This is a genomic window from Corynebacterium sp. HMSC06C06, assembly GCF_001807295.1.
Lineage (GTDB): Bacteria > Actinomycetota > Actinomycetes > Mycobacteriales > Mycobacteriaceae > Corynebacterium > Corynebacterium striatum.
On record NZ_KV788472.1, the window covers coordinates 1 to 57,671 of the forward strand.

Consider the following 57,671-nt stretch of genomic DNA (forward strand, 5'->3'; position numbering starts at 1 on the left):
GACTCCGTGTCCAAAAAGCCCATGGACATAACATGTAAAGCCTTTGCTGGGCCTAGGTGTCGGGCCCAGCAGATGAGCATAAATGGCATCGTGCGGGAATCGGGCAGTACACTAAATGCGGTCTCAACGCCCGCCTCTCACATGTGAGTGGCGGATGACGTGGAAGAGGAAGGAACCGCACGGTGTATTGCCCGTTTTGCCATAATGAACAGTCACGAGTCATTGACTCTCGTGTGGTTGATGCAGGAACAGCAATCCGGCGCCGCCGTGAATGTGCCTCATGCAAAGGCCGCTTTACCACAGTCGAGAAAGCTGTCTTGTTGGTCGTCAAGCGAAATGGCTTGGCTGAGCCTTTCAGCAGGGACAAGCTGATTCGCGGTGTGCGTCGCGCATGCCAAGGCCGTGACGTAACGGATGACGCGCTGAAGAAGCTTGCCCAAGAAGTAGAGGAGACCGTGCGTAGCCACGGTTCCTCCCAGGTCAATGCCAATGACATCGGTCTCGCTATTCTCGAGCCACTACGTGACTTGGATGAGGTTGCGTACCTGCGCTTCGCATCGGTCTATAAATCCTTTGAGAGCGCGGACGACTTTGAATCAGAGATCCGACTCATGCGTCGCCGCGACCGCGATAGCTTTTAAGCCCTTGGCTATGTGATTTAGCGCAGCTTGTCTACTGCTTTTTGGATACGGCGCAGCGACACTGGGTGCGCCGTGCCGAGGCGTTGCGCGAAGAGCGAAACCCGCAGCTCTTCCACCATCCAATAGATGTCCTTGACCTCCCGCGTCTTTGCGCGCCCGGCTGGGAGAGTCCGCAAGCGGTTGGCCAGATAGGCCTTGGCCTCCTCGACCTCTGCTTGACGGTCAGCGTCCTTGTCCGGGTCGAGGGACATCTCCTCCAAACGGATTCGGATCGCCTGCATGTAGCGGGGAAGATGACGCAGGTGCGTCATGCCATGGATGGTGATGGCGTTCTTCGGCAGCAGGAACTCCATCTGTGCCTTCATGTCGTCAATGGTAGGGCCATCCCAGTGCGCGAGTTCAGCGCGCAGGTTTGAGTACTCCGCAAGTCCCGGTGCAATTGCCACTACCGACTGCCGAACCCGGCCGGCAACCTTCGGCTTGATGGCGTCGAGAAGCGTGCGGAATCCCTCCGGGGAGCGCTGCGGGCCGCCTTCCTCCAGCATGAGATCGCGGATCGCCGCCACTCGAGCATCGTTGACCAATCCTTCAGCGCTACCGTGAGGATAGGCGTCCACCGCTACGCGCTGCTGCAAGGGTAGCCCCTTAACCATCTGCTGGTGGTTGACCGAAATCTCCCGCATGAGCAACGTCAACGTCGTGGTCATCATCGCCGCATCTGCCGCAGCCTTAGTCGGGTGAACCTTCAAAGAGACACCCTCAGCAGAGGCCACGAGTGCCGGATATGCGGTGACTTCGTGGCCATCAACCACGGTCGTTACTTCCTCATCAATGGTGCCCAACGTATCCGTGGTCCATTCCTTCACTGCCTTCGACTCAGACTTTCGTCCCACGCGGGAGACCGAGGACTTGATGTGCCCGGCCTGGCGGCGGACCAATGCGGCTAGGTCCCTGTCAGAATCAATGATCTTGCCGCGCTTATCCACGGCAGCGTAGTTCATCCGCAGGTGTGCCGGCAGGGCGGAAGCCTTGAAATCTGTGGCGTCGATGCCCTGGCCACCGAGCTCACGGAGCACGTCGGCAAGCTGCTGCGTAATCGATCCCTCATATGGGATAAGCCGCGGCAGCGCCCGCTCCGCGAACTCAGGCGCCGGGACCACCGTGCGGCGAATCGCCTTTGGCAAGGAACGGATAAGTTCCGTCACCAGCTCAAGGCGCAGGCCCGGAACCAGCCAATCGAAGCCTTCAGTATCCAGACCCGCAAGCAGCGGTACTGGGACCATCAGCGTCACGCCGTCGAGTGGGTCACCTGGCTCAAACTTGTAGGTCAAGTCGTAATCGATAGAGCCTTTCAGCCAGCGATCCGGGAATGCCTCCTCGGTGACGTCATGGGTGTCCTCAATGAGCTTGTCTGGATCGAAGTCCAGCAGATCTGGAGATTGGTGCCGCTGCTTCTTCCACCAAGAGTCAAAATGACGTCCAGTAGTAACCTTTGCTGGAATGCGTTGGTCATAGAAGTCGAAGAGAGTATCCTCGTCCACCACGAGTCCGCGGCGTCGTGCTTTGTCCTCATACTGTGCCGCTTCCTCAAGCTTTTTCACATTGTCGTGGAAGAAGTGGTGATGAGTGTTCCACTCGCCTTCAATGAGAGCGTTGCGGATAAACATATCGCGTGCTGCTACGGGGTCGACGCGATGATAGGGCACCGTGCGGTCGGTGACGATGGGCACGCCATAGAGCGTCGAACGCTGCGTTGCTACAGCGGCCGCGCGCTTGCGTGACCACGTCGGATCCGAATAATTGTGCTTGAGCAGGTTGGCGCCGAGCTTTTCCACCCAGGCAGGGTCGATCGCGGCGACGTCGCGTGCCCATAGGCGGGAGGTCTCCACGAGTTCTGCTGCCATGAGAAACTCCGGGGGCTTCTTGGCCAGTGCAGAACCTGGAAACACAAGGAAGCGGGTGTTGCGGGCGCCATGGAATTCCTTGGAGTTGCCATCGCGGGCACCAATGTTGGACAAGAGCCCGGACAGCAGCGACATATGAATGTCATCGGGCCGGCGTTCGGTGGCCTCCTCATGGTTCCACCCGAGCTGCTTGGCGACGTCGCGTAATTGGCGCACCAAGTCAAACCACTCGCGGATACGCATGTAGTGGAGGAAGTCCTTCTTCATACGCTTGCGGAAGGCATTGCCGCTCAGCTCATTGCGGGCATCCTGCACGAAGTCCCAGAGATTAAGCATGGCCAAGAAGTCTGAAGACTTGTCTTTAAAGCGCGCATGCGCTTGATCTGCTTGGGCCTGGAACTCGAGCGGGCGTTCGCGGACGTCTTGAATTGTCATGGCGGCAACGATGACCATGACGTCCGCGAGGCAGCCGGAGCGGTGTGCCTCGACGAGCATACGCGCCATGCGCGGGTCGACTGGGATTCGCGAGAGGTCACGGCCGACGCTAGTCAGTACCGGAAGCCCGTCCTTTTCTTCTTGCGGGCTCAGAGCGCCAAGCTCGTGGAGGAGCAAGAGGCCATCGCGCACGGCCTTTTGCTCTGGCGGCTGGACGAATGGAAACTCCGAGATGTCTCCCAAGCGCAAGGAGATCATCTGCAAGATGACGCTGGCGAGGTTGGTGCGCAGGATTTCTGGATCGGTGAACTCAGGGCGGGAGAGGAAGTCCTGCTCGGAGTACAAGCGAATCGCGATGCCGTCCGCAACACGGCCACAGCGTCCTGAGCGCTGGTTGGCGCTTGCCTGCGAAATCGGTTCGATGGGCAGACGCTGGACTTTGGTGCGGGTGGAGTAGCGAGAAATGCGTGCCGTACCTGTGTCAACGACATAGCGAATTCCGGGAACGGTCAGAGAGGTCTCGGCAAGGTTGGTGGACAGGACGATGCGGCGGCTACGGTGTTCAGAGAACACGCGGTGCTGCTCTTCGTTGGAAAGGCGTCCAAACAGGGGAGTGACCTCAACGCCGCTCCACTTGCGGGCCTCGATTGCCTCCATGGCGTCGCGAATGTCACGCTCGCCGGGGAAGAAGCAGAGAATATCTCCCTCTCCCTCGGCCATGAGCTCTTCGATTGCCTCGCAGAGTCCGTCGATAGGGTCTTGATCGACGACTTTGCCTGCCGCTTCGAATTCAAGGGGACGATAGCGAATTTCTACCGGATAGGTGCGACCGGATACTTCAATAATCGGCGCTGGGTTGCCTTCGGCATCTGCGAAGTGGGTGGCGAAGCGCTCTGGGTCGATGGTTGCAGAGGTGATGATGACCTTGAGATCGGGGCGCTTCGGCAAGAGGCGTTTGAGATAGCCCAGAAGGAAGTCGATGTTGAGGGAACGCTCGTGGGCCTCGTCAATGATGATGGTGTCGTAGGCATTGAGGAAGCGGTCACGTTGCATCTCTGCCAGCAAGATACCGTCCGTCATCAGCTTGATCGCGGTCGTATTTGAAACCCGGTCGTCGAAGCGGATGGCATAGCCTACGGATTCGCCGATCTTCTGCTCCAGCTCATCTGCGATGCGCTCTGCCACGGTACGGGCCGCAAGACGGCGGGGCTGGGTATGCCCAATGAGCCCGCGACGCCCCCGGCCTAGGTCAAGACAGATCTTTGGAATCTGTGTTGTCTTGCCAGAACCAGTCTCACCCGCGATGATGACCACTTGGTTATCGCGGATTGCGTCGGCAATATCGTCTTTGCGTGCCGAAACCGGCAGTGCCTCGGGGTAGGAAATGGCGGGGACGGCGGCGTCGATTAGCGCGACGCGTTCGCGGGCTTGTTGGATATCGTCCCCGATTGCGGTGAGTGCTTGGGGGGAGCGTGCCTTGCGCAGGCGGCGTCGGAAAGCGCGTGCGTCCTTTAAAGAAACCTCATCGAGAGCTGCAAAAAGCTCGTCGCGGGTCGGGGATGAGGATTGTGAAAGATTTGTCATAGCTGGTGGGAAATTCTACCCGTCCAGCGTGAGGCATGAAAACGTTGATAAGCTAATACTGATTGTTACGAAAGTTTAGTCGAGTGATTTTGATTAACCGGAATCAAGGAGGAAGCCACAGTGTCCAACCCATTCGGTGCAGATGGTTCGAGCGGTGACGATAAGTTCAACAACCCCACCGGGAATAACGACTTGCCTCGCTACGAACCCACTAATCACCCAGAAGACCGCCCCGATTATGGGCTGCCTTCCTACGGTAGCTACGGCGCGCAATCTTCCGAGCCTGGTTATGCAGGTACAGCAAACGGCAATGCTTATGGCTCGTATGGCTCCTATGGTGCAGGAAATCTTTCGGGACGCAACCATGCCGCACCTGCCTACACCGGCCCCGTCTCCGCAACAAAAGCCATCGGCTGGGGATTCCGTGCAACCTTTGCCAATTGGCAACTATGGATTCTTGGTGCCTTTGCGGTAATTGCTGTCACCCTGGTGCTGTCCTTTATCGGTGCAGCAATCTCCGGTGGATTGTCTGGCGGTTCCGAGGAAGCAACTGCAGCTGGCAGCCTGTCCAGCATGGCTGTGAACATTTTGTCATCACTGTTCAGCCTCATCGTTAGCCTGTTAGTGATGCGATTGGCGTTCTACCAGATTGATGATCCCGCTACGTCGTGGGGATACGTGGGTAAAAACGTGCGCTGGGTACAGCCGTTTGTGGTTGGCTTGGTGGTCAACATTGTTATTGGCGGCCTGATGCTCATTAGTTTGCTTATCTTTGGCGGTGCAACCTTCGTTGCACTGTTCAACGGCGATATCGAAGCTGCACTGTTCAACGGCGATATTGAATCAGATGGTGACGCCATGAAGGCTGTGTCTACGATCCTGGGATTCGTGGCTGTAGCCATGTTGATTAGCTGGTTGATTCAGCCGTTGTACGTTCTTATGCAGTGGTTTGCCGCTGACGGTGAGTCTATTGGTGATGCTTTCAAGAAGGGCTTTGCGGCCGGCAAGGCTAACTACGGTCAGCTGCTTCTGTTCAGCTTCTTGATGCTTCTCTTGGCTCTCGCCACTATCTTGACGCTGGGATTGGGCATGCTGGTCATTATGCCGGTAAGCATGCTGGCCCAAGCGCACATCATGCGCCAGTGTGCGAACCGTTATGCGCCCGAAAGCGCCTAAGCATATTAGCTAATCGCTTCTCCCAGAAGTCAGAACAAACTCCCCGGTTGCACGTTCTTTGATGAACCGTGCAGCCGGGGATTTGCGATCGCCTGGCCTCTACTTAGCTGGGTTTTCGACGGACCGGGAGCGTTTCAGCGCATCTTCGAAAGCTTTGGTGACTAGGTTTCCGAACTCGCGAAACTCGTCAGCACGTGCGGCAGAGTTGCGGAATACGAGGCCAACGTTGCGTTCTGCAGTGACCGAAGAATCGAAGTGTGCGACCTCGAGGCGAGGGTTGATGCAGTCTGTTGCAATAGCAGACTCTGGGACCAGCGTGGCGCCTAGGCCACCCATGACCAGTTGTAGGATCGTGGTTAATGAAGAAGCTCGAGTGACCGAATTGGTAGCTTCTGACGGGTTGACGCGAGCTTTCCGGCACAGGTCGAGGACTTGGTCACGCAGACAGTGGCCGTCATCGAGGAGGAGCAGGTTGAGATGGTCAAGATTGCTCAGCTTGAGATCATCACGGCCAGCCAGTGGGTGCTCGGGATCGGTAACGACAACGAAGTTCTCGGAATACAAGGAAACATCAACCATGCCGGCAGCTTCGGAAGGCAGCGCAATGATGGCTAGATCAAGCTGCCCATCGCGTAGTTTTTCGAGAAGGTGGTCCGTCTGTTCCTCCACGAATCGGGGCTCCAAGCCCGGATACATTTCCAAAATCTCGCCCAAAAGCGCGGGGAGAATATATGGCGCAATCGTGGGGATAACGCCAATGGTGAGGGGGCCGGTTAACGTACCGTGTGCGCCCCGTGCATGGGCGAGAAAAGCGTCAGCGGCTTCCAAGGTTGCCTTGGCGTAGGGGAGAAGCTTTTCTCCCGTGGCGGTGACGATGACTTTGCGCGTGGAGCGCTCAATGAGCTGCACTCCAAGGCCTTGTTCGAGTGCGACTAATGCTTGGGAAAGGGAAGGCTGAGAGATTTCAAGCTTGGTTGCGGCGGTGCCAAAGTGCTTGTTTTCCGCAATGGTGACGAAGGTACGCAGCTGGGCGAGTGTAGGGCGATACTCTTTATTGTGCATGCCTATAACTCTAACATTTATAAATAGGATTTCCTATTGACACCGGAAGAATTAATTGGCATACTTGACGGTGTTGGGCAAAAGCCCTGGCAGTGGGATAAAATCCACTACTTTTATTGACGTATTAGCACTTCACCTATAAGGAGATGTCAGTTTCCATGCCTATCTTGACCGTTGGCGAGAAGTTCCCAGAGTTCGACCTCACTGCACTTAAGGGCGGTGACCTCCACGACGTCAACGCAAACCAGCCGGAGGATTACTTCGAGCAGGTTTCCCTCGATAAGTACCAGGGCAAGTGGAAGGTCGTGTTCTTCTACCCGAAGGACTTCACCTTCGTTTGCCCAACCGAGATCGCAGCCTTCGGCAAGCTGGATGAAGAGTTCCAGGATCGCGACACTCAGATTCTCGGTGGCTCCACTGACAACGAGTTCGCTCACTTCAACTGGCGTGCAACTCACCCAGAGCTGAAGGAAATTCCTTTCCCGATGTTCTCTGACATTCGCCACGACCTGATCCGCGCCCTCGGCGTTGAGAATGCTGCTGGCGTTGCAGACCGTGCAACCTTCATCATCGACCCGGACGGCATCATCCAGTTCGTTTCCGTTACTCCGGACGCTGTTGGCCGTAACGTTGACGAGGTTCTCCGCGTCCTCGACGCACTGCAGTCCGAAGAAGTTTGCGCCTGCAACTGGGAGGCAAACGACCCGACCAAGAACATCAACAAGCTCGACGTCGTTCAGTCTGCACTCTAAGTCTTTTTGAGCCCTGCCTCGCGAGAGCGCGGTGGGGTTTCGTTTTAAGCATCGCAATCGAAAACAATTTTTAGGAGCAACTATGTCTATCGAAAACCTGAAGTCTTCCCTTCCGGAGTACGCCAAGGATCAGAAGCTGAACCTGGGTTCCCTTTCCCGTTCCACCGAGCTCAATGAAGAGCAGCTGTGGGGTTCCCTCCTCGCAGCAGCCGCTGCAACTCGTAACGACACCGTGCTTTCTGAGATCATCGAGGAAGCAAAGGAGCACCTGTCTGAGGCTGCTGTTGAGGCTGCTCTCGGTGCCGCAACCGTCATGGCTATGAACAACGTTGCATACCGCGCTAAGGACTGGCTCGGCGATGACTTCGCTCAGGTCAAGTTCGGTCTGCGTATGAACATCATCTCCAAGCCAGGCGTCGAGAAGGCCAACTTCGAGCTGTGGAACACCGTTGTCTCCGCAATCAACGGCTGCGAGCACTGCCTCGTTGCACACTCCAAGACCCTGGCTGAAGAGGGCCTGACCAAGGAGCAGATCTGGGAGGGCATCAAGATTGCTGGTGTTATCCAGGCAGTTGCTCAGACCGTTCAGATCGAGGCTGCTCGCTAGTCTAGGACTGGTTTAAAGCCTCGCTAAGAGATTTATGACCCGCACAATCGTGCGGGTCATTTTCCGTCTCAGCACAAGAGCCACGAGGGTTACTGCTGCGACGGCCCATCCAGCGGCGCTCCTTGGTGCGAGAACTATCGCTAGCATCGGTAGCAGTGCGCCGCCGAATCGGGAACAGATTCAGCCGTGGAAATTGGGTTGCCCGAAACTTCGGCGGACTGGTCGTCAGAACGAATAGCAGGGGTGGGGTGGGATGTCGTCATGCTAGAAGCATAGGAATACTATCGTTCGATAATTAAGCTAGACAGTCGCACTTCGCCGGCCTCATCAGAAGCATCGAGGTCAATCACGGCGACGAACTGGTAACCATGGTCGCCTTCCGGATCTTTGATGATCTGCCGGACCTGCCACAAGCGGGTGTCCTGGCCCGAAAGACGGAAGAACTCAGGGCCACGTGCTGCGGGGCCAGAATCGATGTCGTCGTATTCGTCGAAGTAGTCATCGAGCGCCGCACCGAAATCGGGGATTTCCTCAAGGTAATCCAATAGCTCTGCAAGGCGTTCTTCTTTCTCTAACGCAAATAGCTGTACCAAACGGAACATGTAGTTGCGCACCATAATGCTAAACGCACGCCGGTTGGAGGTCAGCGCGGTTGGGTCCTCCACGCCAAAGGCAAGCTCGCGTTCCAGATCTTCCTGCGAGATAGGGGAGTCCTCGCCGGCCATCTCAGCCCATTCGTCCACGAGGGAGGAGTCAACCTGGCGGATGAGCTCCCCGAGCCAGACCACGACGTCGGAAAGCTCCTCAGTGAAGTACTCATCCGGAACGGACTGCTTCAAGGTGCGCCATGCATCGGTCAGATAGCGCAGAATCACTCCCTCCGAGCGCGCCAAACCGTAGGTCGCCACCAAGTCAGAGAAGGTCATGGCGTTTTCGAGCATGTCACGAACCACAGACTTCGGACGCAACTCGAATTCCTTGACCCAGGCGTTTGTTTCCGCGAAGGTGTCATAGGCCTGTTCTAACAGCTCCTCAAGCGGCTTGGGCCACGTGATTTCCTCAACGATTGCCATGCGCTCGGTGTAATCCACGCCCTCTGCCTTGAGCGCTGCAATCTCCTCGCCGCGGCGCTGTTTCTGTTGTGCGATGAGGACCTGGCGCGGATCATCCAGAATCGCCTCGTACACCGAAATCACGTCAAAGGTATACGTGTCCGATTCCGGATCAAGCAGACTCAGCGCGGCCAGCGCAAATGGCCCCAAAGGCTGGTTTAGCGCGAAGTCTCGCGGTAGCTCGCGGACCAAGTGATAGGGACGCCCGTAGATGTCGAGCCCCTTCGTGGACTTTTGCACCACACCTGAGTTCAACAGCCCGCGGAAGAGATCCAGAGCCGTCAAAATATCCTGGTTCTGCTTCGTGCGGGTGTCGTGATTGGTGCGCAGAAGGTGCTTCATGTGCTCGTAGCCATTGCCGTGACGGGCCAGCACATTCAGCAACATCGAGTTGGATACGCGGAACTGCGAGGTGAGTTGTTCGGGTTCAGCCTCTGTAAGACGCGCAAAGGTCTTTTCCGACCACGTCACGTCACCCTCACGCGCCGACTTTTTCTTCAGCTTCTTTAGGCGCGCCGGGTCATTGCTGAGCCGGCGGCGAGCCTTGGCATTCTCGATCTCGTGCTCGGGGGCCTCGACGATGACAGTGCCTTCAGTGTCGTAACCCGCACGTCCCGCGCGGCCCGCGATCTGGTGGAACTCGCGGGATTTAAGGATGCGCTGGCGCTGACCGTCATACTTGGCCAAGCCGGTCATGAGCACGGTGCGAATAGGGACGTTAATGCCCACGCCCAAGGTATCAGTACCGCAGATAATCTTAAGCAAGCCCTTCTGCGCTAAACGCTCGACCAAACGGCGGTACTTGGGCAGCATGCCTGCGTGGTGAACACCAATGCCACGGCGCAGTAGCTTGGAGAGGTCGCGGCCGAAGGTCGTCGTAAAGCGGAAGCTCGAAAGTTCCGCGGCTATTGCCTCCTTCTCCTCAGGCGTGATGATTCCAGAAAGGGAGGTCAGCGCCTGGGCGCGCTCCGACGCCTCGCGTTGGGAGAAGTGCACTACGTACACCGGAGCTTTGCCAGACTTTAGAATCTCTTCGATCGTCTCGTGAACGGCAGTGAATACGTAGGAAAAATCTAGGGGTACAGGGCGGGTGCTGCCGGCCACGAGGGTGGTTTCGCGCCCAGTGCGCTCGGTGAGGTCTTTTTCGAGCCAGCTGGTATCACCCAACGTGGCGGACATCAGCAGGAACTGCGCCTTGGGCAGCTCGAGCAACGGGACCTGCCAGGCCCAACCGCGGTCTGGCTCGGAGTAGTAATGGAACTCGTCCATGACCACTTGATCAATGTTGGCTTCAGCGCCGTCGCGAAGCGCAATGTTCGCCACAATCTCAGCTGTTGCCGCAATGATGGGAGCATTGCCGTTGACGGTGGCGTCACCAGTCATCATGCCCACGTTCTCCGCGCCAAAGATCTCGCACAAAGCGAAGAACTTTTCGGAGACCAGCGCCTTGATGGGAGCAGTATAAAAGCTGCGCTGCCCACGCGCGAGCGCAATGAAGTGCGCGGCGTTGGCCACCATCGACTTACCTGAGCCCGTTGGCGTGGCAAGGATGACATTGTCGCCCGCGAGAATGCCGAGCGAGGCCTCCTCCTGTGCGGGATAAAGCGAGATTCCACGCTGATTGGTCCAGCTGAGGAAAGTATCCCAGATGGCCTCATCGACGAGGGATTCTGGGACTTCGGCAAGATCGGGCAGCATCTGAGAAAGGTTCACCCTCACCACCTTAGGTGATGAGGGCGTGAGTGGCGACAAGCCCGTCGCACTGCTGGGATGGCGCTAGAAATCGTCGCCCAAGTCGCTCCTGCGGTCATCGGGGCTCTGTTCACTGGAGCCCTTGTCCTCGTGGCGCTCAGCTTCTTTGGATGTTTCTTCAGCTGCTCGCTCAGCGGCGTCCTCGCGGTCATCAATCTCACTGTCGAGAATATCGTGGAGCTGCGAAGAATCCTCGTCCAAGCCTGCGAGGAAGGCCTGGAACTCGGCGCCAATCTCGTCGCCGGAAGGCACGCCTTCTTCGCCCGGCAAGAGGGCGTTCGGGTGCTTCTCGCGGTAGCGCTCGTGGTAGTAGTCATACTGCTCCTCGAGCTGCTGGACGACGCCCGTGATCTCATCGGAGTCCATCACCTGCTCCTCCAGCTGCTGGCTGACGCGCGCGATGTCAGCTTCGAGGCTGCCAAGCGGTAGGTTCAGGCCAGCGGTGTTTGATACCGAGTTGAGCAGCGCGAACGTGCCTTGGGGGTACGGCGAAGAAGCCAGGTAATGGGGCACCGAGACGGTGTAACCAGCCACGTTGCGGCCCTTCTTATCCAGCGCCTTTTCCAAGAAAAGGGCAGCGGAGCCTGGAACCATGATGGTCTGTTCCATCTTCATCATGCGCCCCGTTAGCTCTTGGGAGTTGCCGTGAGCAGTAATGACCGTGGGGCGAGTGTGCGGCACAGGCATCGGGGCGGCGTAAAGGACGATGGTGTTGTGCACATCAAACTTCTCAGCGATGTTCACAACGGCGTCGGTGAAAGCTTCCCAGCGCAGGTCCGGCTCAAGACCAGACAGCAGCAGAAAAGACTTTCCGGAATTGTCTCGCAGGACCTTGATCCCTAAGTCGGTCGGCTCAATTTCTACCGTGCGATCTTTGTCGATGGTGACCATTGGGCGACGAGAACGGTAATCGATGAGCTCATCGCTATTAAAGGACGCCAACTGGCGGCTTTCGAGTGCGGCCTTCAGGTGGTCCGCAGAAGCCTCTACAGCCTGACCGGCATCTGCATAGCCGTGCATTGCAACGATCATGGTCGGACCCTTGTCCGCGTTGGAAGAATCCTTGACCACTGGGGCCGGATATTCCAATTCGTAGATGCGCTTTTGTTCTTCATGCATGCTTGCGATACCTCCTAAACCTGTGCCCGACAATACAGACCTGTCGTGCACTTATCGCTTCCAACACCACCTTGCAGGCAAGTATTCCTTTGGATTTTCACCAGTAGATATGATGAAGCCGGAAACCTAAGCCTAAGGAGGAGCCCTAATGATGAGCATTGTGCTGAAAGGTTGGTTTCTTGATCTTGCCCTATAAGGACAAGTTACGCTAGAAATTCGCCAAATAGCTGTGGATAACTTTGAAATTGGCGTGGCCTCGCGGTGAGTTATCCACAAAACTCGGGCACTGGGCAAATTGAACCTAGAAGTAGGTTGCATGCTTCCTGCACCCTAGGCGCATGACCAACTACTTGAACCAACACAAATCATCTGCACCCATCAATACGCCGGGGCATCTCCTTGCCAACGTACCTGGAGCCCTAGGGTTCTATCCCACGGATTCCGTCATATTCATGACCTTCGAGCCTTGCCCACAGGGGATGGCAATGGGACCCGTTGCTCGAATCGATTTTGACGATGCCCAGGAAGCCCTGCCGGAGATTTGGGAGACCATTGTCTCGCCCCAAACCGAGGGCGTGTTCGCGTTCTTTATCACTGAACGCCCCATGGACGAGGTGGAAGCGCTCGCTGAATGGATGTATGCGCTGCATAAACACACGCACGGAATGGATATCGATGCAGCGTGGCACACCACTGAGATTGTTACGGGCGCGCGCTACGAGATTCTCTTCGGGGTGGTAAACCACGAGGGGAATGGTCCCATGAAGAAGTGGCGGGAGGGGCCGATTCCAGCGCTTACCGACGCGCCGACCATGCAGCATTGCGTGGGCAAGGAGCTCATTCCTGAGCTTAGTAGGGAAGAGCTCTATCAGAAGTTTGCGTGTGATAATTCTCGTCTGTCGCGCGAGGAATCTAAGCGGATCGCGAAACGAGCTTTAGCCCACGCGCGCCAGTTTCGGGCGGAGGTAGAGCTGAGTGATGATGACCCGGACTCTGCCATTGAGGACTTCCTGGGTGATGCATGGTGGCAGCTGCGCTGTCTCGACGATTTAGACGCCACGCTTGGCGACGTCGAGGCTCTCGAGACATGTGCCACCTGGATGGCTACCACGTGGTCCAGGGACCTAGTCATCGCGCAGTTGTGCCAACAGCCAGACAAGGCAAGCGTGCTCCTCCTTGCCACTGCCCGCACCTTTGAGGGCGTCATCCGGTATAACGCGCTCGCGCTGTATGTCATTACTCAGATGCAGCTTGATCGCGGTCAACTAGCTGGCCCTGCTCTAAACGTCTTAACCGAGGAAGCGCCAGAACATTCGCTGGGTGGTTTGGTGCATCAGATCTTCCGCCTCGGGCTTTCGGAGAAACTGGTGGATGTATTGCGTACAGCGTCCGGCGTGGCTCGCCAGATGGTCGGGCAGGCGCGGCACGACGCTGAAGGCGCTGGGGAGGTGGCTTGAGCTAGACGCGCTTTGCGGAGTGTGCTTTGTCGCCCAGTTCCTTGGTGAAATTCCACGCGTCGGTGACGATGGTCTCTAGGTCAGTACGAGTGGGGTTCCACCCGAGCTCTGCCTTGATCTTCTCGGAGGACGCAACCAGGGTGGCTGGGTCGCCGGCGCGCCGGGGTGCGATCTCCGCGGGGATCTCGTGGCCGGTGACCTTGCGGCACATTTCGATGACTTCCTTGACGGAATAACCGTCGCCAGAGCCCAAGTTGTAGATGCGGTGGGTGCCTTCGGTGTTGGTTTTCAGCGCCAGAACGTGGGCATCTGCGAGGTCGCGGATGTGGATGTAGTCCCTGATCGCGGTGCCGTCGGCGGTGGGGTAGTCATCGCCGAACATGAAGATCTTGTCGCGGTGGCCAAGCGCCACCTGGAGTACCAGCGGAATGAGATGGGTCTCGATGGCACGGTTCTCACCAATAGAGCCGTATGCGCCGGCGACGTTGAAGTAACGCAGCGAGGTAGCGCCGAGCCCGTAGGCCTTGGCGAAAGACGTGATGATGTAGTCGATGGACAGCTTTGATGCACCGTAGGGATTAGTAGGCTGAGTCGGCATATCCTCCGTGATTGGAACCTGCTTTGGCTCACCATAGGTCGCAGCGGTGGAAGAGAAAACAAGGTTCTTTACGCCGTGTGCACGCATGGCGTTCAAAAGTTTGAGGGAGGTGACTACGTTGTGCTCCCAGTAGTCTGCTGGAATCTCTACCGACTCGCCGACCAACGAGCGGGCAGCGAAGTGGACTACGCCTTCAAAACCACCTTCGGCAAGTACCTCTTCGACAACATCGGCTACGTCACCTTCAACAAGGCGTGCCCCGGCGGGGACGGCTTCGCGATTGCCGGTGCTGAAATTGTCAATGATCGTGACGTCGTGGCCTTCTTCGACCAGAACTGCCGCGCAAACAGAACCTACGTAACCGGCACCGCCGGTGACTAGAAGCTTCACTTATTTCACCTCAATACGAATTGCGTGTGCGAGATCATCAAGTAGTTCGATGGTGGCACCAGACTCGGTGGTGAGGGTGACTGTGCCATTGTTGTTCACGACGGTGACGGGCGCGCCGACAACGACTCCTGCTTCGTAGATTTGGCGGAAGGTCTCGGTATCTACCTGCAGAATCTCATTGATCTGCATGATTGTTGCGGGAGTCTCTTCGCCGTTGGGCAGATCGATGGCACGGGTGCCGCTTGGAATATCCCTGTCTTCAGAGCCGAGCTGATCAAGAGCTGGGATTGGATTACCAAAAGGGGAGCGGGTGGAATCAGGAAGTACGGCAACAACGCGTTTTTCCACTTCTTCACTCATGACGTGTTCCCAGCGGCAGGCCTCGTCGTGGACCTTGTGGATGTCGAGCCCGAGGACGTCAGTAAGCAGGCGCTCTGCAAGTCGGTGCTTGCGCATAACAGCGGTGGCTAGTTCGCGACCTGCGGGAGTGAGATCTAGGCTGCGGTCAGTGCGAACGCGGAGCAGACCATCGCGTTCCATACGAGCGACAGTTTGGGACACCGTAGGACCTGACTGCTCGAGACGCTCAGCGATACGGGCGCGCAGCGGCGTGATGCCTTCTTCCTCAAGCTCATAAATAGTACGTAGGTACATTTCAGTGGTATCAACGAGGTCCCTCACGTGGGCAAACCCTTTCTGCATGATAGGGAGCGCCGAAAATGCTGCCGACCATTCCTCGGAGAGAAGAGCGGCCGCCTAGCTCGGTGCCTTCGAACAATAACTAAACAATACCGCACTTTGTGGCCTAAGTAGCTTAGGTCTAATCGCATTTACTACTTAGCCGGGCAGTATGGGCGGTTACCCACCTACCTATTAAACGCAAAGACCCTACCGGGTATTCCCTATAAATGGGAATTTCTCAGGCAGGGTCTGTCATCTCAGGATTTGTGGGCTTAAATGCGTGGGAAAGGCTACAGCGCGTACTCGCGGAGGCGATCCGCACGATTGCCGTCTCGCAGCTTTGCCATCACTTCGCGCTCGATCTGGCGGACGCGTTCGCGGGAAAGCCCAAATTTACGGCCAATCTGGTCGAGCGTGCGCGGGACACCGTCGTCCAAGCCATAACGCAAACGGATGACATCCTGCTCGCGTTCTTCCAAGGTTTCGATGACGCCACGGATGTCGGAGTGACGCATTGCGGCAACGACTGCGGTTTCAGCATCCGTTGCTTCTGCATCCTCGATGAAGTCGCCGAGTGGTGCTTCTTCATCGGTGCCGACTGGCATATCCAAGGAAACAGGGTCGCGGGATTGGCGGAGGAGCATCTCAATCTTCGACTCCTCGATACCGGACTCTTCAGCGAGCTCTTCGTTGGTGGCTTCGCGGCCCAAGGACTGGTACATCTCGCGCTTGATGCGGGAGAGCTTATTGACCTGTTCGACCAAGTGGACTGGGAGGCGGATGGTGCGCGACTGATCTGCCATGCCGCGGGTGATGGCCTGGCGAATCCACCACGTTGCGTAGGTGGAGAACTTGAAGCCCTTGGCGTAGTCGAACTTCTCCATGGCGCGGATGAGGCCAAGGTTGCCTTCCTGGATTAGGTCGAGGAGCGGCATTCCGCGACCGGTGTAGCGCTTGGCCAATGAAACGACGAGGCGAAGATTTGCTTCCAGCAGGTGGGAACGAGCCTTCTTGCCCTCGCGAACCAAGATCTTGAGGTCGCGCTTTTCAGCGCGGGTGATCTTTTCTGCATTCGCGAGTTTGTACTCTGCGTAAAGGCCAACTTCGATGCGCTGGGCGAGTTCTACCTCGTCTTCGGCGCTGAGCAGAGCAGTTTTGCCGATGCCGTTGAGGTAAACGCGAACCAGATCGGCGGAAGGATTGTCATTGGTTTGATTACGACGCGAACCGCGATCAACTTCCTGCTCTTCTGCGAGTGAATCTTTACCAAGGTCAGCAGCGGTGCTGTCGGACTTGTTGGCCATGTCGAGCCTCCTGAGGTTGCGGCTTGTTACAACATGTACAACGACCCTTGGATTCTTTTAGTTCCCGTGTCTAAAAACTTTTCGAGTTCTAGGCCGGAAAAGGGCAGAACCTCCCCGCAAATGGGGGAGGGTCTGGGAGGGGCTTGCCAAAGGCGCTAGAAGCGTGGAGCGAGGTACCTAATTGCGCACCTTGACTAGATAACGGTAGATGGTGGGTTCGGAGACCCCAAGGCGTTGTGCTGCTGCGCTAATGCCACCTTTGAGGAGGAAGAACCCGTTTTCTTCCAGGGTGCGGACAACTTCGATGCGTTCATCGCGTTGCATGCGATCAACGGGGGCATTTTGGGTTGCAATAGCGGCATCGAGCATCGATTCGAGCAAATTCTCAACGTTGTCGCGGAGAGATTCGCTGACCGCTTCTTCCTCGGCAGTGGGCTGGGTGACAATGGTCTGAGCGACCTGGGCGCCTGGGTATCCGCCGAAGGCTTGGGTCTTGTCCTTGGCTTCTTCGGTGCTGCCAATGAGGAAGTTGGCAGCGTTGCGGATAGCAACAAGATCCGAAATGTCCACATTAATACACAGCATGCCGCGCATGTGGCCAGTCGAATCGCGGAGGAAATAGCTGGAGGAGTGGCAAATCTTTCCCTCAGCATTGACAGCCCGGTAACCGGTCATCATGGGTACTGCGGCTGCGTCGCCTTGCTTCATAAACCATAAAGCGAAGTCCGTGACCGGGCCGCCGATTTTGCGTCCTGAAATATGGCCATTTGCGATTGCAATGATGGACTGGTCCGGTACATCGAGATCGTGCAAGACGATTTCAGTGTTGGGGCCCAAGGCTTGGCCTAGAAATTCGACGAGAGGTACATACTGCCCGAGGAAATCTTGGTCAATGCCGTGACTGTTGAGCTCATTCATCAGTTGAAGCATGTCCTTGTGTTCCTGACATTTAGATAGATGGATAGATATTAGCACAAAATAAGGCGGATGAACACGAGCGGCGTAGCGCTGTGTTCACCCGCCCTTTGGGTGACTTCGGAATGCTAGCCGCACACCGGAATTGGAGGATGAACAGCCAACGCGAGCCCGCCTTGTGAAGTCTCGCGGTACTTGGCATTCAAGTCCTTGCCAGTCTTGTACATGGTCCAGATGACCTCGTCGAGGCTGACGCATGGCTTGCTCTCACGTTCGAGGGCCATGCGGGCACTGGTGATCGAGTCAACTGCAGCCACAGCATTACGCTCAATGCAAGGGACCTGTACTTGGCCGAGGACTGGGTCACAGGTCAGGCCAAGCTTGTGCTCCATGCCAATCTCGGCAGCTACGCACACTTGTTCTGGGGTGCCACCCATGAGTTGAGCCAAGCCACCTGCGGCCATTGAGCAGGCAACACCGATTTCGCCTTGGCAACCGACCTCTGCACCCGAGATGGATGCATTCATCTTGTACAGCGAAGCAATTTGGTTGCAAGCGAAAATGTAGTCCGCGAACATATCCTCGGTAACTGGCTCGACAAACTTGTCGTAGTACGCAAGCACTGCTGGAACAACGCCGCAGGCGCCGTTGGTTGGGGCAGTGACAACGCGGCCACATGATGCGTTTTCCTCTGAGATTGCCAGTGCAAACATGTTGACCCAGCTGAGGATGTTCAAGCCGTCATGTGGCTCTTCCTTTTCCAAGCGACGCTTTAGGGCAGCCGCGCGGCGCGGGACGAGAAGGGAACCAGGCAGCGGGCCGTCGGAGGAGGAGCCGCGGACAATGCCGGTGTACATGACGTCGCGAACCTTGCGAAGGTGCTCACGAACTTCTTCTTCGGAGCGAAGCGCAAGCTCATTAGCCATGCCCAATTCTGGGAGGGTCATGTTGTTCGTCTCGCACAGGGCAAGCATTTCAGCAGCGCTGGCGTAGGTATAAGGAACCTTGATGTTGTCCTCGCCGCGCTTGGCAAAGTCTTCCTGGGAGACAATGAACCCGCCGCCGATGGAGTAGTAGGTCTTGTGCAGGAGCTCTTCTTCGTCGTCGTCGAAGGCGATGAGGCACATGCCGTTCTCATGCATCGGTAGGTATTCGTTGTGGAAGAAGAAGCCGCCTTCCTTCGGGAAATCAACTTCGCGGGTACCGCCAAGCATGAGTTTTTCGGAGGCATGGATGTTCTTGACGAACTCGGAGATCCCGTCAATGTCAACGGTTTCCGGCTCCTCCCCGGCAAGGCCCAGGAGGATGGCCTTGTCAGTGGAGTGGCCGATACCTGTTAGAGACAGGGAACCGTAGACATTAGCTTGAATGCGAGTGACGTGCTCGAACAGTTCCTTTTCCTTGAGCTCATCAACAAACGCCTTGCCAGCTTTCATTGGGCCAAGCGTGTGTGAGCTTGAGGGACCGATACCAATCTTGAACATATCGAAGATGCTGATGAACATTGCTTTTCCTTGAATCCTCAGGGTTTCCAGATTTCCGGTTCGTACTCTGACCTAGAAGGCCTGGACGATGGTGTAGATGATGGTGGCGAGGGCGATGAGGCCCATGAAGAAGACGAAGTAGTTGGAAGCCTTGCCCTTGAAGCGAGCTAGTGCAGGAACCTTGTGGATTGCCCACATCGGGATGAGGAACAGGATGAGTGCAATCGTCGGGCCACACAGGGTTTCAATCATGCCCAGGATGGATGGGTCTGCCCAAGCGGTCAGCCATGCGGTAACCAGCATGAAGATGAGGGTGATAGTGCCAAGCTTGCGAGCGGTTGCAGCGTCGTTCTTTTCGAGGCTCTTGTTGCCCTTGAGGATGAGGCCTTCGAAGCCTTCAGCAGCGCCGAGGTAGTGGCCGAGGAAGGACTTTGCAACAGCGACCATTGCGATAATCGGTGCAATCCACTGGATGATCGGGGTATCGAAGTGGTTAGCCAGGTAGGACAGGATGGTGATGTTCTGGGACTTTGCTTCTGCCATGTCAGCTGGGGACAGCGCCAGGGCGCAGGAGAAGACGAAGAACATGACGACGACGACCATAAGGATTTCTGCGCGCAGCAGGGTCTTGCGTGCCTTGACCTCAGCGAACTTGCCGTAGGTCTCGCGGCGGTCAACTGCGAAGGAGGAAATCATCGGGGAGTGGTTGAAGGAGAAGACCATAACCGGAACCAGGAGCATCAGGGTGACACCCAAGCTGTGGCCGGAAGCTTCACGGGCAACGTTCAGGTCGAAGGAATCGAACAATGCGGTGTTCCACTTCGGGATGAGGTAGACGGATAGCAGAACCAGAACGCCGATGAACGGGTAAACCAGCCAAGACATGACCTTGACGATGACATCCTTGCCCATGCGGACGATGAGGATGAGACCACCGACCAGCAGGAGGGAGGTCAGCCAGCGTGCCGGCGGGTTAATGCCGATTTGGTTCTGGAGGAAGGAATTAACCGTGTTGGTGATGGTCACGGAGTAAACCAAGAGAATCGGGTAGACGGAGAGGAAGTACAGGATGTTCATGAACACGCCTGCCTTAATTCCGAAGTGCTCCTCGACGACGTCGGTGAGGTCGCCTTCTGGCTTGGAGCTAGAGAGCACCAGGCGGGTGAGGCCACGGTGCGCCCAGTAGGTCATTGGCAGTGCCACGACCGTCATGATGAGCAGTGGGATGATGCCGCCGATGCCTGCGTTGATGGGGAGGAACAAGACGCCGGCGCCGATTGCGGTGCCAAAGAGTGACAGCATCCAGGTGAGGTCTGACTTGTTCCACTTTGGGGCGCCGGTGGTTCCGGAGAATGGTGACTGCGATGAGTCAGCGGAAGTGGACTGTTCGGCCTTCAATGCTTTGGAGGTCTTGAGGTTCTCCGGCATGTTGGGCTCATTCTCGGGGTGATTCGCGGTGTTGTTCCGCAAGACTGAGTGAGACATTTTCTTTCTCCTGCGTCTCTAGATGGTCGACCGAAGCTTTAGAGCTTGGTGCAACCTTGCAAGCCTTGAGAATTTTCTCTCGGTTGCAATTCTGCAACTGCCTTCGGACGTTTTGCTCTTTGTCCTGCAGTTTCAGCCCTTTTTGCTTCGCTGTAGTTTCATCATAAACCCGCATCGGTGAGAGATGATAATAAATTATCGTATTGCAAGCACGTTTTTTATCACTCTTCTAAAATTTGATTTTTGCGCCAGTCTGTGCTTTGTTCAACAACCTGATGGGTGGAGTGAGGTGTCACATAGTCAAATAGAAAACGCGCAGGTAAAAAGCCTGCGCGCGGTGAGGGATTGGGCTCTGGGAAAGTTTTAGGCCTCCACGAGAACGGTGAATGGACCCTGATTTACGGATGAAACATCCATCATTGCCCCGAATTTTCCGGTTTCAACATGGAGTCCCCGTGAGAGAAGTTTTGCAGTGATTCTCTCAATTACGGGTTCTGCCTTCTCTCCCGGCGCGGCATCGGACCAGGAAGGACGACGGCCCTTGGCAGTCTTTCCGTACAGCGTAAATTGACTGACGACCAACACTGGAGCGCCAGCTTCCTCAACGCTTCTTTCACCTTCAAGAATGCGCAGTTCGGCGATCTTGCGTGCCATTTTCTCAATAGCAGCCTCGAGCTCACTGTCCGAGGACTCGGTATCAATGCGAGAAATTCCAATCAGTGCCAGAATTCCTCCGGTATCTGGGCAGTCAATTTCCCCCACGACCTCCCCATTTACGGTTACGGATGCGTGAGAAACACGCGTGAGAACGGCTCGCATTAATCCTCCTCTTGGTCGGTCGAGTTGTCGGAGTGGGCATCTCCCTGGAGATCGTCGCGGTTTCCCTCAAAGGTGACGCTGCTTGCAGAAGCGGTATCAACGTTGGTGAATGCTAAGAGATCCGTCGGGATGATAAGCCCATGGCGGATGAGATCGACCATCGCGGGAATCGCCGAGGCCACGAGTTCTTCTTCGTCGAAGCCCTGGGCTGCGGCATAGAGCTCGATTGTTTCTCCCAAACTCAGACCGTGCGGGTTGAGTCCTGCAACGATGGACGCGATGTGCTTGTCGACGTCGTGGGACCACCGTGGCCCTTCCGTGCGGGTTAAACGCAACGCTGCCGGCAAGAAACCCATTCCGAGCTCGTTATCTGGAAGGCCGATGTCTTCCCGTGCTACGCCAGGGCGGACCTGGAAGTGCTTGGTTTCGATTTCGCCGGGGACGAGGTTGCGCAGCCAGGCAATGCGCGCGAAATATTCCTCTACCTCTGGTCCCAGCGGATCTGTGAACGGTTGTGGCATGTATTCGGCAAGGATGTCGGAGGGCTCGTCGTCGCCGATTCTCTGGATGGCCACGTATCCGAACCCAATCCCGGTGACATCGTGTGCAGAAAAGTGCTCAAGCCACAGCCGGGCGCGTTCGCGTCCTTCTAGCGAGCGCACGTCTACGGATTCGTCCTTGAGCCATGTCGATACATAAAGCGCAGGATCAGCCACGTCGCGCTGGATGATCCATGCGGCAACACCAGTGTCGGGCAGCCAAGAAGCCACACGCTGCTGCCAGGATTGTTCGCCCTGATGCACCCACGCAGCGAGGACGTGCGCGCTGCCACCCGGATTGAGGTGCTCAACTGCCTGGGAGACCACGAGTTCACTGGCGCCATCGAGGTTGAGCCCAGAGTCACGATAAATATGACCAACCTCTGGCAAACCCACCACAAAGGGAGGGTTAGCAACGATTCGGTCGAAGCTCATTCCTGCAACCGGCTCAAACCAGGAGCCTTGCAGAAGTTCTACCTTGTCGCTTGCGTCTGTGCCTGCCGCTGCGATTGTCGCGCGTGCCAGCTCAAGGGCTCGCTCGTGCAGATCGGTCGCCGTGACATGCTCTGCGGTCGATAGCTGACCCAGTAGCTGTACACCTGAACCCGTTCCCAAGTCCAAGGCGGACTCGACTGGAGTCAGCGGAGTCGACTGGAGAAGCGAGAGGCTAGCCGCACCGACGCCTAGGACGTGGCCTGGGCCGGGTACATGATCGACGAGCCCGGCATCGACGTCGGAAAAGACTAGTCGATTCTCACCCACAATGATGTGCGGCCGGATGTCATAAGCAATGCAGACCTTGCCAACGTCGTTGCGCTGGGCGATGCCTGCATCCAGTAGCTTCGTGGCAAGCCTGGCACTCAGGACGTCGGAAAGCTGCTCCGGCGTGACAGCATCGTGAAGGATAAACAGGCGGATGAGGGCGTCGAGAGTGGTATCGCCTGCAGCACCTAAGGCTACGGCCGCTGGCTCGCCACGGTGCATAGCCTCCGTGTACTCCGGACCCAAATGTCCGGCGATGCCATCGGCGGTGAAGCCGTGCGTGGTGAGAAACGCGCTGAGTTCTGCGGCAACCTCGGCCACTGGGTACTCGGGCTGGAAAGCAGGGCCAAAGATAGTCATCGTGGGTCCTTTTCGTCGAAATCTATGTCGTGGTCAATGGTCTCAACTGGCTGATCTTCGATCGCCCTGCGTTGTTGATTGGCAATCTGCTGTGCCTGAGCTTGTGCCATCTGGCGGGCAAGAGCCGGTTTGTAGACGTTCTTTTCCCTCTTGTCCTTCGGCTGCCCCTTGCCATTGCCAATGACAACCGCAATCCACGGCAGCGGGAATGTCACGCCAATGATGAGCGTCGCGACAAGCCACGCATCGTAGAAATAGATGAGGGCGCCGCCTACCAGCAGAGAAGGAACGCGCAGAAACTGCAGGATCGAGTAGATGACCTCACGTCTGTGGCGGTCTTGGCCTGGGGAGAGCTGAGCGTCCGTGATGAGGTGAGCTTCGCGGCGTCGAAAAGCGCGGCGGGGAGACCAACGCCCCGATTGTGGGGTGGCCTTCGGCCTATAACCGGACCTATCGCGCGAGTTCTTTGAGGACATGCGTACAAGGGTAGACGTGCGACTCGCGAAGTTCGACACCAATGCGGCATTATGGGTGGGGTGAGTACGACGACTAAGACGATTGAACGTCCCGACATCCGTGAGGATTCGTCGACGACTGATAATGACACCCCAAAGTTCTTCCACTACGTGAAGAAGAACCAGATTTTGGACTCCGCGGTCAACGGTAAGTACGTCGTTGCACTGTGCGGCGAGACCTTCCCCGTAACCAAGCAGGCAAAGCCCGGCTCCCCGGTGTGCCCGGATTGTGAGCGCGTGTACAAGGGGCTGCGACGCAAGTGAGCCACCCGGTGGGTAATTCTGTGTCTCGAAACCCCAGAAGATTCGCCAACAACGGAAAGCTACGTGCCTGGCAGCAGGCCGCCCTCGATAAGTTCCTGGCCAAAAAGCCCCAGGACTTCATGGCCGTGGCAACGCCTGGTGCCGGTAAGACCACCTTCGCGCTGCGCATTGCCACGGAGCTGATGGAAGACCGCACGGTCGAGCGCGTCATCGTCGTGGTGCCTACTGAACACCTAAAGATTCAGTGGTCCCAGTCGGCCGCGCGCGTGGGCTTGGCGCTGGATCCGCACTTCTCGAATTCTTCTGCCGTGAACCCGGCGATGGACGGCATCGTGGTGACCTATGCCCAGGTGGGCATGCACCCGTTCAAGCACCGCGCGGTGGCTTCGGCGCGCCGTACGTTGGTGATCCTGGATGAGATCCACCACGCCGGTGACGCCAAGAGCTGGGGCGACGGCGTGCGCGAGGCTTACGACGACGTCGAGCACCGCTTGGCGCTAACAGGTACGCCTTTCCGCTCGGATGACTCGCAGATTCCTTTCGTGCGCTACGAGCAGGACGGTGAGGGCCACCTGGTCTCGCGCTCGGACCACGCTTATAACTATGGCGATGCGCTTCGCGACGGCGTCGTGCGCCCCGTTGTGTTTTTGTCCTACTCGGGCGAGGCGCGTTGGCGCGACTCCGCGGGTGAGGAATACGCCGCGCGTCTGGGCGATATCTTGAACCCGGAGCAAACCGCCCGCGCGTGGAAGACGGCGCTGGACCCGAAGGGCGAGTGGATCCCGGCGGTGCTGCAGGCCGCGCACACGCGCCTTATGCAGATGCGCCGCAACATGCCGGACGCTGGCGGCCTGGTGCTGGCTACCGATACGCAGACCGCGCGTGCTTACGCGAAGATTCTGAAGCAGATTTCCTCGACGCCGGTCTCGGTGATTTTGTCCGATGACCCGGGCTCCTCGGACCGCATTGAGGAGTTTTCCAAGTCCACCGACGAGTGGATGGTGGCAGTGCGCATGGTGTCTGAGGGCGTCGACGTCCCGCGCCTAGCGGTGGGCGTTTACGCCACCTCGGCCTCGACTCCGCTGTTCTTCGCGCAGGCAATCGGCCGCTTCGTGCGATCGCGTATGCCCGGTGAGACCGCCTCGGTGTTCCTGCCTTCCGTGCCGGTGCTGCTGGGCCTTGCTGAGAACATGGAAAAAGAACGCAACCATGTCCTGGGTGAGGAGAAGAGCCCCGATAAAGAGGGCTGGGACGACGAACTGTTAGCGGAGGCCAATAGTAAGAAGTCTGAGCCCGACATGCTCGAGCCCTCCTACGAGGCCCTCGGCGCGGAGGCGGAATTTTCCGGCCTGCTCTTTAACGGCTCGCAGTTCAACACCGGCGACATCACCGAAGACGTCGATGCGGACTTCCTGGGCATCCCCGGGCTTCTCGACGCCGACCAGGTCAAGGACCTGCTGCGCAAGAAGCAGTCGGAGGAACTCGACCGCCGCGAAGCAGAGGAGAAGGCGCGCCGGGCTGCTGAGGCCGCTGAGGAACAGCGTCGCAAGCTCTACGGCATGCAGTACGCCCCGAAGCGCCGTGAGGAACCAGCCAACAACCAAGAATCCACCGGCGTGGTGGATGAGATTGGCAACCTGCGCAAGGAGCTCAACACCGTTGTCTCCATTACCGCGCAGCGCACCGGTCGCCCCCACGGCGCCATTCACACTGAGGTGCGCAAGGCCTGCGGCGGCCCACCCACCGCGCTGTGCGACGCCGAGCAACTGCGCCAGCGCATCGAGTACCTGCGCAAGTGGTAGCAGTGGTGCGGCCTAACCTCGGCCGCGCCACAAACTCCGCCACGTCACAAAACAAGCCACAGCACACTTGTCAGTGAATTCACAGGTTCCGTCAGTAACGTAGACGCAAGCGATTGCAAACGCATAAGTTATTAAACGCACGTATTCGATAAAGAGCACACAATTAGGGCTGCCCCAAGGAGGCCAACCACATGACCACCCCGAACAACCCAGAGAACCCGTACAACGCAAACAACCCATTTAGCAGCGACAGCACCGGCAAGCTGCCCTCCTACGGTGAGGCAACCTCCAAGGAGAACGAGGAGTACGCCCACGACGCAAACAACTACGGCGTAGACAACACCGCTCACGACCACGCCTCCCACGATGCTTACGGCACGAACGCAACCGCCGCTGGCGCCGGCTACCCGGCCTACGCTGGTGCCGATAGCCAGCCGGCAAAGAAGAACGCCGTTGCTATCTGGGCGATGGTCATCGGCATCATCGCGCTGCTGTCCCTGCTGCTGATTGTTCCGCCGCTGCTGCTCGGCCCAATCGGCATCATCGTCTCCATCATCGCGCTGGTCGTTGGCCGCAATCGCCCGCAGGAGCTGCGCCGCACCTGGATGTCCATCGTCGGCCTGATTACTTCCATCCTGGCCCTCGCTGGAACCATCGTCATCATGGCCCTCGGCGTCAAGCTCCTCGGTGACACCGGCGCCGCCAAGTGCCTGGAGTTGCAGGACCCTGCCCAGCAGCAGGCCTGCATGGAGGAAACCCTGGGCACCGCACCACAGCAGTAGGGGAAATACCCACACACTGCGCAAAGCAACCCCCACGCGCCCCGACCACATACGTGGTTGGAAGGCACGTGGGGGTTTCTTTATGCCGGATTCACCTTCGGTCGTTGCTCCCGCGGAAATGCAGAAGCGAAACGCGACGCTAAGGGTGAAGAAGCCGCAGTATGGGGAAGCGTGTTCGTGGCTGCACAGTCCGTTCGAGCGAGGACATGTAGTAGCCCGGAGTCAACATTGGTTGGGAATGTGCCGAAAGCGCCAGATCCCGGCACGCCTGACGCGGGCCTGCGAAAATGCCAGTGTGTAGTCCCTGCGTGTGCCAAGATGGACACACATCACAGTCGTGTGCGAAGGAAAAGGAGGATGCTGTGTCAGCATTGAGCGAAATCCTGCGCAGGCTCAATAGCTCGGTGACCATCCCTGATCATTTGCTCGCGTCGTTGCAGGAGGACGAGCTTTCGGCGCTGCGCATGCTGGAAAACACCATCGATTCCAACCGCACGTGGCGCGTCATGTCGACGAAGATTTTGGAAGTCTCGCAAATGCTCAATGCGGGTCGCGCGTCGAATGACGTGCTTGACACCATCGTGCGGCATGCGCGCTCTATCATTGGCGCGCACATTGGGTACATCAGTCTCAACGATGACGAGTCGGGGTTTACCAATATCCTTGCTACGGCTGGCGTTGTGACGGAGGGCTTTCGGAATATTCGCATGCCCATCGGCACTGGCATCTTGGGCATTGTGGCGGCCACGAATCGCCCCGCCTGGACATATGATCACGCTGAGGATCCGGAGGTCAGTCACGTCGATTACGTGGATGAGGCGGTAGAAGCCGAGGGCATTCGAGGCATTCTGGGCGCGCCCATTCGCATCAGTGGCAAGACCGTGGGCGCGTTGCTCGTCGGCGACCGCCACCCGCGGCATTACTCGCGTGATGAAATTATGGCTATTGAGCTCCTCGGCGCGATGACGGCGGTGGCACTTGATACGGCGCGCGTCATCGAGTCCCAGGGCGAGTCTGTCGCGAAGCTCAGCCGTTCGCAGTTGGAACTGCGCACCCACGTCGAGGAATTGCACAAGCTTGCCGATGCCGACTCCCGGCTGCTCGCGGTCCTCGTCGGCGATGCACGGTTCGAGGAACTTGCGGAGGTGCTTAGCGAGTTCTTGGGTGTGCAGGTCGAGCTGTGGCTAGAAGAATCATCTACCTTCGTGGGCGATGGCACGCGCGACGAGTGGGCGGATGCCATCGCCGCGGCACGCAAGCACAACAACACGAGGAGCGTGGATAATCGCAGCGTGCTTCCGGTCGAGTTCCATGGGCGTTTCCTTGGGGCGATCTGCGTGCCCAAAGGTATTAACGACGTGGAGCTGCGCGTCGTGGGGCATGCCTCCGCGGCTTTCGCCGCCATCGCTCTCTTCAACGAGGCGCTTGTCGATGCCACCGCGCGCAAGGTTGATGACCTTGTCTACTCCGTCGCAGTGGGCACCGCCGGAAATGAAGAGGCGTTGCGTCTCAAACGGCTGACAGGCATCGACCTCGCGCAACCAGAGTCGCTGTATTTCCTCGGCGTCAACTGCGCCGACCCAGCACTGTCCCGGATGCGTCTGGATGGGTTGCTCGATGGGGCGTCGGCAGTCACGCGTCATGAGCAGCATTACTGCGTGCTCTTTCAGCCGGATAGGGATGTCGCAACGTCCGTGCGTCGGCTCGTCGCGGAGTCGTCCGCGCCCGTCTTCGTTGCGGCCGCACCCGTTGCCGGTGTGACGGAGGCGCACGAGGCACACGATTCGGCGATGGCGTACCTCGATGCCGCGATCACATTGGGCATGAGCGGCGAGCTCGTCACCGAAGATACGCTCGGTGCAGTGGGGCTCATCCTGGGAGCGGACCCGAGTGCACTGGCGACGCTCGTAAGGCGTAGTGTGGGCGCGCTTGTTGAGTACGACGCCGCGCATGACACGGAGCTCGAGGCGACGGCCTACCAGTTCTTCTTGAGCGGACACAGCATTCCCGGAACCGCACGCGAGTTGTACCTCCACGTTAATACCGTGCGCCAGCGCCTCGAGCGCATTAGCCGGGTCCTTGGGGAGGATTGGGCAACAGGGGAGCGAAGCCTCGATACCCAGCTTGCGCTCCGGATTCGTGCGCTAGCACGAGGCCGCAGCCACACGGGTGTGTAGATTTACACACCCGTCACGCTGAATGGTGGATTATTCTCCTAAGGAAACCTCTGGCGTCCTGCTGGATTCTGACTAGATTGAGTTGCACATCACACAACCTCGAAGGAGTCCACATGTCTGACACCATCACCATCCAGGGCGCTGTGCTCGAGCGCTCGGATGCCGCGCGTCCCTACGCGGATTCGCAGCCGATTTCCATCAGCGAGCTTGAGCTCACCGCGCCGGGCGAAGGCGAAATCCTGGTTAAGATCACCGCGGCCGGCATCTGTCACTCGGACCTGTCCGTGGTGAACAACAACCGTCCGCGCCCGCTGCCCATGCTGCTCGGCCACGAGTCTGCTGGCGTCGTCGAGGAAGTCGGTCCCGGTGTGAGCAAGGTGAAGGTCGGCGACCATGTCGTCATGACCTTCCTCCCGCGCTGCGGCGAGTGCGATGGCTGCAAGACCGACGGAAAGATGCCGTGTGAGGTCGGTTCCAAGACCAACAACGAGGGCACGCTCATCCGCGGTACCCGCCACCTCACCCGCAACGGCGAGACCGTCCAGCACCACCTCGGCGTCTCCGGCTTCGCGACGCACGCGGTCGTCTCTGAGCTCTCCGTTGTTCCCATCGGTTCTGACGTCCCTGCCGACATCGCCGCCATCTTTGGCTGCGCCATCCTCACGGGAGGCGGCGCCATCCTCAACGAGATTGACCCGAAGCCGGAAGATTCCATTGCCGTTGTCGGCCTCGGTGGCGTGGGCATGTCCGCTATCATCACCGCCGCAGCACTCGGTGTGAAGGAGATTGTGGGCATCGACATGCAGGCTGACAAGTGTGCCAAGGCCATCGAGCTTGGCGCCACCGATGCCATGACCCCGGCTGAGGCCGAAGCCTCCGGCAAGAAGTTCACCGCCGTCGTCGAGGCCGCCGGGCACCCCAAGGCTCTCGAAACTGCCTACAAGATCACCGGTCCGGGCGGTCTGACCGTCACCGTCGGTCTGCCGGCGCCGGGCTCCACCATCACCATCGACCCTCTCGTCATGACTGGCGAGGCCCGTCGCGTCCATGGCTGCTACCTCGGTTCTTCCGTCCCGACCAAGGACATCCCGAAGTATGAGCAGCTCTGGCGCGAGGGCAAGCTTAACGCTGAAGGCCTCATCTCCAGCCACATCAAGCTTGCCGATATCAACCAGGCCATGGACAACCTCTCTGAGGGCGTGGCACTGCGTCAGATCATCGAGTTCGACTAATTCTCGTTCAGCCCCAGCTCGGGGCGTTCGCCAATCCCGGAACCGCGTCTCGAGCGCGGTGGCCGGGCTTCATGTTTTCCATCAGATTGGTATCTCATGTCTCATTCCGCATCCCAGCCTGAAGATCATCAGGCATCGAAGGCACTGGCTGAGCCTGAACAGGGCATCGGCCAAGAATCTCCGCACTGGAGGGCCGGTCCTTTCGACATTCGCCTGCCGTTTGTCCACTACCGCATCGAGTGGCCGGACTACGCCCAAGGTTTGTTCATGTGCGTCGTCGACCTTGGCGCCATTCCGCTCATGACCGAGGCACTCGGCATGCCCTTCGAGGTTGCCCTCGCCGTGGTCATGCTCAACGGTCTGCTCTACCTCACGCACCACCTGCTTGGCGACCCTGTCGTCCCTGGCTGGATCACCCCGGCTATCCCGCTGCTTATCGTGTACGTGCAGACCTTCCCCGAAGGCGAACAACGCGTCTGGGCGCTCATTAGTTTCCAGCTCTTGCTTGGCATATTCTCTATCACCCTCGGCGCCACAGGATTGGCGTCGAAGGTTGTGCGCGTCATTCCTTCAGGACTGCGCGCGGGCATCGTCCTCGGCGCAGGTATCGCCGCTATCTTCTCCGTATTCAAGGAAGATGGTCGCTTCCACTCGTACCCCGTGACCATCACCATCGCGGTGGCCATCGCGTTCTACCTGATGTACTCGCGGTCCTTCGCTGGTCTGCGTCAGAAAGCGGCCGGTTGGCGCTTCATCGCTTCGTTGGGCATCCTGCCAGCTATCTTCGTAGCTATCTTCGTCGCACCGTTGGTCGGCGAGGCACCGTGGCCGGACATCGAGTGGGGCTTCTCCAGCCCTGACTTCGCTACCTTGTGGAGCGAGTACACCATCTTCGGTCTTGGCTTACCGCCTGCGCACATGTTCCTCACGGCTATTCCGACCGTGCTTGCCGCCTACATCGTGGTGTTCGGTGACGTCCTCCAAGCCAACGCGGTGCTTAAGGAAGCGGACCACGTCCGTACTGACGAAGCCGTGGTCTACAGTCCGTCGCGCGCCCACCTCCTCTTCGGCGGACGCAATATGATCATGTCGATCATCGGCCCTGACGTCGCTATGTGTGGTCCGCTCTGGGCGGCGATGCACGTTGTCATTGTTGAGCGCTACAAGCAGGGTAAGCGCGCCATGCGCTCCGTCTTCGGTGGTGCCGGCTCTTTCCGCTGGGGAACAAACACCGGCCTGTTGCTTCTGCCCATTATTTCCTTCGTTGAGCCCATCCTGCCCATCGGCCTGGCGCTCACTCTCATCATTCAGGGCTTCGTCTCCGTCCGCGTGGGCATCATGGAGGCAAAGAACCAGAAGGACCTCGGCATCGCAGGCATTACTGCTGGTGTCCTCGCCACGCAGGGCGCGGCCTGGGGCTTCGCTGCGGGCATCATCATGGTACTTGTCATTTACGGCAAGGACATGTTCAAGGATGAGCGCGACGGCACGATCCGTAACTTCGACGAGATTGACCCCAACGAGGGCTTCGCGGATGCTCAGGCGGACTTCACTGAGCTCGCCCAACTCAATGACGTGGACGAGCAAGGCCGTCCGACCCCGCACTTCCGCACTCAGGATGTAAAGCACGATACCTCCGCCCCGCGCGAGGACCGCTCCTAGTCTGTATCGACTCATGCACATCGCCGCAGGAGCTCGGTTTGGGTACCGAGTGCCTGTGGCATTTCTCTGTCTTTTTGCAGAGTGAAGGCCCGTGTGCTGCTGCACACGGGCCTTGAGTTTCGCTGGTTTACGTTCGCTTAGCCCCAGTGGGAGGAGGAGCGCTTAGCTAGCTGCGCGCGGTACTGCGCGGTGGTGTTGGGCAGGAGTTCGCCGGTGGTCCAGTCGAGGATGACGCCGTAGTGGCGCACGAGGTCGAGCTGGTCGAGTTCGCCGGCGTGGTAGCGGTCGGCGACGGACTGCGGATCCTCGTCCAGCTTAGACTGACGGGTCGAGCGCTGTTCCTCGCGCAGGGAAATGGTTGCGGCCTCGTCGAGATGGTACTCGTCGATTTCCGGGTCGATGGCCTCGATGACGACGCCGTAGTCCTTGGCGGCGCGCTCGATGGAGACGTAGCCGTCGATGACGTCTTCGAGGACTGCCTCGGGGTCGCGCTCGAGGGCGTCGCCGAAGCCGCCGCCACCGGAGGAGGGACGCTCGAAGGTGTCGCCGGGGCCGACCTTGACGTTGGAGAAGAGGGCGCCCAGGAACTTCTCGTCCTCGGTGCCACGGTTGAGCCACACGCCCTGCGGGATAGAGGGCAGGCCGCCCTCGATGCCCCAGGTGATGGAGCGGGCACGGTCACAGCAGTAGCTCATGATGGTGTCATTGCAGTCGGTGAGCATGCCGCCCTTGGTCACGCCGATGCCGCCGCGGTACTTGCCCGGTCCACCGGAGTCGGTGACGAGCGCGTGGTGGCTGGTGATCACAGGGGAGAGGCGCTCCTGGCCCTCGACGGGCTGGACGGCGAGGCCTGGACCGAATACTGGCGCGGTAGCGGAGGAGCCGTCGCGGTCGACGCGGCCACCCCAGCCGCCAGCCATCCAGTCGTACCACATGAAGAAGTTGCCACGGTCCTGCGGAGTCTGTGCCTCACGGGTATCCCAGCCGCCGATGAGTAGGTACTCGAGGTTGAACGCACAAGCCATCGCGCGTTCCTGCATGAGCTGGGACCACAACTCGAAGACGGCATTCATGATTTTTTCGAACGGGCCGGAACAGAAGCCGGTCACGGCGTGGGGGATGCCGGCGTTGACAACGGTGCCTTCGGGGCCCAAGTCGACGTCCATGGCGCGGTAAAGTCCGGAGTTGAGCGGCACGTCGGGGAAGAAGGTCTTCGTGCCAGCGACGATGCCGGAGAACGCGGAGCCGTAGCCGGCATTGAGGAAGCTCGCGACGGCCGGTGCGGAATCTTTGAGCGAGTAGGACAGGCGGCCGTCCTTGATCGTCATCGTGACCTTGACGGGTACGAGGCCTTCCTCGCGTGCCGGATCCAGGTCGATGTAGTCCACGGTGGACCACTCGCCGTCCGGCAGTTCCTTGACGCGGGCGGTGACGATATCCTCGACGTAGTCTTGGACCTCACGCAGTGCTTTGCGGATGGTGACGCCGCTGTACTTGTCCACGAGACGGTGGATTTCGCGCTCACACACGGCGGTGGCCTCGGCCTGGGCCTTCAGGTCGCCGAGGACGATTTCAGGGCTGCGGGTGTTGTGGGCGAGCAGCTTGGCCACGTCCTCGAGGAAGACACCCTTGCTCCACACGCGGACCGGGGTAATGCGCAGGCCTTCCGTGTAGTAGTTCGTCGCGGAGACGTCGAAGGAGCCGGGGACCGAGCCGCCCGCGTCAGCCCAGTGACCCTTGTTCTGAGCGAAGGCGAGAATCTTGCCCTCGTGGAAGATAGGGCGCAGGAAGGACACGTCGTTCATGTGCGTGCCGCCCTGGTACGGGTCGTTGATGGCGAATACGTCGCCCTCATGCATGTCGTCGCCGAACTGCTTGAGCACGGCCTGGCACTGGAAGTGGAGGGTACCCACATGCACGGCGATATCTTGGTCGCCCTGCATGACGGTGTTGCCTTCGGCGTCGCAAAGCGCGGAGGAGAAGTCACGCGAGTAGATGACGAAGGAGTAGCAGGTACGAAGAATTTGCTCGGACATGAGGTTGACCGAGGTAGCGAAGGCGTTCTTGAGGACCTCAAAGGTCACTGGGTCGAGCGTGCGGCGTGACGCTCCGGTGGTGGGGGCAGACATAATGATTGCTCCTTAAAAGTCGGTGGGGCGGCAGGCTACTTGGTGCCCTTGAGAACGTGGATGCGGATATTCGACCATTCGTCGATCTCTGCGAGGTCTCCCGGCGGGATGACCGTTGTGGCATCGAGCTGGTCGATGATGGCGGGGCCCGACAGCTTGGCGCCGGCCTTGAGCTCCGAGCGCTGGTAGACCGGAACCTCGGCCCAGCCGCCATTGGAGGAGAAGTAGACCTGGCGGGACTCGGACGGAGTCTCCGCGTCGTGCTCCTCGACGTCGTAGTGCGCGAACGGTGGGCTCTCGAGCTCGCCGATGGCGACGACACCGATCTGGTAGAACTCCACCTGGCCCTCGCGGTCCGCGAAGGAGTACTCGCGCTCGTGCTCCTCGTGGAAGGTCGCGACGGCGTCATCGAGAGGGTTGTCCGAATCCGGAATCTCGACGGTGAGCGAGCGCCACTGGCCGCGGTAGCGCATGGACGCGGTGCGCTTGAACTTCATGCGTTCCTCAGGAACGCCCTCGTGGGCGAGGCGCTCGCGGGCCTCGGAGACGAGTCCTTGGTAGGCCTTGCGCAGGTCCGCGGTGTCCACGGTAGCTACCGGCGCCTGGTACATCTGCGTGAGGTCGTGACGGATGTCTACGAGGAGGCAACCCTGCGCCGAGGTGACACCCGGGTGTGGTGGGACGACGACGGTGGGGATGGACAGGTCGCGGGCGACCTCGGCGCCGTGGAGGGCGCCGGCACCGCCGCCGACGACGAGGACGAAGTCACGCGGGTCGTAACCACGGCGAATGGACAGCAGACGCACCGCGTCGGCCATGTTCGCGTTGGCGACCTGCACGATGTTCTCTGCCGCAGTCTCTAGATCGAGGCCCAGCGGGTCGGCGACGGTCTTCTTCACAGCGCCGCGGGCGGCATCGGCGTTGAGCTTGAGCTCGCCGCCGATAAGCGAGGTGCCCAGGCGGCCGAGCGTAACGTTGGCGTCCGTGTTCGTCGCCTCGGTGCCACCGCGCTCGTAGCAGACCGGACCCGGGTCAGCGCCCGCGGACTGCGGGCCATTGCGCAGGGAGCCAGCCTCGTCGATCCATGCGAGCGAGCCGCCGCCCGCGCCGATGGTGCCCACTTCGATGGATGGGAAGTTGATGGGGAAGCCGTATTCGACCTGCCACTGCTTGGTAATGCGAATATCGCCGTTGTAGACGAGCGAGATATCCGTTGAGGTACCGCCCATTTCCAGGCCGATGGCGTTGGCGTAGCCGCAGCGCGTCGCGATGTCCTGGACGGCGATGGCGCCAGCCGCAATACCGGACGCCGCCAGGCGCACCGGGTAGCGGCTCACCATCTGTGGGGTCATGGAACCGCCGCCGGAGTGGAGCAGGAGGAGGTCGCCCTCGTAGCCACCCTCGGCGAGCTGGCGGGAGAGGCGGTTGACGTAGCCCGAAACGAGCGGGGCCAGCACGGCGTTGGAGACCGTCGTGGAGAAGCGCTCGTGTTCGAAGATCTCCGGGAGGATGTCTGAAGACGTGGAGATGGCGGCATCGGGAAGCTCTTCGTGCAGAATCTCCTTCATGCGCTCCTCGTGCGCGGAGTTGGAGTGGGAGTTGATGAAGCAGATAGCGACGGTCTCGACGCCCTTGCGGCCCAGAATCTTCGCGACGCGGCGCGCCTCCTGCTCGTCAAGCGGCTCGACTTCGACGCCGTCGTAGTCCACGCGCTCCGGGACCTCGTAGCGGTCGCGGCGACGGATGTACGGGTCCGCCACGTCGTGGTAGGCATCCCACAGCTCGTCCTTCGTGCCGTCACGAATCTCGATGACGTCGCGGAAGCCCTTCGTCGTGATGAGCGCTGACTTGGGGAAGCGACGCTGGATGAGCGCGTTCGTGGCCACCGTCGTGCCGTGGCTGAAGACCTCAACCTCGCTGAGCTGAACGTTGCCCTGCTTCAGACCGTTCATGACGGCGCGCATCGGGTCATCCGGCGTGGAGGGAACCTTGGCGACGCTGAGCTCGTGGGTCTGTGTGTTGACGATGGCGACGTCGGTGAACGTACCGCCGACGTCGACGGCTACGCGGAAGGGCTTGGGATTCGGAGACAAGAGAAAGTCCTCGCTTTCCATTAATCGAACGGGCGTTGATTGCGACTTAGTATCGTGAGCTGGCTTACAAACAACAATGGAGAATTGTTCAATGCGCGTCGGAGAAAATATCTTTTCCTACAAAGATGGAGGTTGTTACACCAATAAACCAACCAATAAAATGTTGCCTGAAACACTTTTTCTTGGGAGGTTGTGCGGTGTCACAAAAAGAAGATTGGCTGTTCTTGTCCGACCTCGTGCTGGAGGAACCCCGGTTGCAGCCGTACGCAGGTACCGCCGAGGTGCGTTTCGCCGGCCTCGGCTCCGCCCACGAAGGCGCGGGCTCCGGCTGGCTCGTATTCGCCGAGCCTGCGGCCTCGGCCCGCCATACGGCGCATGAGCTTGCCGATGCCGCCGCCATCATCGTCCTTGCCGATGAAACGGTCGGCAGGGCGCAGGAGGACTTTGGCGGCGTGCCGGTGGTGCTCGGCGCGCCGGGGCTCACGCGTGCGGACGTGCGCCGGGCCGTCGATGAACTGTGGCGGCGCACGCCCAACCATCGGGCATGGCAACGCATGCGCGCCAACGAGCAGCTGAGCCCCGCGCTCATGGCGCAGCGGCCGGAATCCGAGCTCTTGGCGCGAGCGGTGGAGCTCACCGGAGATGCCTACCTGTTGCTCACGCGCGACGGCGAGGTGGTGGCCAGTGCCGGCGAACTGCCCTCGCGCACGGTGGGACGTCAATTGGCGCGCTGGCCGGAGGGCGAGGGCCGCCTGCATGCGGGACGCTGGACCATGGCGGCGCGGCTGCTCGTCTCGGATGAGACGGACCGCGCCTCGGGTGGCGGCGTGTGGCTGGTGCGCGGCAACCGGAGCAGCCGGGAACCCGACTTGGACGAGCCCGCCTGCATCGCATTGTGCGAGCTGCTCGTGGTTGTTGCGGTGAGTAAGCGCAACCTGGAGCGTGCGCGGCTCACTGATTCCACGGTGTTGCTCACCGGACTGTGCGACGCCAACGCGAATAAGGAGGAGCTTGAGCAGGCGCTCGTGCGGCGTGGCTTCTCCGCCGAGGCGTGCCTACACATCTTCGTCGCGGGCACGGCGAATGACGCGTACCGCCCGCAGATAGCGCAGGAGGCCACCGCGGTGGCGGCGCGGGCGGGTGTGCCGCTGCTCATCGGCCACGTGCGCGGGCGCACGACGGTGGTAAGCACGGAATCCAGCGCGCTGTCCGATATTGCGCGCGTGCTGCCAGGACCGGTGGGCATTTCCAATGCGTTTAAGGATGTCCAGGGCGGGGCCCTGGCGTGGCGGCAGGCGGTCGTGGCGGCGGTGGCGATGCAGCGGCGTCGCGTGGTGGATGCGCACCACCTTTTCTTTGCGCAGTGCACGGCGACGGAAACGCTTGCCGCGACGGCGGGCTTCGAGCGCTTTGCGCAGGCCGTGAGCGCGCTGGACGCGGCGATTGCAGGGCTCAAGGAGGGGCCCGCCGTCTTTGCAGCCTACGAGGCTGAGGGCTTCTCCGTTCCACGTGCGGCCAAGGCGCTGGGAGTCCATCCCAACACAGTGCGCAACCGACTGGAGGAACTCAGCGCGTCCGTCCGCTTCGGCGAGGCAGACCTGAGTCTGTGGGCCCTGTCCGAGCGCCTCGCCCCGCGCCTGCGCTAAGTTCTCCACAGATTTACACGATCATCGTTGCAGGCCTTGGCAGGTTTTATAGCTTCTTAAGCTATGAACTCTTTCGTCTCTCGGCTCAAGGAAGAAAACGTCGACTCCTTGCGCGAACTCAAAGGATGGCGCCGCATCGCGGCGCAGGATCCACATCCTCGTCAACCTCCACAACATCGAGATGATTCTGCGCGGCGACGGCGACGACATCATCGTGCGCGCCACGGACGGGACGTAGCGCACCGGCGCGGAACTTATGGAAGAACTCCTGGCTGGTGTGGGGCTGGCGACCACCGTTAACGCGCGCAACGAGACGATGAAGCAATACCGCCACAAACGCTACTTCGCTTAAGCCCAACGGGATATGGCGGCCGCGGTCTAGCGCACGTGTATGGATCCGGACTGCAAGATTCCGTTCTCCTTGTGCCAGGCCGACCGCTTAAAAGCCTGGGTGAAAGGCGGGGAGACGAACCTGGATAACATCCTCATTCTGTGCGAATACCACAACATGAAAAAGAGAGACAGCGACGTCTACTACAAAGGCAACGACGGCAGGCTTTACAAGCCGCGGGAATTCGTCCCCGACGTGCCGTGTAACTAGCGCCAAGACGCGAAAGACCCGCTCCCCACGAGGGGAAGCGGGCAACTCGGCGTGCCTACGAGCGGGTGCGCGCCTTCTTCTCGGCGGCATTCATGTCGTTGACGGAGGCCGCGGACTCGAGGTCGGCGATGTCGACGCTGTTATCCGCAGTGGACAGTGGTAGCGTCGAGGCGACGGTGATGTCCTCGCGGGCGTTGATCTCCGTTGCGATTTCTTCGATGAAGGTGTGCTCCGGGATGTTGGAGATGCGGGCGATGGCGATGATTTCCTGCTCCTCGTCCTGGGTGAGCGCCTCTTCGCCTTCGAAGCGCTTGGCCATGAGCTCGCGGGCACGGCGGCGCAGCTGGGTCTCGCTCTCGAGCTCGCGGCGGTTCTTCCACCAGGACCAACCGATGACGAACATGCAGAGGATGCCCATGTAGCCGAGGATGGGGTAGACCCAGCCGATGAGCTCAGAGAAGCCGATGAAGGACAGGACGAAGCCGACGAGGACGATGGCGACGTAGACCTTGTAGAAGTGCCGACGGTGGTCGCGGGTGAGGCGTTTGGCCAAGGCGTAGAACATGCCGATGGCCGTGTTGTAGATCATGCCGTAGATGGCAAACGCCATGAGCGTACCGAGCGCCGGGTGAATCTTGGTGACCATAGCGAGGGTCGGCATGTCCGTCTCCAGGACGGTCTCGACGGAGATGTACATGGAGCCGACGAGCACGGCGAGGAGGAAGAGGAAGATGAAGCCGCCGATGATGCCGCCGAGGCCGACCTCGCGAGAGTCGAGGAAGTTGCCGCCGATGACGATGGCCATGGACACTACGACGATGACCTGGAGGCCAACCGAGTTGATGGCCGAGACCCACCAGTTGGGCAGCGTCGTGGGAATCTCCTGTGCCTGCTCGTTGAGGTGCGTGAAGTCGGGCTGCGCGGTGAAGATGGTGTACATCGTGCCGATGGTGATGAGGATAATGATGAACGGAGTGACGGCGCCGATGACCTTGGTGACCTTGTCCACGTCGAGGAGGCCGGTGAGCAGGACGAGGGCCAGCATGATGCCCGCGCCGATCCAGATGTCCCAACCGAACTGCTGCTTCATATTGGACCCAGCGCCCGCGAACATGGCGAAGCCGATGCAGAAGAGACACGTCATCGTCGCGATGTCGAGGACGCGGGAGGTCACGGGGCCGGAGATGACCGTGAACACCGAGTTGTGGTCCTTCGCGCGGTGGTAGCTGCCCAGCTGCAGCATGGAGATGCCGGCAATCATGACGCAGATGGACGTCACGATGGCGCCAACAATGCCCCAGTTGCCGAACGCAACGAAGTATTGGAGGGCCTCGCGGCCGGAGGCGAAGCTCGCGCCGACGAGGACGCCAATGAAGGCCATGGAGATGCCTAAAGCTCGTTGAATCATTGGTTTACCTTTCGGTCGATAGATATTTGATTGTAGGGATGAGTGAAGGGAAATTCCTAGAGTTTGGTTCACGAAAGCCCCAGCGCGAAGAAGCACTTCACACTGGGGCTTCGGGGTTACGCGTGCTTGCGAGCGTGGACGGCGATGAACTTCGCGATGTCGCTCAGGCCTTCCTCGCCACACTGCATCACGCCGGCAGACGTGAACAAGCCGTGGTGGTACCCGCGCAGGTGCTCGTACCGGACGTCACAGCCGGCCTTGGCCAACTTAAGGGCGTACTCGCCGCCCTCGTCCGCGAGCGGGTCGTTGTCCACCGTAATGACGTAGGCGGGCGGCAGGTTCTCCGGCAGCTCGTGGAGCAGCGGGGACAGGTCGGCGACCGTCTTGTCCTGGCCCTCCGGCAGGTAGGTCCGGATGAACCAGCGCATGGTCTCCGCCACCATGGGGAAGCCCTCGGTCACGCGCTGGTACGAGGCGCCAGACTCCGTGCGCTGATCCGAGATATCCGTGATGGGATAGATGAGCACCTGGCTGGAGATGGGGGCGACGGAGTCGTCCCCGGAGAACTCGTTCGCCAGGATGGCCGTGAGTTGACCACCCGCCGAGTCGCCCGCGATGGCGACGTTGGTGACGTGCAGACCGTGCGGAGCGGCGGCGTCGGAAAGCCAACGCAACGCGGCGCGGCAGTCATCGATGGCAGCGGGGTAGAGGTGCTCCGGCGCGAGGCGGTAATCGACCGCCACCGCCGGCAGCCCGGACTCGACCGCGAGGCGGCGTACCGCGGAGTGGTGCGTGTCCAGGTTGCCCATGAGCCAGCCACCGCCATGGATGAATAGGATGGCGGGGGTGGGGGCGTCACGCTCGCTGGCGGGGCGAGGGTCCGTGAGGCGGACCCGGAACTCGCCTACCTCGAAGTCTTGCGTGAACGGCTCCGTGGCTTCCGTGAGTCCGTTCTTGGCGGTCGAAGTCACGTAGCTCTCACGCACCGTGGGAATCTCGATGTGGTGGAAGGACACCCCGCCACCGGCACGGAAGGGACCCACGGATTTCCACGCGTCCTCCGTGATGGGGCGGCCAGTGAATTCGTCAGCGAGCGTGTGCATTAGGCCACCCCGTAGTCAGCCAGCTCGAGGGTGCGCGTGAGGTCCTGGTACTCGGCGACGTTGCCGGACCAGTTGTTGATGACCTTGCCGTCCTCGTTCTTGTACCAGGAGGAGCAGTCGGCGGAGAAGGCGGACTCGTTGAGCTCAGCCTGGATGCGGTCGTTGAACTCGCGCAGGACCTGCGGGTCGACGTCCAGGACCTTGTCCGGGTTGTCGCGGAGGTACTCAACGGCCTGGCGAATGTACTTGTCCTGCTCCTCGAGCATGGCCACGACCGAGTGGTGGTTGAGGTTCGTGTTCGGGCCGTAGAGCATGAAGAAGTTGGGGAAGCCGTCTACGGTCATGCCCAGGTAAGCCTCCGGCGCGTTGCCCCAGCGCTCGCGCAGGTCGAGGCCACCTCGGCCAATGACTGGTAGGTCTCCCTGGAACTCCTGGGAGTAGAAGCCGGTGGCGTAGATGATGACGTCGAACTCGTGCTCCACGCCGTCCGCGGTGCGGATACCCTTCGGGGTGATTTCCTCGATGCCCTCGGTGACCAGCGAGACGTTGTCACGGTTGAAGGTCGGGTAGAACTCATCGGAGCGCAGGATGCGCTTGCAGCCGAACGCGAAGGTTGGGGTGAGCTTCTTTACCAGCTCCGGGTCGTTGACCTGGGAGGTGAGGTGCTCCATGGCCTGCTCGACGCCTTCTTGTGCGGCATCGGTGCCCTTGCGGGTGCGCTCGAAGCCGTCCTCGCGGGTGTCGTGGATCTCCTGGCGAATGGCGCGGTAAGACTCCGGGTTCTCTTGGAACTCGCGCAGCTCCTCGTCGGTGAAGATGACCTGATTGCGCGGCAGGATGTAGTTCGCGGAGCGCTGGAAGACGGCGAGGTGTCCGGCCTCCTTCGCCACCTCCGGCACGAGCTGGACCGCGGAGGCCGCGTTGCCCACCACGGCGACGTTCTTGCCCTTGAGGTCAACGGTGTGGTCCCACTCGGCGGAGTGGAACTGCGTACCCTCGAAGGTCTCGCGGCCGGCGAAGTCTGGAACCTTCGGCTTGGAGAGCTGGCCCCAGGCGCCCACAAAGACGCGGCCGTAGTAGATGTCGCCGGTGGAGGTGGCGATCTCCCAGGCCTTGAGCTCCTCGTTCCACTCGGAGCGGACGATGCGGTTGTTGAACTTGATGTGCTCGTAGAGGCCAAACTCGGTGGCGAGCGCCTTGAGGTAGCCGAGCATCTCGTCCTGGCCGGCGAACATGCGGGATACGCCGAGGTTGAGGAAGTAGGAGTAGCAGTAAATGAGTGCCTGAGTATCGCAGGCGGCACCTGGGTACGTGTTATCGCGCCACACGCCGCCGACCTCGTCCGCGGCCTCGAGGATGAGGAAGTTCTCGAGGTTGTCCTTGGCGAGCTGGGCGCCCATGCCGAGTCCGCCATAGCCGGTGCCGAGGATGATGCAGTCGTAGATGTGGTTGTCAGACATGTTAGTTCTCCTTGGAGGGTAGGTGGGGGTGTGCTTAGTTCTTACGGATTTCTGCGGCGAGGACCTCGAGGCCGTCACGCAGGGTGGACTCGTTGATGACCAGCGGCGGCAGGAGGCGGATGACGTTGCCGTCCAGACCACAGGTGAGGATGAGAACGCCCTGCTCCTTGCAGGCGCTCGCGACGGTGGAGGTGAGCGCCGGGTTCGGGCGACCGTTCTCATCGACGAACTCGAGGGCGATCATCGCGCCGCGGCCGCGGACCTCGGCGACGGTGGGCAGCTCCGTGAGTGGCTCGAGGATCTCGCGGGCAATCGCTTCGATCTCACGGGCACGTGCCGCGAGGTCGTGCTCCTCCATCTCCGCGATGGCCGCGAGCGAGGCCGCGCACGCCACCGGGTTGCCGGCGTATGTGCCGCCCAGGGAGCCCGGCCCCGGTGCGTCCATGATTTCGGCACGGCCGGTGACGGCTGACAGCGGCATGCCGCCGCCTACGCCCTTTGCCGTGGTGATGAGGTCCGGGACTAGGCCCTCGTGATTGCTCGCGAACCAGTCGCCCGTGCGGCACATGCCGGCCTGAATCTCGTCTGCGACGAAGACGACGTCGTTCGCGCGGCACCACTCCAGCAGCGCCGGAAGGAAGCCCTCGGCTGGCTCGATGAAGCCGCCCTCGCCCTGCAGCGGCTCGATGACAAGTGCTGCGATGTCCTCCGCGCCAATGACCTGCTCGATGGAGCGGATGGTGCGCTCCGCCGCGTCTGCGCCGCTCAGGCCGTCGCGCAGCGGGTAGGAACCCTGCACGCGGTAGATATCAGAGGCGAGGGTGCCAAAGCCAGACTTGTACGGCTTGTTCTTCGCCGTCATGGTCATGGTGAGGTTCGTGCGGCCGTGGAACGCGCCGTCGAAGACGACGATGCGGTTCTTGCCCGTGTAGTTACGTGCAATCTTCACGGCGTTCTCAATGGCCTCCGCGCCGGTCGAAAACAGTGCGGTCTTCTTTTCGTGGTCGCCCGGGGTTAGTTCGTTGAGCTTCTTCGAGACCTGGAGGAATCCCTCGTAGGGTGCATTGAGAAAGCATGTGTGGGTGAGGTGCGACGCCGCCTCAGCGATGGCTGCGGTCACGCGCGGGTTGGACGCGCCGACGGTGGTCACCGCGATGCCCGAGGCGAAGTCGATGAAGGAGTTGCCATCGACGTCCACGAGGACGCCGCCGTCACCGTCCACGATGTACGCGGGCAAGCCCGGCACGAGGCCACGGGCGAGCTCTTGCTCGCGCTGCTCCTCGAGTTCTTGGCTGCGCGGGCCAGGGATGGGGGTCACAACTTTCCGCTCTTGCGGAATGCGGTGATTGAAGTCCTGCATGTCACTCCTCCGATTCAAATAAAAATGTGATGGGAGTCATTGTGCCGACGGAGTGTAGCGTGGCATATAAACATTGTGTCGAAATGAAAACGCTAATTTGTACACAATGTATATAGGAAGGTGGGGTGTGATGACTCGGTCATCAGCGCACGTGGATGCAGAAATGGGCGATACGCTTTCAATTTCGTGGCTTGCAAGCCGTCGAAATTTGGGCCTGCGCGTGGTCCATGATTCGGGCCGTTCTTTTGGCATGGTGCACCCGTGCGAGCTTGAAAATCCCGAAAAATATGTCGGTGAGGGCACCCTCGTTTTACTCACCGGCATCGCTTTTCGCGATCATCCGGAGGCTTTCAGCGACTATGTCGCCCGCCTCTCTGCCGCCGGGGCCGCCGGCATTGGCTTCGGCGTGGGCGTCGTCTTCCCCGAGGTCCCGCACGAGCTTGCCGACGCCGCCCTCGCCCACGACGTCTCCCTTCTCACCATCCCCCTTGACGTGCCGTTTATTTCGGTCTCCACGGCCGTGCACCGCGAGCTCGCGCAACGCCGTGAGCGCCGTCTCGAGGTTCTTCTTGAGCTCCAAGGCCGTCTCAACCTCGCGGCCGGCCAGGGCCTGAACGGGCTCGTCACCGGCACGGCGCAGGCCCTCGACGCGAGCGTTTGTCTTGTGGACTTGGACGGCCGTGTGTCTGCAGCGGCGGTCTTGCCCGGCTTTGAAAACATCGAGCTCAACCATGTCATCGATGACGCGCGCCATCGTGGTTTTGGAATCGCCGGCAAGGTGGGGGACGTCAATGTTCTGGCGCACCGTCTTTCTCCGAGCGGCAATCAAACGCATGGTCTCGTGGCCATGGCCGACCACTACTTCGACGCCAGTCAGCGCGCCTTGCTCAAACACGCCGCCGGCCTCGCTGAGCTCATCATTCGACGCCCACAGGAGCTGCGCCGCGCACAGCGCGAGCTCACCACGCTGGCCGTGTCTATGCAGCTTGGTCTCACAGGCCGCGACGAATCGATGCAACGCATCTTCCGCCAAGCCAGCGATACGGAAGGAAAAGTCCGTCCCGTCCTCGTCAAATCCGAGTCGGCACGAGCGCATGCACGCTTCATTGAGGCGCTTGACCGCAATCTCGCGGAACAAGGCCGCCTGCTCTTCGCCGTGGAGGTCGATGACCTCACCTGGTTATTCCTGCTGCGCGGCAACCGTTCCATGCGCAATATTCAGGAACTTCTCCTCGACATCCGCGGCGGTAAACGCATTGTCGTCGGCTCACCCCTCGAGTGGTCGCGCCTGCGCGAATCCACTGTCCGTGACTTGGAGAAAGTCGCCTTCGGCTTGCAACCTGGCGCGCTCGTGGGCCCCGAGTCGCGCACGCTCAATTGGCTAGGCGACGAAGGCGTTGGTGCCGCCGTCGCCCACCGCTTCGCTGAAACCTGGGGTAAGTTGCGCGAGTACGACGCGGCCCACGGCAGCGAGTATGAACAGACGCTGCAGGCCTATCTGCGCAACGGCGGGCACTATGTGCGCACCGCTGATGCGCTAAATACCCACCGACACACCGTGCGTAAGCGCATTGCCGACGCCGCCGAGATTCTCGAGATTGACCTCGACGATCCCATCGCGGTCGCGGAGCTCGTGGTGCTCGGCGTCGCCGGCGCCGGTGCATCCTCGTTCTAGCCGCGCTTTGTCGTCTCTCCGACATCGATGAGATGCTGGTACACCGCGTCCGTGAGCGCGCGGCTATGGAAGCGCCGGAAGAGCCCACCGTTGCGATAGCGCATATTCTTCACGGCGAATTCGCGCGCCGCCTGCAGTAACTCGGGGCGCTCGTGCATAACGTCGCGGAGCTTGCCGAGGGGATAGAAGACGGGAACCGCTTCAATCGGCTTGTAACGAAGAACCGAGAACTGGATGGGTACCTGACCGGGCTTCTTGGCTTTGCGCATGGCCGTGATGAAATCGTTGGTGTCCTCGTCACCGGGCGAGACGTTGAGGTAACCGGAAGGCCCCGGTAGATGGTCGACGCCGACCTCCGGGTAGAACTCGTCGTTGTGCAGGACGAGCATTTCCACCACGCCAGTATTGATAGCGGCGTACCGGCTGTTGCTATTCGTTGAAGGGAGATCGGTCAGCGTCCAGAACTCTTTCTCGGTATCCGGCGCGAGCGGAATGATATCGGACAGCGCGAAGGAGAGATCAGCCAGGATCTTGGCATACGTTGCTGCGTCGGTGGAACGTTGGACTTTAGGGCTCGGGAGCGGCCCGAGATTGGGAAACTCGCTAAAGTTACAGGCCTCGCGGCCCCAGGTTTCTTGAATCCAGTGCTGTTGCTCCTCGACGCTGATTGTGAAATCCAGCGGTCTGTGCTCGTTCGAGTCAAAGTTAAACGTGCGATTTCGAAGGCGTTGCCGCTCGTTTAGCTGCTCGGCAATCATGGTTTGCTCGAGCGGGCCGAGGGCCTCTTTCTGGGGAACACGGGCGAATCGGAGCGCAGAAATATCCGTCCATGCGGGGTGATGCTTCGAACCATGCGCGTGGGTACGGAAACGTTGGACGATGTTTTCGGTAAGACCGACGTAGCGTTCCCCGTTAGTGAATTCCAGAATATAGATTCCGCGCCGGAACCTCGTACCGACGAGAGGAGCGACAGGGGAGTTGGAGTCGATCTCCCAGCGCTTGAAATTGAGTGAGAATGCGGTCATGAGTGAGAGAAGGTAGACGTCGTTTTATCTCATCATAGGCATAGTGCGCGGCGTGAAAAGAGCGTGTGTACGCTCGCACCCGTGGCCGCCTCTGCTGGGTCGCCGACCGAGGAGGCGCTTGTGCGGCTGGGGGAGCTGTAAGCAGATCTTTCCGATGCCCCGAGTGATCTGCGGCGTAGGGCGCATCAGGAGTCTATTTCCCTTGAATGCTTAGGAGATAGTCCTCGAGTCGTGGAAGTTGGAAGGTCATTTTCCGGTCTGCCGTTTCGATAACGAGGTCGAGGCTTAGGAGCTTTTGCCGGTAGTTGCTGATGTTTTGCGGCGAGGTCCCCATGATGCTGAGCACATCGATATTCCGAGCGGGGAGGTCGCACTGGGCAAGGGCGATGAGGAAATCCCGTTCACCAGGGGTGATGTCGGCGATGGCGGGTTCGTGGACGAGCTGATGGAGCTTATTTGTTGCGCGCTTTATGCCCACAGCGACGTCCTGGCCAGTGATATTTGTGCGACCAGACTTTTGGGCCTCAAAAAAGGACCACAGCCCAATCAGCTGGAAATAAAAGGGGTAGCCGCCGCTTTCTTCAGTTGCGGTGCGCAGAGCTGACTCGTGCCAGCTGAAATTAGCAATTTTCGCAGTGTCAGTGAGAACGGAACTGACATCGGGATCTGGGATTGCTCCGAGATCGATGCGGTTAGCACGGCGAAGGAAGGTGATGGGATTGGAACCGTCCGGACTAGAAAGCAAGGGCTTCACAGCCGAGGGGATACCCGCCATGATGACTGTGATTTCACGATTCTCCCGGAGGAGGTGTTGAATCGTTGTAGCGAATTCAATGATTTCGTCGCGATTTGTGTAATGGAGCTCGTCGAGGGTGATCAGTACGCCGCTGGGCGGTTGACCGGTGATGGAATCGAGTTGTGCCTTGGCGTCGAGCAACGCGGTAAGGGCGGTACGCAGTGATGATTGTGTGGGGGAGATTGGATCAGTTTCCCAATTGATGGAGCCAATACCGGCGATTGAAATGCCGGAGAGGCGACGTTTGTCCGCAGGGGAGAATTCCTGAAGATTGCGCTCGGCTGTATTGCGAATGCGCTCGACGACGCCCTGTGTAGCTGTTTCGGAGATGATGGTCCAGCCAAGTTGGGAAGCACGGTCCTCGACAGCGTTGAGAAAGACCGTCTTGCCGCTGCCGCGAGCACCACTGACGACGCTGACCCGTTCGTGGGCACCAGGACCGCCGAGCATTGCCATGGTGATGAGATCGAGCTCTTCCTCACGGCCCGCAAGAACTGCCGGACTAACGCCGAGGGCGGCGGTGAATGGGTTACGGATTCGTTCCATGAGTTTCTCCACTGGTTCATACCGAGAACTAATGTACTTCGATGTACTTCAGTGTACTTCACTGTACTTTGATGTACTTCGCTGTAAGCCAATGTAATCCGGTGTACTTCTTTGCACTTCGCTGCGTCTGCCGCGATATGTGTTTCGGGAGATTTGGCTGTGCCCGTGCGGCTATCCGTTAGCTTTCCGCAGCTTGCCCCAGCGCGCTGGGAACCATGATGACAATGGTCGCTCCGTGTGGGTCGAGGATGCCCGTCTTGTGTAGGCGATGTAGCGCGCGGGACAAGGATTCGAGTGTTGGGCCCAGTAAGGAGGCGACATCCTTCTTAGGCAAAGGAAGTTCTACCGCGAGAGCTTGCATGGCGATCCCGGGGCGCGGTGACCCTTCTAGGTCGCGTCTCTTAATGAATGGAGGGGGTGTTCCTCCAGTCCCGAAGGGGGGTGAGGGAACGGAGTAAACATAACCCGCCCCGATTAGGGGACTACGAAATGAATCCTCGGAGCCCTCCGATGGAACTACTTAAAACGTAATGGGCGCTATTTAATTATTGTCACCGCCCATTCTTGCTCAGAGTTCTACTGTTTCTGGTTTTAACTGCGCCTATTCAAAACGGATGTCGCGGTCTATGGGATGTAGTAGCATTTCCCACAATTGTCTCAACATGTGACATAGAACCTAGCTTGCGCCAATGCAGGGGCTGGCTAAAACCGTGACTATCTAAGGAGCAGAAAGTGGTGGCAAATCATTCAATCGTTATCGGCGCGGGCATGGTGGGTTTGTCCACCGCCTGGTTCCTGCGTAAAGCCGGATACGAGGTCACAGTCATCGACCGCGACGGCGTGGCAGCCGGCTCCTCGTGGGGCAACGCCGGTTGGTTGAGCCCGGGTAAGACCATCCCGCTGGCAAACAGTGAGCTGTGGCGCTACACCCCTCAGGCATTCCTCGACCCGAACGCAGCACTGCACGTGCCGCTGGTTCCGGACCCCAAGGTCGTGGACTTCGGTGTGCGGTTCATGGCGAACGCGAACCAGCGCGCATGGGACCGCACCATGAAGGCGCTGACTCCCATCAACCTGAAGGCGCTGGGCGCATACGACGAGCTCGTTGAGGGCGGCGTGGAATCCTGGACCAAGGACAGCCCATTTATCATCGCCTTCAAGAATGAGGCTGAGGCCGCCGGCTTCATCGAAGAGGTCGAAGGCGCCGTACGCCACGGCCAGGAAGTGCCTTTCGAGGAAATTTCCAATCCTCGCGACTTTGTCCCACACCTGTCTGATTCGGTGAACCTCGTATTCAAGCTGGGCAACCAGCGCTACTTTGAGCCGGGCCCGTTTGCACACAAGCTTGCCGACGCCCTCCGCTCCCGCGGCGTCGAAATCCGCACCGGCGCTTCCGTGGTGGATGTCCAGTCCACCCGCAAGCCAGTAGTTGAGCTCTCCACGGGTGAGCGCCTGCAGGCGGATAACGTGGTTATCGCAACTGGTGCATGGCTGCCGAAGCTCGCTCGCCGCCTTGGAGTGCGTACCCGCGTACAAGCAGGCCGCGGCTATTCCTTCAGCGTCGACACCGGCGACAATTCTATCGACTATCCGGTCTACCTGCCAGCCCAGCGTCTTGCCTGCACCCCGTACCAGGGGCGTTTCCGCATCGCCGGAACCATGGAGTTCCGCGACGCTGATGCGCCATTCGATCCCAAGCGCGTGCAGTCCATGATCAAGCACGCGAGTGAGATGTTCACTGGCATCAACTTCGATGACCGTCAGGACGAATGGGTGGGCAGCCGCCCAGTCACCCCAGACGGCCTGCCTCTCATCGGTGCAACCAAGGCGCCGAACGTTTACGTCTCCGGCGGCCATGGCATGTGGGGCGTTGTCCTCGGCCCAGCTTCCGGCCGCGCCCTCGCTCACCTCATTGAGACAGGGGAGACCCTGCCGGAGATTAAGGACTTCGACCCGCTGCGCTAGCCAAGGGGGATAGTGCTAGTCAAAGATGATGAGCAGCCATCACGCTTGGGGTGCTCAGTCACGGTTGCCTCTATCTCGTAGACGTCGCGGATGAGCTCCTCGGTGAGAACCTCCCGGGGAGTACCCGCGGCGTGTACCTGGCCAGACTGCAGCACCACCAGTTCGTCGCAATACGACGCCACGAGATTGAGGTCGTGCAGGGCGATGATGCTCGTCATCGGCTGCTGTGAGACAAGGCTCAGTATTTGGTGCTGGTGCTTGACATCGAGGCGATTGGTTGGCTCGTCCAGATCCCAGGACTTGACCTGCTGGATGATGCTTGGAGCCATGAGCATGAGTGCGAAACCGCGTAGGCATGTGAATCGTCTTGCCCACAAAACGTTCACCATTGGCGAACTCGACAATGTAAATCCCACGCTGACACGACCTTCTAAACAACGGTGCCAGTGAAGCCGCGGAATCAATCTCCCAACGCTGAAAAGCTAAATTGATGGGTATAGAAACGCCTCATTACGCGTAAATTCGGAAGTAGTTGTTACAGAGTCCTTCCTTATAAAGCGCGGCGTGAGCTGCCGATGCTATGGGACTTCTACTCCGAGCGCAGCAAGCGCTCCATCCCGCACCGTGCTTGGGCGGCCACTCAGGTCTAAAGCCGTAAACGCAAAATCGTGGCCATGAATACGAAAATGTTGACGCCGGGCAAAAGCTGCTGTCGGTGCCCCCAGAGCTGCATAAACCATCGCGCCTGCGACCGGCCGGACTTCTCCCGTCTCAGCAAGTACTGCGGCGTGTGCAAGCACGTAAGACTGGATTTGATAGAGGTGCCCAGACTTGAGAGTGTATCCAGTGTTGGTGCGGTTGCTCGTTGCCATAGATGTGAACTTGGCGTCGACGATGACTTCGGTGCCATCTGGTGCAGTGAGCATGATGTCCGTGAGCATTCGCGGAAGTTGTGCCTGTGTCGGTGAATTGAGTGGCCAGTTCATATACCGGGCTCCACGCACTGTCCAACCCACGGGCGTGAGATGGCAGCGGTAGATTCCGAGCAGCGCCCGCTCGAAGAGCGCACGCAAGTATGTTTCGGTGACCTCTGCGCGGGCGAACGCGTGCGGACCCAGACCGGAACGCGGAACAAAGAGATTGAGCAGCAACGAAGCTACGGCCGTGGGGTGGACATCGGCAGGGGAGAGACGGCCGGTGGGTCCTGACGCCGACGAAACAAACGGCACCCCGACTGCTTCGAAGGAACGCGCCAGGCGACGACACCGTGTCGCCATCGCGGGATCCAGCTGTTGGATGAGCTTTTCTGCGTAACGCACGGCCCGAAGTAGGTAACGGTTGACGGGGTGGTCGCTGGTCAGCTCGTTAAACTCACACCGAATCTGTCCCTTGTCGAGTAGCCTGTGTCGCTGCGTGGCATAGACGTCGATCTTGCCGCGCACGCGGTATAGGGTTGCGGCGCGACGGCTGAATCCGACGCTGAGCTCACGGGTGAGACGACGCTCGACTGCCTCACACAGCATGGTGGTGAGCAAGACCGGCAACTCAGCATCTGCAGCATCGACCGCGGCGTCGGTGATGACCCCACGTCGGTATGCCTCAGAGGCATAAAGCTGCAGTAGCCACACACTGCGCATGGGCACATGTTTGCTGATGTTCCCCGGCGAATCGTCAGGCTCGAAGTTCACGGAGTGCATCCTCCAAGACATCGGGCTGGTCGTACCAGTATTCGCGCAGTAGCGGAGCTAGATCGGTGTCGATAATCGCGTCGAACCACTTGCGCGTCTCGTCTCCGCTCAAAGGCTTCGACGACTTTCGTGGCGTCACGAAGCTATGGCCTACGCCGTAGTCGCGTCCCAGATTCACGTCGTTAGCAATACGGGCGTTGAGCGCCGCGAGCTTCATACCGATGGTCGCGAGTGTCTCGCGGTCGTATCCACATTCAGCCGAACAGAAATGGAGCCATCGTTCATTGAACTGTGGCTGGAGGTCGACGAATGCGAAGCGTCGGCGCAGAGCCATGTCGACCATCGCGAGTGAGCGATCCGCTTGGTTCATCGTGCCGATGACGTAGAGGTTCTCTGGCAAGTAAATGGGGTCGCTGTCGGGCGAGTAAATCGTGGTAAGTGCGCTTTCAGAGTTGCGCTTGTCTGCCTCAAGCAGAGTGAGCATTTCGCCAAAGATCTGCGCGGGGTTGCCGCGGTTGATCTCCTCGATAATGATGAAGTGCTTACGGCCCTCGTCGTCACCGGCGGCTCTCACAGCCTTAAGGAATGGGCCCGGCTGAAGTCGGAGGTGGCCGTCACTGGCAGGGCGGAACCCTTCGATGAAGTCTTCGTAGGATGTCGACGGGTGGAACTGCACTGCGGTAATTGTCTCGTCGGAGGAGTCCTCGAGCATCGCGTAAGCAAGCTTTCGGCCGAGCCAGGTCTTTCCGGTCCCCGGCGGCCCTTGCAAGATGAGGTTCTTCTTTTCGCGCCATCGGCGGAGGATAGTCTCGAGTTGTTTGCGGTCGAGGAAGCAACCAGCGTTGAGAATATCCTGGATGGAGTAAGTTTCCTGCGCTTCTTCAGTGAGTTCCTCGAGTTCTGATTCGACAGGTGCTTCAGATTCGTTCTGCGCGTATTGGAATGCTGTTGCCGACAATCCTGCGAAAGTTGGCGGATCAATCGTGGAATCCTGGAGCCAGTCGGCGACATCTGTAAGCGTTGCGAGATACGAGGCACCGTCAGTTACAGTGCCGACCACATCGATGCCCATGCCGTCTTCGGATTTAAGGAAGTCGGCATTGCGACGGTCGAGGGCCATGAAGGTTTCAGGACGAATCCAAAACAGCCCCATGGTGTATGCCACCTGTGAACGGTCCTTGACTGCGGCGTCGTACGCATCAATGAAGTCGACTCGGGAGTGACCGTGTTTCTCGCGTGGGTTGTATCGCAGAGCGGCCTCGAAGAGCGTCCAGATTCCGTCATAGAAGGCGGTATTTCCAGGATCGGTGTTCTTCGATTCGAAGCGTGCTGACAAGTTGTTACGTACTGGCAAGCCATCAACCGATGTTGGAACCTCGGCGCTAATATCGAATGCTTCCTTGAGCCCTCGATAAATCGCTTCTTTATTGGATATGGTCAGCGAGCGATTGATGAGTGCATAGACCGTAAATGGATCGATATCCGTGGCCTCCTCTTTACCGTTTTCAGTTGACCATTCCCACAGCATATTGAACAGCGATGGGCGCTCCGATAGCCGTGCAGCCTCACGAAGTGTGTCCAGCAGCGCTGTGCGATTGTGACGATAAGGCAGAAGGCGCTCTGCGAATTCGCGATTGAAGCCAATCCAGTCGAGCGTAAACGACTCTGCTGGGGAGAAATCCTGCACGTTGAAGTCCGGGTCCCCAGAACCGTCGATGACCGACAAAAAGCGCTCGTGTGCGTTGTTCCTTTTTACCTGCGAGATCGTCAGCAAACTTGTGATGGAACGCCGCAGATCAATGCCTAATTCATCGCGCTGGAAAGGTTCTTTACTCCACTCGATCGGAACGCGAAGATGAGCCTCGACGTCAGGTTCGCTGCGATCAATGGTGACAGGGCCAGTGACAATCCCGTGGTACACCGCACCATGGACATGGTTGCTTGGCATAAGAACGATGTCTCCAACTTGGAGCTTCGTGCGGAAGCGGTACAGTTGGCCAGCTTGAGTGTTTATCTGGCCACGCTTCCAGTCCGGGAAGGCAGCGCGCATGGCCTTCTTGATCTCGTCGAGTGACTCTGCATCCTCGACTTCTGGGCTGTAGTACATACCGGGTAGACCGAGATTCTCGCGGAGAGCGCGTTTTTCACGAACTCCGTCCTTACCTGCACGGAGCACCCACACGTAGTCGTCGCTCGTTTCAGGTTCGTCGGCGTCATCTTCAGTTGAGGATTTTTCGATCGTCCCCTTCGCTTCGAGAACACGGTCACGCATCTTCACAAACTCTCTCTGTTGTTCGCGGCTCAGCGGATAGGGATTGTCCTTGAGCCACTCGATGCCTTCGGGGGTGATTTGAGTGACGCCACGTTCAATGCTGGACAGTAACCCGGAACGCTTAAGCTCCCAAATGGCCCATCCAGCGCGATCTTCGTAAGCGAGCTTAGTTGCTAACTTGCGGTACGCCTCGTCTCCAAAATCCCTTTCGGAGACAAGGCGAACGGCTTCTTTGTAGTCGGTGCGGTGGTGTGGCTTTCCATCCGCGGCGACCTCGAGGACCACCGGCAACATGGACTGCCAGTTATAAATCTGTGAGCTCATCTCTACTCATCATCCTCTCGAATACTTTCAACAATCCGCACCGTCTCCACCGCCACGCGCGTGACCTTCGCGATGAGGTCCACGATGTACCGCGGATTTCCCACCTCGTCAGCCCAGTCGTTGGGGTCGTTGACGATTCCCGATGCCTTGTCCTTCTTCACCTGGTACCGGTCAATAATCCACGCCAGCGCAGACCGCGAGCCGAGCATGTACTCGTCCGCTTCAGCCGGAATGTCGCGCACCGTCACGGACTTGTTGTAGACGAGCGTCGTCACGTCATTAACGTTCTTCCCAGTAGACGGATCCTTCTTCTTCGCCCATTTCATCTTCTGCACGCGCCACGTCTCGCGGTCGGACTTGTCTGAGGATGCCTTCACATCCACTGTCAACGGCCACGGCTCCACGCCCTCGTAGTTCACGTGCAGATCCATGAGCTCCCAGCCGGCGGCAGCCAGCTGGTCGAACCGCGCCCGCGACGTCGGCGTTTCGATATGCGGCAGCATCTTCTTCAGGTCCGCGGCGTACTTCTCCCGATACCCCGGGTCATGCAGCTGCCCGTAGACGAAGCAGAAGATGTCATCCTTCGTCACATCCGAGCCCAGCGCCTCGTGGTAAATTCCCAGAATCTCGTCTGTGATGTTGTCCACGCGCCGGTACCCGTCGAGGATTTCTCCCTCCGTACCAGGCTCCGAGCTTTCCGATGCCCCCATCCCAAAGTCCAGCTCACCCTCCGGCGCCTCAATGGGTTCCCAGGTCCAGCGGGGGAAGAATTGAGTGGTAGCGATGACGTGCAAGTCTGGTATGAGATTTGCTCCGAGTGCAGAAGGAAGCGTTGATTCGCCTGGAGCAGTGAATAGAATTCCGAAGTTGGCATGTAATGGGGTGGGGAACATGCGGGGTAATTGGCTGCGTTCGTGGTTAAGATAGCTGTCGAAATATACGCGTTGTTTGTTAAATGGTCTGTACAAACCAGTCGTGAATCCATCGCTGTGGATTACTGCGGACTCGCCTTTCGCAACATGGTGACGGAGACTGCGTGACCATTTAATGAAACGAGGGTCGGAGAGCTCGGGATATTCTGTGAGGAACTGAGCCACAGTTGACTCGTTGGCCTTAGTTACCTTTGCATTCGTGGCCCACTTATCCCAGCTCTCGGTAGCCACCGCCACGTTACTGGTAAGCTTTTCAATCAAGCTGCTAAGTTCATTTTTGCTCGAAGAATATACCCACGAATCGCGGTTGGTCTGCAGCCCAGCACCGAAGGTGCTAAATATTTTGGCGCTAGCGGTTTTCTTTTTGTCGCCGATAGCTGGCCAGGATTCGAAATCTTCGCTCCGTTGATTGAGCCAGTCGCCGTGCACATTGGGCTCAATGATCTGCCAGTCGACGTTATCTAGAGTTGAATGATCGACAATGTTGAGTTTGTCTTCAGCACTGAGGTAGTCACCGATATCGCGATAGTGGATACATACATCGTCGGGGATTTCGCGCTTAACGGCGATAATGATGGCAACGGTATTACGGCTGCCGGAACCGAATACCTTGCCGCCTTCTTTGCGGGATTGCTCGCCGGCGGTGCGTTGGTTACCGCGAAGGTTATAGACGTAAATGTCGCTGAGTTCATCGTCAAGAGACAATCGAACTCCGTCAGCGGTGTTGCCATCGATCCATCCGCCGTTGGATACAAAAGCCATGACACCGTGGGTACCGAGTCGGTCTATGGACCAGCGGAATGCACGAAGATAGGAGTCGTAGAGGGAGTTCTTATTCGTTGCTGTGGAATTGGCGACGAACGTTTCCTCAATGCGCTTGTCGAGCGTTGGATACTTGAGGTTTTGGTTGTTATCGTTCGCGCTCGTCTGGCCTACGGAGTAGGGCGGGTTACCGATGATGATATTGATAGGAGCGTCGATTTGACGCTGGATGGCGGCGTTGTTTTCCTTGAAGACCTTGAGGTCGAGGATGTCGCCTTCTTCGTGGATCTGGAAGGTATCGGCAAGTGCGATGCCGTCGAAGGGGACGTACTCGGGCTCGGATTCGCCATTACGTTGGGCGCGTTCGGCCTGGAGTGCGTTGTAGGTGGTCTCGATGTTGACGGCGGCGACGTAGTAGGCGAGCAGCATGATCTCGGTGGCGTGGAGCTCGGTCGCGTACTTGCGCGCGAGGTCGTCGGGCTCGATGAGACCGGACTGGAGGAGTCGGACCATGAACGTGCCGGTGCCCGTAAACGGATCGAGAATGTGGACGCCTTCGTCGGTAAGGCCCTTGCCGAAGTGCCAGCGGGAGATTTGGTCCGCGGAGCGCAGGATGAAGTCGACGATCTCAACCGGGGTGTAAACGATGCCGAGGGCCTCGGACTGCTTCTTGAAGGCTTTTCGGAAGAAGCGCTCGTAGAGGTCCTTGATCACTTGCTGCTTGCCGGAAGCGGAGGAGATCTCGGAGGCGCGGATGCGAACCGACTCGTAGAACTTCGTCAGAGACTCGGTCTCGGATTCGAGCTTAGCGTCCGAGAGCGCATCGACCATGCGCTGCATGACGCGGGCGACCGGGTTGTGCGCGGCGAAGTCGTGCTCGGTGAACAGCGCATTGAAGACCGGTGCAGTGATCAGGTGCTGCGAGAGCATGCTGATGGCTTCGTCCTCGGTGATCGAGTCGTTGAGGTTGCCGCGTAGTCCCTCGATGAAGACCTCGAATTCTTTGCGGATGGTGTCGTCCGCAGCATTGATGAGTGCCTTGATGCGGGCGATCTGTGCTTCGGCGATAGTGGCGACATCGTCAGCCCAGTCTTCCCAATAAGTACGCGTACCGACCTTGTCGACCAGCTTGACGTACATGGCTTCCTGCCAGGCCTCGAGGGAGAACAGCGTCATCTGCTCCGCGGTGACGTCCTGCTCGTTGGATGCTTCGGACCGGTCGGTTGGGGAGTCATCTGAAGCATTGAGCTTCTTCCTGGCTGTGGCCGGATCGTCGTCGGTAGGCTTGTCGTCTGGCTTCGGGTTCGGCACGGGCTGAATATCGATGGGCAGCTCGACCTTCTCGTTGAGCGCAATCGAGTTGACCTTCGCGTTGAAGCGATCATCGTGGGCGCGCAGGGCGTTGAGAATCTGCCAGACGACGCGGAAGCGTGTGTTGTCATTGAGGGCCTGGGACGGGGAGACTCCCGGTGGGATGGCGACGGGCAGGATGATGTAGCCGTAGTCCTTGCCCTCGGCTTTGCGCATGACGCGGCCGACGGACTGGACTACGTCCACCATGGAGTTGCGCGGGTGGAAGAAGATGACGCTATCGAGGGCAGGGACGTCCACGCCCTCGGACAGACAGCGTGCGTTGGTGAGGATGCGGGTCTCGTCCTCAGGGATGGAGGACTCGAGCCACGAGATCTTGTTGCCGCGCTCGAGGGCGTTCATGGTGCCATCGACGTGCTCAACGGCGACCTGGAGATCGATGTTGAGCAGGCTGACGTCGTTGGTTGCGGCGTGGTCCTTGAGCTGCTCTTGGTACTGGCGGATGAGCGTGGGGAAGGTCTCCTGGATGATCTTCGAGGCCTTGATGTCCTTGGCGAAGGCGACGGTACGGCGCATGGGTTGTGCATTGGCCTCAAAGCCGGACTTCGTGTCCTGCTCGGCACCCGAACGCTTCGCGAGTCCGTTCCACGCGCCGATCATGGCAGAGGCGGTGGTGAGGTTGATTTCGTTGGTGGGGTTGGCGGCGAGGACGTCGGCAGCGATGTCTTCCTCGACCGTCATGACGAGGACCTTGTAGTCAGTGAGTAGACCCTTATCCACGGCCTCGCCGAAACCGAGGCGGTAAAACTCTGGACCGTAGACTGCCTCGTCATCCATGGAGGCCAACTCCGCGGAATGTTCCTCGGCCTTGCCCTTTACGTTGTCATCGAACAGGCGGGGAGTCGCGGTCATGTAGAGACGCTTGCTGGCCTTGATGTATTTTTCGTCGTGAATCTTCACGAAGTTGGAGGCGTCCTCCCCGGCGAGGGTTACGCCGGTGGTGCGGTGGGCCTCGTCGCAGATCACGAGATCGAAGTCATCCATGCCGTACTCCGCTTGGGCCTCGTGAATGGCCTCGATGGACTGGTACGTGGAGAAGACGACGTTGATACCGGCACGACGCTTGCCTTGCGCCGTGCGCTCGGCAATGTTCTTGCCGTTGGTAGAGACCGGAACCTCCAAGTCATAGGAGGCAATGTCTTC

41 protein-coding genes (1 of these 41 running past the window's edge) are annotated in these 57,671 nt (G+C 59.3%); 14 read left to right on the forward strand and 27 right to left on the reverse strand.

From position 1 onward, the window contains the following. Positions 1 to 182: 182 nt before the first annotated feature. Complete coding sequence (gene nrdR / locus HMPREF3153_RS02190; RefSeq protein ID WP_034656841.1) at positions 183 to 641, forward strand: transcriptional regulator NrdR; 459 nt, start codon at positions 183 to 185, stop codon at positions 639 to 641. Between the two features lie 17 nt (positions 642 to 658). Here nrdR and hrpA read toward each other — a convergent pair whose 3' ends face one another. Then, positions 659 to 4,564 (reverse strand): ATP-dependent RNA helicase HrpA, encoded by a 3,906-nt coding sequence (gene hrpA / locus HMPREF3153_RS02195; RefSeq protein WP_070419894.1) that lies wholly within the window; start codon positions 4,562 to 4,564, stop codon positions 659 to 661. Positions 4,565 to 4,684: 120 nt separating this feature from the next. Between hrpA and HMPREF3153_RS02200 the strand changes: the two genes are divergently transcribed. Beyond that, on the forward strand, positions 4,685 to 5,740 hold the full coding sequence (locus tag HMPREF3153_RS02200; RefSeq protein ID WP_070419895.1) for a hypothetical protein: 1,056 nt from the start codon (positions 4,685 to 4,687) through the stop codon (positions 5,738 to 5,740). Between the two features lie 99 nt (positions 5,741 to 5,839). On the opposite strand, the gene HMPREF3153_RS02205 is transcribed toward HMPREF3153_RS02200, so the two are convergent. Continuing rightward, positions 5,840 to 6,802, reverse strand: coding sequence for a hydrogen peroxide-inducible genes activator (locus HMPREF3153_RS02205; protein ID WP_070419896.1), 963 nt, complete (start codon positions 6,800 to 6,802; stop codon positions 5,840 to 5,842). 158 nt (positions 6,803 to 6,960) lie between these two features. On the opposite strand from HMPREF3153_RS02205, the gene HMPREF3153_RS02210 reads away from it, so the two are divergent. Both HMPREF3153_RS02210 and HMPREF3153_RS02215 read left to right on the forward strand, forming a co-directional pair. After that, positions 6,961 to 7,554, forward strand: coding sequence for a peroxiredoxin (locus tag HMPREF3153_RS02210; protein WP_005529057.1), 594 nt, complete (start codon positions 6,961 to 6,963; stop codon positions 7,552 to 7,554). A gap of 82 nt (positions 7,555 to 7,636) precedes the next feature. Further along, entirely contained in the window at positions 7,637 to 8,161 is a 525-nt protein-coding gene (locus HMPREF3153_RS02215) for an alkylhydroperoxidase, AhpD family (protein WP_070419897.1), read from the forward strand. Positions 8,162 to 8,442: 281 nt separating this feature from the next. Here HMPREF3153_RS02215 and HMPREF3153_RS02220 read toward each other — a convergent pair whose 3' ends face one another. Together HMPREF3153_RS02220 and HMPREF3153_RS02225 are read right to left on the reverse strand one after the other, a co-directional pair. Next, a complete protein-coding gene (locus HMPREF3153_RS02220; protein WP_070419898.1) occupies positions 8,443 to 10,986 on the reverse strand; it encodes a DEAD/DEAH box helicase in 2,544 nt (847 codons plus the stop codon). A gap of 63 nt (positions 10,987 to 11,049) precedes the next feature. Then, the gene (locus HMPREF3153_RS02225) at positions 11,050 to 12,144 is read right to left on the reverse strand and encodes a PAC2 family protein (RefSeq protein WP_070419899.1); all 1,095 of its coding nucleotides are present in this window, start codon (positions 12,142 to 12,144) and stop codon (positions 11,050 to 11,052) included. A 338-nt stretch (positions 12,145 to 12,482) separates the two neighbouring features. On the opposite strand from HMPREF3153_RS02225, the gene HMPREF3153_RS02230 reads away from it, so the two are divergent. After that, entirely contained in the window at positions 12,483 to 13,601 is a 1,119-nt protein-coding gene (locus tag HMPREF3153_RS02230) for a DUF4192 domain-containing protein (RefSeq protein WP_070419900.1), read from the forward strand. Position 13,602: 1 nt separating this feature from the next. On the opposite strand, the gene galE is transcribed toward HMPREF3153_RS02230, so the two are convergent. The 9 genes from galE to HMPREF3153_RS02275 form a co-directional block, all read right to left on the reverse strand. Further along, on the reverse strand, positions 13,603 to 14,589 hold the full coding sequence (gene galE, locus HMPREF3153_RS02235) for a UDP-glucose 4-epimerase GalE (protein WP_070419901.1): 987 nt from the start codon (positions 14,587 to 14,589) through the stop codon (positions 13,603 to 13,605). Beyond that, the gene (locus HMPREF3153_RS02240; protein WP_070419934.1) at positions 14,590 to 15,270 is read right to left on the reverse strand and encodes a metal-dependent transcriptional regulator; all 681 of its coding nucleotides are present in this window, start codon (positions 15,268 to 15,270) and stop codon (positions 14,590 to 14,592) included. It abuts the gene before it with no gap. A gap of 290 nt (positions 15,271 to 15,560) precedes the next feature. Beyond that, positions 15,561 to 16,574: a sigma-70 family RNA polymerase sigma factor gene (locus tag HMPREF3153_RS02245; protein WP_005529064.1), complete on the reverse strand. Its 1,014-nt coding sequence runs from the start codon at positions 16,572 to 16,574 to the stop codon at positions 15,561 to 15,563. Between the two features lie 177 nt (positions 16,575 to 16,751). After that, positions 16,752 to 17,504 carry a helix-turn-helix transcriptional regulator gene (locus HMPREF3153_RS02250; RefSeq protein WP_005529065.1) on the reverse strand — a complete coding sequence of 251 codons (753 nt, stop codon included), beginning with the start codon at positions 17,502 to 17,504 and terminating at the stop codon, positions 16,752 to 16,754. 113 nt (positions 17,505 to 17,617) lie between these two features. Continuing rightward, positions 17,618 to 18,994 carry an L-serine ammonia-lyase gene (locus HMPREF3153_RS02255; RefSeq protein WP_046645338.1) on the reverse strand — a complete coding sequence of 459 codons (1,377 nt, stop codon included), beginning with the start codon at positions 18,992 to 18,994 and terminating at the stop codon, positions 17,618 to 17,620. Positions 18,995 to 19,045: 51 nt separating this feature from the next. Then, complete coding sequence (locus HMPREF3153_RS02260; RefSeq protein ID WP_235429896.1) at positions 19,046 to 20,401, reverse strand: SLC5/6 family protein; 1,356 nt, start codon at positions 20,399 to 20,401, stop codon at positions 19,046 to 19,048. 420 nt (positions 20,402 to 20,821) lie between these two features. Beyond that, entirely contained in the window at positions 20,822 to 21,277 is a 456-nt protein-coding gene (dtd, locus tag HMPREF3153_RS02265; RefSeq protein WP_049063019.1) for a D-aminoacyl-tRNA deacylase, read from the reverse strand. Continuing rightward, positions 21,277 to 22,938: a DUF7782 domain-containing protein gene (locus HMPREF3153_RS02270; RefSeq protein ID WP_070419902.1), complete on the reverse strand. Its 1,662-nt coding sequence runs from the start codon at positions 22,936 to 22,938 to the stop codon at positions 21,277 to 21,279. The genes dtd and HMPREF3153_RS02270 overlap by 1 nt, the downstream gene beginning before the upstream one ends. Further along, on the reverse strand, positions 22,935 to 23,414 hold the full coding sequence (locus HMPREF3153_RS02275) for a DUF3099 domain-containing protein (protein WP_005529077.1): 480 nt from the start codon (positions 23,412 to 23,414) through the stop codon (positions 22,935 to 22,937). Before HMPREF3153_RS02275 ends, HMPREF3153_RS02270 begins: the two co-directional genes overlap by 4 nt. A gap of 51 nt (positions 23,415 to 23,465) precedes the next feature. On the opposite strand from HMPREF3153_RS02275, the gene HMPREF3153_RS02280 reads away from it, so the two are divergent. From HMPREF3153_RS02280 to HMPREF3153_RS02305, 6 genes are all read left to right on the forward strand, one after another. Continuing rightward, entirely contained in the window at positions 23,466 to 23,717 is a 252-nt protein-coding gene (locus tag HMPREF3153_RS02280; RefSeq protein ID WP_005529078.1) for a DUF3039 domain-containing protein, read from the forward strand. Positions 23,718 to 23,737: 20 nt separating this feature from the next. Beyond that, the gene (locus HMPREF3153_RS02285) at positions 23,738 to 25,519 is read left to right on the forward strand and encodes a DEAD/DEAH box helicase (protein WP_034656980.1); all 1,782 of its coding nucleotides are present in this window, start codon (positions 23,738 to 23,740) and stop codon (positions 25,517 to 25,519) included. A gap of 191 nt (positions 25,520 to 25,710) precedes the next feature. Continuing rightward, positions 25,711 to 26,301, forward strand: coding sequence for a stage III sporulation AC/AD family protein (locus HMPREF3153_RS02290; protein ID WP_070419903.1), 591 nt, complete (start codon positions 25,711 to 25,713; stop codon positions 26,299 to 26,301). 362 nt (positions 26,302 to 26,663) lie between these two features. Beyond that, entirely contained in the window at positions 26,664 to 28,478 is a 1,815-nt protein-coding gene (locus tag HMPREF3153_RS02295; RefSeq protein ID WP_070419904.1) for a helix-turn-helix domain-containing protein, read from the forward strand. Between the two features lie 113 nt (positions 28,479 to 28,591). Beyond that, positions 28,592 to 29,710 (forward strand): alcohol dehydrogenase catalytic domain-containing protein, encoded by a 1,119-nt coding sequence (locus tag HMPREF3153_RS02300; RefSeq protein WP_070419905.1) that lies wholly within the window; start codon positions 28,592 to 28,594, stop codon positions 29,708 to 29,710. Positions 29,711 to 29,806: 96 nt separating this feature from the next. Next, positions 29,807 to 31,372, forward strand: a complete 1,566-nt coding sequence (locus HMPREF3153_RS02305) for a hypothetical protein (RefSeq protein ID WP_070419906.1) — start codon at positions 29,807 to 29,809, stop codon at positions 31,370 to 31,372. 137 nt (positions 31,373 to 31,509) lie between these two features. Here the strand turns inward: HMPREF3153_RS02305 and HMPREF3153_RS02310 are convergent, their stop codons facing one another. Together HMPREF3153_RS02310 and HMPREF3153_RS02315 are read right to left on the reverse strand one after the other, a co-directional pair. After that, a complete protein-coding gene (locus HMPREF3153_RS02310; RefSeq protein ID WP_070419907.1) occupies positions 31,510 to 33,501 on the reverse strand; it encodes a hydantoinase B/oxoprolinase family protein in 1,992 nt (663 codons plus the stop codon). Positions 33,502 to 33,536: 35 nt separating this feature from the next. Continuing rightward, positions 33,537 to 35,615 (reverse strand): hydantoinase/oxoprolinase family protein, encoded by a 2,079-nt coding sequence (locus HMPREF3153_RS02315; RefSeq protein WP_070419908.1) that lies wholly within the window; start codon positions 35,613 to 35,615, stop codon positions 33,537 to 33,539. 176 nt (positions 35,616 to 35,791) lie between these two features. Here HMPREF3153_RS02315 and HMPREF3153_RS02320 point away from each other — a divergent pair, with 176 nt between their 5' ends. Then, positions 35,792 to 37,240 carry a helix-turn-helix domain-containing protein gene (locus HMPREF3153_RS02320; RefSeq protein WP_070419909.1) on the forward strand — a complete coding sequence of 483 codons (1,449 nt, stop codon included), beginning with the start codon at positions 35,792 to 35,794 and terminating at the stop codon, positions 37,238 to 37,240. A 118-nt stretch (positions 37,241 to 37,358) separates the two neighbouring features. On the opposite strand, the gene HMPREF3153_RS02325 is transcribed toward HMPREF3153_RS02320, so the two are convergent. The 5 genes from HMPREF3153_RS02325 to gabT all read right to left on the reverse strand — a co-directional run bounded on the left by HMPREF3153_RS02325 (position 37,359) and on the right by gabT (position 43,172). Then, positions 37,359 to 37,574, reverse strand: a complete 216-nt coding sequence (locus HMPREF3153_RS02325; protein ID WP_070419910.1) for a hypothetical protein — start codon at positions 37,572 to 37,574, stop codon at positions 37,359 to 37,361. 322 nt (positions 37,575 to 37,896) lie between these two features. Further along, positions 37,897 to 39,249 carry a YkvI family membrane protein gene (locus HMPREF3153_RS02335; RefSeq protein ID WP_070419912.1) on the reverse strand — a complete coding sequence of 451 codons (1,353 nt, stop codon included), beginning with the start codon at positions 39,247 to 39,249 and terminating at the stop codon, positions 37,897 to 37,899. Positions 39,250 to 39,365: 116 nt separating this feature from the next. Beyond that, the gene (locus tag HMPREF3153_RS02340; protein ID WP_046645346.1) at positions 39,366 to 40,352 is read right to left on the reverse strand and encodes an alpha/beta hydrolase; all 987 of its coding nucleotides are present in this window, start codon (positions 40,350 to 40,352) and stop codon (positions 39,366 to 39,368) included. After that, positions 40,352 to 41,812: a flavin-containing monooxygenase gene (locus HMPREF3153_RS02345; protein WP_070419913.1), complete on the reverse strand. Its 1,461-nt coding sequence runs from the start codon at positions 41,810 to 41,812 to the stop codon at positions 40,352 to 40,354. The genes HMPREF3153_RS02340 and HMPREF3153_RS02345 overlap by 1 nt, the downstream gene beginning before the upstream one ends. Positions 41,813 to 41,846: 34 nt before the next feature. Further along, entirely contained in the window at positions 41,847 to 43,172 is a 1,326-nt protein-coding gene (gene gabT, locus HMPREF3153_RS02350) for a 4-aminobutyrate--2-oxoglutarate transaminase (RefSeq protein WP_005529101.1), read from the reverse strand. Between the two features lie 130 nt (positions 43,173 to 43,302). Between gabT and HMPREF3153_RS02355 the strand changes: the two genes are divergently transcribed. After that, positions 43,303 to 44,847 (forward strand): helix-turn-helix domain-containing protein, encoded by a 1,545-nt coding sequence (locus HMPREF3153_RS02355; protein ID WP_235429882.1) that lies wholly within the window; start codon positions 43,303 to 43,305, stop codon positions 44,845 to 44,847. On the opposite strand, the gene HMPREF3153_RS02360 is transcribed toward HMPREF3153_RS02355, so the two are convergent. The 3 genes from HMPREF3153_RS02360 to HMPREF3153_RS02370 all read right to left on the reverse strand — a co-directional run bounded on the left by HMPREF3153_RS02360 (position 44,844) and on the right by HMPREF3153_RS02370 (position 47,575). Then, positions 44,844 to 45,872, reverse strand: a complete 1,029-nt coding sequence (locus tag HMPREF3153_RS02360) for a GIY-YIG nuclease family protein (protein WP_070419914.1) — start codon at positions 45,870 to 45,872, stop codon at positions 44,844 to 44,846. The genes HMPREF3153_RS02355 and HMPREF3153_RS02360 overlap by 4 nt on opposite strands. A 193-nt stretch (positions 45,873 to 46,065) precedes the next feature. Further along, positions 46,066 to 47,214: an ATP-binding protein gene (locus HMPREF3153_RS02365; protein WP_005529107.1), complete on the reverse strand. Its 1,149-nt coding sequence runs from the start codon at positions 47,212 to 47,214 to the stop codon at positions 46,066 to 46,068. 178 nt (positions 47,215 to 47,392) lie between these two features. Next, positions 47,393 to 47,575, reverse strand: coding sequence for a helix-turn-helix domain-containing protein (locus tag HMPREF3153_RS02370; RefSeq protein WP_070419915.1), 183 nt, complete (start codon positions 47,573 to 47,575; stop codon positions 47,393 to 47,395). Between the two features lie 374 nt (positions 47,576 to 47,949). Here HMPREF3153_RS02370 and HMPREF3153_RS02375 point away from each other — a divergent pair, with 374 nt between their 5' ends. Beyond that, entirely contained in the window at positions 47,950 to 49,179 is a 1,230-nt protein-coding gene (locus tag HMPREF3153_RS02375; protein WP_083280927.1) for an NAD(P)/FAD-dependent oxidoreductase, read from the forward strand. Here the strand turns inward: HMPREF3153_RS02375 and HMPREF3153_RS02380 are convergent. The 4 genes from HMPREF3153_RS02380 to HMPREF3153_RS02395 all read right to left on the reverse strand — a co-directional run. Further along, positions 49,176 to 49,508, reverse strand: a complete 333-nt coding sequence (locus HMPREF3153_RS02380; RefSeq protein ID WP_141740899.1) for an ATP-binding cassette domain-containing protein — start codon at positions 49,506 to 49,508, stop codon at positions 49,176 to 49,178. The genes HMPREF3153_RS02375 and HMPREF3153_RS02380 overlap by 4 nt on opposite strands. 249 nt (positions 49,509 to 49,757) lie before the next feature. After that, positions 49,758 to 50,867: a 5-methylcytosine restriction system specificity protein McrC gene (locus HMPREF3153_RS02385; protein ID WP_070419917.1), complete on the reverse strand. Its 1,110-nt coding sequence runs from the start codon at positions 50,865 to 50,867 to the stop codon at positions 49,758 to 49,760. Continuing rightward, positions 50,851 to 53,463, reverse strand: coding sequence for an AAA family ATPase (locus tag HMPREF3153_RS02390; protein ID WP_070419918.1), 2,613 nt, complete (start codon positions 53,461 to 53,463; stop codon positions 50,851 to 50,853). Before HMPREF3153_RS02390 ends, HMPREF3153_RS02385 begins: the two co-directional genes overlap by 17 nt. Before the next feature lie 2 nt (positions 53,464 to 53,465). Beyond that, positions 53,466 to 57,671, reverse strand: partial view of a DEAD/DEAH box helicase gene (locus tag HMPREF3153_RS02395; protein WP_070419936.1) — the 3' portion only. The gene runs 810 nt beyond the window's last position; 4,206 of the gene's 5,016 nt are visible here — the last part of the coding sequence; the start codon falls outside the window, past its right edge; its stop codon occupies positions 53,466 to 53,468.

What these genes read in the sequence shown, in the direction of transcription:
- HMPREF3153_RS02345 (WP_070419913.1), bottom strand. Translation starts at nt 41,812, where the DNA reads ATGTCTGACAACCACATCTACGACTGCATCATCCTCGGCACCGGCTAT.
- HMPREF3153_RS02365 (WP_005529107.1), bottom strand. Translation starts at nt 47,214, where the DNA reads ATGGAACGAATCCGTAACCCATTCACCGCCGCCCTCGGCGTTAGTCCG.
- HMPREF3153_RS02260 (WP_235429896.1), bottom strand. Translation starts at nt 20,401, where the DNA reads ATGCCGGAGAACCTCAAGACCTCCAAAGCATTGAAGGCCGAACAGTCC.
- HMPREF3153_RS02225 (WP_070419899.1), bottom strand. Translation starts at nt 12,144, where the DNA reads ATGCATGAAGAACAAAAGCGCATCTACGAATTGGAATATCCGGCCCCA.
- dtd (WP_049063019.1), bottom strand. Translation starts at nt 21,277, where the DNA reads ATGCGAGCCGTTCTCACGCGTGTTTCTCACGCATCCGTAACCGTAAAT.
- HMPREF3153_RS02380 (WP_141740899.1), bottom strand. Translation starts at nt 49,508, where the DNA reads ATGGCTCCAAGCATCATCCAGCAGGTCAAGTCCTGGGATCTGGACGAG.
- HMPREF3153_RS02215 (WP_070419897.1), top strand. Translation starts at nt 7,637, where the DNA reads ATGTCTATCGAAAACCTGAAGTCTTCCCTTCCGGAGTACGCCAAGGAT.
- HMPREF3153_RS02230 (WP_070419900.1), top strand. Translation starts at nt 12,483, where the DNA reads ATGACCAACTACTTGAACCAACACAAATCATCTGCACCCATCAATACG.
- HMPREF3153_RS02335 (WP_070419912.1), bottom strand. Translation starts at nt 39,249, where the DNA reads ATGATTCAACGAGCTTTAGGCATCTCCATGGCCTTCATTGGCGTCCTC.
- HMPREF3153_RS02370 (WP_070419915.1), bottom strand. Translation starts at nt 47,575, where the DNA reads ATGCAAGCTCTCGCGGTAGAACTTCCTTTGCCTAAGAAGGATGTCGCC.
- HMPREF3153_RS02315 (WP_070419908.1), bottom strand. Translation starts at nt 35,615, where the DNA reads ATGGAAAGCGAGGACTTTCTCTTGTCTCCGAATCCCAAGCCCTTCCGC.
- HMPREF3153_RS02290 (WP_070419903.1), top strand. Translation starts at nt 25,711, where the DNA reads ATGACCACCCCGAACAACCCAGAGAACCCGTACAACGCAAACAACCCA.
- HMPREF3153_RS02340 (WP_046645346.1), bottom strand. Translation starts at nt 40,352, where the DNA reads ATGCACACGCTCGCTGACGAATTCACTGGCCGCCCCATCACGGAGGAC.
- HMPREF3153_RS02305 (WP_070419906.1), top strand. Translation starts at nt 29,807, where the DNA reads ATGTCTCATTCCGCATCCCAGCCTGAAGATCATCAGGCATCGAAGGCA.
- HMPREF3153_RS02310 (WP_070419907.1), bottom strand. Translation starts at nt 33,501, where the DNA reads ATGTCTGCCCCCACCACCGGAGCGTCACGCCGCACGCTCGACCCAGTG.
- hrpA (WP_070419894.1), bottom strand. Translation starts at nt 4,564, where the DNA reads ATGACAAATCTTTCACAATCCTCATCCCCGACCCGCGACGAGCTTTTT.
- HMPREF3153_RS02250 (WP_005529065.1), bottom strand. Translation starts at nt 17,504, where the DNA reads ATGCTTCAACTGATGAATGAGCTCAACAGTCACGGCATTGACCAAGAT.
- HMPREF3153_RS02210 (WP_005529057.1), top strand. Translation starts at nt 6,961, where the DNA reads ATGCCTATCTTGACCGTTGGCGAGAAGTTCCCAGAGTTCGACCTCACT.
- HMPREF3153_RS02270 (WP_070419902.1), bottom strand. Translation starts at nt 22,938, where the DNA reads ATGACTATCTTTGGCCCTGCTTTCCAGCCCGAGTACCCAGTGGCCGAG.
- gabT (WP_005529101.1), bottom strand. Translation starts at nt 43,172, where the DNA reads ATGCAGGACTTCAATCACCGCATTCCGCAAGAGCGGAAAGTTGTGACC.
- HMPREF3153_RS02255 (WP_046645338.1), bottom strand. Translation starts at nt 18,994, where the DNA reads ATGTTCATCAGCATCTTCGATATGTTCAAGATTGGTATCGGTCCCTCA.
- HMPREF3153_RS02390 (WP_070419918.1), bottom strand. Translation starts at nt 53,463, where the DNA reads ATGAGCTCACAGATTTATAACTGGCAGTCCATGTTGCCGGTGGTCCTC.
- HMPREF3153_RS02245 (WP_005529064.1), bottom strand. Translation starts at nt 16,574, where the DNA reads ATGGCCAACAAGTCCGACAGCACCGCTGCTGACCTTGGTAAAGATTCA.
- HMPREF3153_RS02300 (WP_070419905.1), top strand. Translation starts at nt 28,592, where the DNA reads ATGTCTGACACCATCACCATCCAGGGCGCTGTGCTCGAGCGCTCGGAT.
- HMPREF3153_RS02355 (WP_235429882.1), top strand. Translation starts at nt 43,303, where the DNA reads ATGACTCGGTCATCAGCGCACGTGGATGCAGAAATGGGCGATACGCTT.
- HMPREF3153_RS02360 (WP_070419914.1), bottom strand. Translation starts at nt 45,872, where the DNA reads ATGACCGCATTCTCACTCAATTTCAAGCGCTGGGAGATCGACTCCAAC.
- HMPREF3153_RS02275 (WP_005529077.1), bottom strand. Translation starts at nt 23,414, where the DNA reads ATGTCCTCAAAGAACTCGCGCGATAGGTCCGGTTATAGGCCGAAGGCC.
- HMPREF3153_RS02205 (WP_070419896.1), bottom strand. Translation starts at nt 6,802, where the DNA reads ATGCACAATAAAGAGTATCGCCCTACACTCGCCCAGCTGCGTACCTTC.
- HMPREF3153_RS02280 (WP_005529078.1), top strand. Translation starts at nt 23,466, where the DNA reads ATGGGTGGGGTGAGTACGACGACTAAGACGATTGAACGTCCCGACATC.